The 54,876-nt window shown below is 75.7% G+C and carries 43 protein-coding genes and 3 pseudogenes; 30 read left to right on the plus strand and 16 right to left on the minus strand.

From position 1 onward, the window contains the following. Both IE98_RS0136470 and IE98_RS0136475 read right to left on the minus strand, forming a co-directional pair. Positions 1-634, minus strand: a pseudogene (locus tag IE98_RS0136470) (peptidase M4 family protein); the annotation flags it as partial. A gap of 1,336 nt (positions 635-1,970) precedes the next feature. Then, on the minus strand, positions 1,971-2,678 hold the full coding sequence (locus IE98_RS0136475) for a TetR/AcrR family transcriptional regulator (protein ID WP_030276294.1): 708 nt from the start codon (positions 2,676-2,678) through the stop codon (positions 1,971-1,973). Between the two features lie 172 nt (positions 2,679-2,850). On the opposite strand from IE98_RS0136475, the gene IE98_RS0136480 reads away from it, so the two are divergent. From IE98_RS0136480 to IE98_RS0136515, 8 genes are all read left to right on the plus strand, one after another. Further along, complete coding sequence (locus IE98_RS0136480; protein WP_030276295.1) at positions 2,851-3,813, plus strand: NAD-dependent epimerase/dehydratase family protein; 963 nt, start codon at positions 2,851-2,853, stop codon at positions 3,811-3,813. Positions 3,814-4,086: 273 nt separating this feature from the next. Further along, positions 4,087-6,054 carry a serine/threonine-protein kinase gene (locus IE98_RS0136485; protein WP_030276297.1) on the plus strand — a complete coding sequence of 656 codons (1,968 nt, stop codon included), beginning with the start codon at positions 4,087-4,089 and terminating at the stop codon, positions 6,052-6,054. Between the two features lie 191 nt (positions 6,055-6,245). Beyond that, positions 6,246-6,506 carry a DUF6480 family protein gene (locus IE98_RS49695; RefSeq protein ID WP_030276299.1) on the plus strand — a complete coding sequence of 87 codons (261 nt, stop codon included), beginning with the start codon at positions 6,246-6,248 and terminating at the stop codon, positions 6,504-6,506. Between the two features lie 132 nt (positions 6,507-6,638). Then, a complete protein-coding gene (locus tag IE98_RS0136495; RefSeq protein ID WP_030276300.1) occupies positions 6,639-7,235 on the plus strand; it encodes a DUF1349 domain-containing protein in 597 nt (198 codons plus the stop codon). 104 nt (positions 7,236-7,339) lie between these two features. Next, positions 7,340-10,315, plus strand: coding sequence for an ATP-binding protein (locus IE98_RS0136500; RefSeq protein WP_043175976.1), 2,976 nt, complete (start codon positions 7,340-7,342; stop codon positions 10,313-10,315). 141 nt (positions 10,316-10,456) lie between these two features. Continuing rightward, complete coding sequence (locus IE98_RS0136505) at positions 10,457-11,725, plus strand: PP2C family protein-serine/threonine phosphatase (RefSeq protein ID WP_030276304.1); 1,269 nt, start codon at positions 10,457-10,459, stop codon at positions 11,723-11,725. Positions 11,726-11,904: 179 nt separating this feature from the next. Further along, on the plus strand, positions 11,905-12,669 hold the full coding sequence (locus tag IE98_RS0136510) for a hypothetical protein (RefSeq protein WP_030276306.1): 765 nt from the start codon (positions 11,905-11,907) through the stop codon (positions 12,667-12,669). Between the two features lie 7 nt (positions 12,670-12,676). Beyond that, positions 12,677-14,215, plus strand: coding sequence for a serine/threonine-protein kinase (locus IE98_RS0136515; RefSeq protein ID WP_030276308.1), 1,539 nt, complete (start codon positions 12,677-12,679; stop codon positions 14,213-14,215). A gap of 47 nt (positions 14,216-14,262) precedes the next feature. Here IE98_RS0136515 and IE98_RS0136520 read toward each other — a convergent pair whose 3' ends face one another. Beyond that, on the minus strand, positions 14,263-14,634 hold the full coding sequence (locus IE98_RS0136520; protein ID WP_030276310.1) for a hypothetical protein: 372 nt from the start codon (positions 14,632-14,634) through the stop codon (positions 14,263-14,265). Between the two features lie 239 nt (positions 14,635-14,873). Here IE98_RS0136520 and IE98_RS0136525 point away from each other — a divergent pair, with 239 nt between their 5' ends. From IE98_RS0136525 to IE98_RS0136535, 3 genes are all read left to right on the plus strand, one after another. Continuing rightward, a complete protein-coding gene (locus IE98_RS0136525) occupies positions 14,874-15,923 on the plus strand; it encodes an SPFH domain-containing protein (protein WP_030276312.1) in 1,050 nt (349 codons plus the stop codon). Next, a complete protein-coding gene (locus tag IE98_RS0136530; RefSeq protein WP_030276314.1) occupies positions 15,920-16,819 on the plus strand; it encodes an NAD(+)/NADH kinase in 900 nt (299 codons plus the stop codon). Before IE98_RS0136525 ends, IE98_RS0136530 begins: the two co-directional genes overlap by 4 nt. Before the next feature lie 329 nt (positions 16,820-17,148). Further along, positions 17,149-17,970 carry an SDR family oxidoreductase gene (locus tag IE98_RS0136535; protein WP_030276316.1) on the plus strand — a complete coding sequence of 274 codons (822 nt, stop codon included), beginning with the start codon at positions 17,149-17,151 and terminating at the stop codon, positions 17,968-17,970. A gap of 219 nt (positions 17,971-18,189) precedes the next feature. On the opposite strand, the gene IE98_RS0136540 is transcribed toward IE98_RS0136535, so the two are convergent. Beyond that, positions 18,190-18,372: an antitoxin gene (locus IE98_RS0136540; RefSeq protein ID WP_030276318.1), complete on the minus strand. Its 183-nt coding sequence runs from the start codon at positions 18,370-18,372 to the stop codon at positions 18,190-18,192. 95 nt (positions 18,373-18,467) lie between these two features. Continuing rightward, positions 18,468-19,328 carry a hypothetical protein gene (locus IE98_RS0136545; RefSeq protein WP_159401168.1) on the minus strand — a complete coding sequence of 287 codons (861 nt, stop codon included), beginning with the start codon at positions 19,326-19,328 and terminating at the stop codon, positions 18,468-18,470. A gap of 242 nt (positions 19,329-19,570) precedes the next feature. Here IE98_RS0136545 and nhaA point away from each other — a divergent pair, with 242 nt between their 5' ends. The 4 genes from nhaA to IE98_RS0136565 all read left to right on the plus strand — a co-directional run bounded on the left by nhaA (position 19,571) and on the right by IE98_RS0136565 (position 25,321). Then, positions 19,571-21,400 carry a Na+/H+ antiporter NhaA gene (nhaA, locus tag IE98_RS0136550; protein ID WP_078661596.1) on the plus strand — a complete coding sequence of 610 codons (1,830 nt, stop codon included), beginning with the start codon at positions 19,571-19,573 and terminating at the stop codon, positions 21,398-21,400. A 175-nt stretch (positions 21,401-21,575) separates the two neighbouring features. Continuing rightward, entirely contained in the window at positions 21,576-23,081 is a 1,506-nt protein-coding gene (locus tag IE98_RS0136555; protein ID WP_052391451.1) for an MFS transporter, read from the plus strand. Positions 23,082-23,338: 257 nt separating this feature from the next. Further along, positions 23,339-24,364: a YihY/virulence factor BrkB family protein gene (locus IE98_RS0136560; protein WP_106976813.1), complete on the plus strand. Its 1,026-nt coding sequence runs from the start codon at positions 23,339-23,341 to the stop codon at positions 24,362-24,364. A gap of 105 nt (positions 24,365-24,469) precedes the next feature. Continuing rightward, positions 24,470-25,321 carry a YhjD/YihY/BrkB family envelope integrity protein gene (locus tag IE98_RS0136565; protein WP_234443813.1) on the plus strand — a complete coding sequence of 284 codons (852 nt, stop codon included), beginning with the start codon at positions 24,470-24,472 and terminating at the stop codon, positions 25,319-25,321. A 53-nt stretch (positions 25,322-25,374) separates the two neighbouring features. On the opposite strand, the gene IE98_RS0136570 is transcribed toward IE98_RS0136565, so the two are convergent. Beyond that, positions 25,375-27,762 carry a glycoside hydrolase family 65 protein gene (locus tag IE98_RS0136570; RefSeq protein WP_030276330.1) on the minus strand — a complete coding sequence of 796 codons (2,388 nt, stop codon included), beginning with the start codon at positions 27,760-27,762 and terminating at the stop codon, positions 25,375-25,377. Between the two features lie 199 nt (positions 27,763-27,961). On the opposite strand from IE98_RS0136570, the gene IE98_RS0136575 reads away from it, so the two are divergent. Together IE98_RS0136575 and IE98_RS0136580 are read left to right on the plus strand one after the other, a co-directional pair. Then, positions 27,962-28,675 (plus strand): helix-turn-helix domain-containing protein, encoded by a 714-nt coding sequence (locus IE98_RS0136575; protein WP_052391452.1) that lies wholly within the window; start codon positions 27,962-27,964, stop codon positions 28,673-28,675. Beyond that, positions 28,672-29,298: a CBS domain-containing protein gene (locus IE98_RS0136580; protein ID WP_030276333.1), complete on the plus strand. Its 627-nt coding sequence runs from the start codon at positions 28,672-28,674 to the stop codon at positions 29,296-29,298. Before IE98_RS0136575 ends, IE98_RS0136580 begins: the two co-directional genes overlap by 4 nt. A 24-nt stretch (positions 29,299-29,322) precedes the next feature. Here IE98_RS0136580 and IE98_RS0136585 read toward each other — a convergent pair whose 3' ends face one another. The 3 genes from IE98_RS0136585 to IE98_RS43650 all read right to left on the minus strand — a co-directional run bounded on the left by IE98_RS0136585 (position 29,323) and on the right by IE98_RS43650 (position 32,924). After that, positions 29,323-30,798, minus strand: a complete 1,476-nt coding sequence (locus IE98_RS0136585; RefSeq protein WP_078661592.1) for a S28 family serine protease — start codon at positions 30,796-30,798, stop codon at positions 29,323-29,325. Positions 30,799-30,900: 102 nt separating this feature from the next. Next, entirely contained in the window at positions 30,901-31,827 is a 927-nt protein-coding gene (locus IE98_RS0136590) for an NAD(P)-dependent oxidoreductase (RefSeq protein WP_052391453.1), read from the minus strand. Positions 31,828-31,922: 95 nt separating this feature from the next. Continuing rightward, a complete protein-coding gene (locus IE98_RS43650) occupies positions 31,923-32,924 on the minus strand; it encodes an endonuclease/exonuclease/phosphatase family protein (protein WP_234443814.1) in 1,002 nt (333 codons plus the stop codon). A 342-nt stretch (positions 32,925-33,266) separates the two neighbouring features. Between IE98_RS43650 and IE98_RS0136600 the strand changes: the two genes are divergently transcribed. Further along, a complete protein-coding gene (locus IE98_RS0136600; protein WP_234443815.1) occupies positions 33,267-34,079 on the plus strand; it encodes a peptidoglycan recognition protein in 813 nt (270 codons plus the stop codon). On the opposite strand, the gene IE98_RS0136605 is transcribed toward IE98_RS0136600, so the two are convergent. Beyond that, positions 34,058-34,282 carry a hypothetical protein gene (locus IE98_RS0136605; RefSeq protein ID WP_030276343.1) on the minus strand — a complete coding sequence of 75 codons (225 nt, stop codon included), beginning with the start codon at positions 34,280-34,282 and terminating at the stop codon, positions 34,058-34,060. The genes IE98_RS0136600 and IE98_RS0136605 overlap by 22 nt on opposite strands. A 257-nt stretch (positions 34,283-34,539) precedes the next feature. Between IE98_RS0136605 and IE98_RS51425 the strand changes: the two are divergent. After that, positions 34,540-35,283 (plus strand): annotated as a pseudogene (locus IE98_RS51425) (ATP-binding cassette domain-containing protein); the annotation flags it as partial. After that, a pseudogene (locus IE98_RS51430) lies at positions 35,257-36,257 on the plus strand (ATP-binding SpoIIE family protein phosphatase); the annotation flags it as partial. The pseudogenes IE98_RS51425 and IE98_RS51430, both read left to right, overlap by 27 nt. A gap of 10 nt (positions 36,258-36,267) precedes the next feature. On the opposite strand, the gene IE98_RS0136620 reads toward IE98_RS51430, so the two are convergent. The 5 genes from IE98_RS0136620 to IE98_RS0136640 form a co-directional block, all read right to left on the minus strand. Continuing rightward, positions 36,268-38,004 (minus strand): PP2C family protein-serine/threonine phosphatase, encoded by a 1,737-nt coding sequence (locus IE98_RS0136620; protein WP_078661594.1) that lies wholly within the window; start codon positions 38,002-38,004, stop codon positions 36,268-36,270. Positions 38,005-38,166: 162 nt separating this feature from the next. Beyond that, positions 38,167-39,288, minus strand: a complete 1,122-nt coding sequence (locus tag IE98_RS0136625; RefSeq protein WP_030276348.1) for an aminopeptidase P family protein — start codon at positions 39,286-39,288, stop codon at positions 38,167-38,169. 25 nt (positions 39,289-39,313) lie between these two features. Beyond that, complete coding sequence (locus IE98_RS0136630; RefSeq protein WP_030276349.1) at positions 39,314-40,669, minus strand: dipeptidase; 1,356 nt, start codon at positions 40,667-40,669, stop codon at positions 39,314-39,316. A gap of 59 nt (positions 40,670-40,728) precedes the next feature. Further along, entirely contained in the window at positions 40,729-41,169 is a 441-nt protein-coding gene (locus tag IE98_RS0136635) for a hypothetical protein (RefSeq protein WP_030276350.1), read from the minus strand. Beyond that, positions 41,166-42,641 carry an APC family permease gene (locus tag IE98_RS0136640; RefSeq protein WP_030276351.1) on the minus strand — a complete coding sequence of 492 codons (1,476 nt, stop codon included), beginning with the start codon at positions 42,639-42,641 and terminating at the stop codon, positions 41,166-41,168. The genes IE98_RS0136635 and IE98_RS0136640 overlap by 4 nt, the downstream gene beginning before the upstream one ends. Before the next feature lie 152 nt (positions 42,642-42,793). Between IE98_RS0136640 and IE98_RS51435 the strand changes: the two genes are divergently transcribed. The 6 genes from IE98_RS51435 to IE98_RS0136670 all read left to right on the plus strand — a co-directional run bounded on the left by IE98_RS51435 (position 42,794) and on the right by IE98_RS0136670 (position 50,919). Beyond that, positions 42,794-43,201 (plus strand): hypothetical protein, encoded by a 408-nt coding sequence (locus IE98_RS51435; RefSeq protein WP_030276352.1) that lies wholly within the window; start codon positions 42,794-42,796, stop codon positions 43,199-43,201. Continuing rightward, positions 43,189-43,332, plus strand: coding sequence for a hypothetical protein (locus IE98_RS51440; protein ID WP_234443816.1), 144 nt, complete (start codon positions 43,189-43,191; stop codon positions 43,330-43,332). Before IE98_RS51435 ends, IE98_RS51440 begins: the two co-directional genes overlap by 13 nt. A 207-nt stretch (positions 43,333-43,539) precedes the next feature. Further along, positions 43,540-45,057, plus strand: a complete 1,518-nt coding sequence (locus IE98_RS0136655) for an alkaline phosphatase (RefSeq protein WP_052391454.1) — start codon at positions 43,540-43,542, stop codon at positions 45,055-45,057. A gap of 76 nt (positions 45,058-45,133) precedes the next feature. Then, complete coding sequence (locus IE98_RS0136660) at positions 45,134-45,649, plus strand: hypothetical protein (RefSeq protein WP_030276355.1); 516 nt, start codon at positions 45,134-45,136, stop codon at positions 45,647-45,649. 132 nt (positions 45,650-45,781) lie between these two features. Next, on the plus strand, positions 45,782-48,220 hold the full coding sequence (locus IE98_RS0136665; RefSeq protein ID WP_030276357.1) for an ATP-binding SpoIIE family protein phosphatase: 2,439 nt from the start codon (positions 45,782-45,784) through the stop codon (positions 48,218-48,220). 68 nt (positions 48,221-48,288) lie between these two features. Beyond that, entirely contained in the window at positions 48,289-50,919 is a 2,631-nt protein-coding gene (locus tag IE98_RS0136670; RefSeq protein ID WP_052391455.1) for a bifunctional FO biosynthesis protein CofGH, read from the plus strand. 14 nt (positions 50,920-50,933) lie between these two features. Here IE98_RS0136670 and IE98_RS0136675 read toward each other — a convergent pair whose 3' ends face one another. Then, the gene (locus tag IE98_RS0136675) at positions 50,934-51,557 is read right to left on the minus strand and encodes a TetR/AcrR family transcriptional regulator (protein ID WP_030276360.1); all 624 of its coding nucleotides are present in this window, start codon (positions 51,555-51,557) and stop codon (positions 50,934-50,936) included. Between the two features lie 63 nt (positions 51,558-51,620). Between IE98_RS0136675 and IE98_RS0136680 the strand changes: the two genes are divergently transcribed. The 4 genes from IE98_RS0136680 (at position 51,621) to IE98_RS0136695 (ending at position 54,643) form a co-directional block, all read left to right on the plus strand. Next, positions 51,621-52,238, plus strand: coding sequence for a peroxiredoxin-like family protein (locus IE98_RS0136680; RefSeq protein ID WP_063749073.1), 618 nt, complete (start codon positions 51,621-51,623; stop codon positions 52,236-52,238). Between the two features lie 310 nt (positions 52,239-52,548). Then, positions 52,549-53,067, plus strand: a complete 519-nt coding sequence (locus tag IE98_RS0136685; RefSeq protein WP_030276363.1) for a methylated-DNA--[protein]-cysteine S-methyltransferase — start codon at positions 52,549-52,551, stop codon at positions 53,065-53,067. A gap of 65 nt (positions 53,068-53,132) precedes the next feature. Further along, the gene (locus IE98_RS0136690; RefSeq protein ID WP_078661595.1) at positions 53,133-54,011 is read left to right on the plus strand and encodes a PP2C family protein-serine/threonine phosphatase; all 879 of its coding nucleotides are present in this window, start codon (positions 53,133-53,135) and stop codon (positions 54,009-54,011) included. Between the two features lie 62 nt (positions 54,012-54,073). Next, the gene (locus IE98_RS0136695; RefSeq protein WP_420706258.1) at positions 54,074-54,643 is read left to right on the plus strand and encodes a GNAT family N-acetyltransferase; all 570 of its coding nucleotides are present in this window, start codon (positions 54,074-54,076) and stop codon (positions 54,641-54,643) included. Positions 54,644-54,876 lie beyond the last annotated feature (233 nt).

Genomic DNA, 54,876 nt, shown 5'->3' on the forward strand with positions numbered 1-54,876 from the left:
CCGAGCCGACGAAGACGCCCTTGCCGGTGCCGGTCGCGTTGGTGGTCTGCACCTGCTCGTGGGTGGAGAGGACCTCGCCGCTCGCGGCGTCGGTGACCACCACCTGGCTGCTGGGGGTGCCGTCGGCGCGGACACCCTCGACGGTGGTGCGGTGCGCGAGTCTCGGGGTGCCGGAGGCCGCCCACACCACCAGCTGCGCCGTCCCGGGCCGGTCGACCGAGACGAGGGCGGGCTCGTCGCCGTCCGGGACGTTGACAGTGGCGGCGACGGCTTCGTGTGCCTTGGAGGCGGCCTGGGCGGCGGTGAGCTTCGGGGTGAGCGAGGCGGGTGCGACCCGGCCGGCAACGGCGCGGTCGGCGGAGCGTATGGCGCCCTGCGCGCTCTGGTGGACGATCAGGTCCCCGCCCAGGACGGGCAGGCCGGCGAAGGTGCGCTCGTAGCGCACATGGCGGGTGCCGTCGGGGTCGACGACCGTGTCCTTCACGATCAGTTGTTCCTGGCCGGAGAGGCCCAGGGCGCGGGCCGTTGCCACGGGCGCCGGCGCGGCGTGGGCCGATCCGGCACTGACCTGGATCGCACCGGTCAGGACGGTCGAGGCGGACAGAACGGCTCCGACGGCGAGCTTTCGCTTCATTCGGTTCCTTCCGTGATGGACCGCGGGTGCGCGGTCGGACCGGTTCCGCGGCGCCGGGTCGGCGCCGGCTGAGGGCGGAGCCGGTTGAGGGGGAGTTGACTGAGAGGGCTGATGTTGGCGCTGGTTGAGGGCGGCTGAGGGCGGAGCGGGCGCCGGCATGGTGCCTCGGCCACCGGCCTGCAACCGCCGCCGATGGGCGAGCCGGACGGTAGGGCGCACTGCTCGGCCGGAATCATGGCGAAGCATCAGGCAGCCCGGAAAGGCCGGAAACATGAATGGCGGAATTTCGCCAGAGTGGTCGGCTTTCCCGTCACATTTTGTGCGGGAATTTCTGAGCCGATATCTGCTGGCAGATCGGTCCGTGGCCGGTCCGTTCCGCCCGTGTGCCGTAATCCGGCTCCGGCGTGCGGGCGATGTGGGTTGCGCGGCGCTGGTTGCGCAGTCTCGCCACGTATTGACACTTGTCGCCGCGAAATTGCTTCGGTAAGGGGACGGAGTGCAATCCGGGGGAGCCGGGAATTCATTTCCGGGCATAGCTCGGCGGCGAATGCCTCATTGGCGTCCGCCGCGGTGCGGGCCGGATCCGTCCCCTCAGGGCGGGTGACGGCACGGGCCCTACCTGAATGAGCGCCCATCGGCCCGGTGGTGTCACACCCGTGCTGCGGGCACCCGCCGAAGGCGGTGATCCGCGGCGCTCGACTCTGCCGCGTCGGCCGACCGGATGCTCGACATGTCACGGCCGACGTTCTCCGGGCGGAGGTCGATCGGCAGGCCGGGCGCCGCGCGGCACACGGTGGCAGGGCCCTTCACGATGTGGTGCCGAAAGCAGGGGGCCGTGGGAGGTTCCGAATGCGGTCCACCCGGGATGCCGGAGGGGGTGCGTGGGGCGGCTGCCGCCCGGCGGCGGGAGAGCGTGCCCGGTGAGCAAGAGGCCAGAGCCCTGAGTCGGAGCCCGGAGCTCCGAGTGGTCGGCCCCGGGCAGGGTCGGCCCGCGTCCGCAGGGGATGCGGAGCACCGGCTGTTCCGCGGGTCCGCCGAAGTGGTCCGCGGGGTGGGGATGGCGGTGAGGCGTAGCGTCTGGGGGCTGGTCCGCTCGGTTCGTGGAGCGAGAGTGCCAGTTGTCACCGCGGTGAGTGCAGTAACCATCCGGGTCCGCGACGGGGTGGTGCAACTGCGCTGGGCTCTGCGGTTGCTGACAGGGAATCGCGCTGGCCGCCTGGCCGGACGGCGAGGCGGTGGTCGCCGGTGGCCCCGGGGGCGTCACATCCGCCGCGGGTGTACAGGAATGTGACGGCCCTTGAGCCCTCCGAAGCCGCGAAGCGACTGCGGCAGTGCATCACTTCAGCGAGAAGGCGTCGGCGAGCAGGTCGATCTGGGTCGTGAGCAGCGTTTCCCCGGTGTGTCCCATGCCGGAGTAGTGGCCGGAGACCTCCAGGCCGATGGTGCCGTGCAGGGTGCTCCAGGCCAGGACGGTGCCGGTGAGTGCGGTGGCGACGGCCTCGGGGCCGTCGGGGGTGCTGGCCTTCACCCACGCGGCGACGGCCGCGTCCGCCGCGAGCCAGGCCCGCATCTGGGCGACCACGGGGGCGGTGGCGGAGGCCGGGGTGCCGACGGCGAAGACGTACAGGAAGGGCGTGAGGACGGCCCGGGCGCTCGCCAGCGTCTCGGGCGGCGCGGTGTAGCCGGGCGTCGGGGTGCCCTGGATCAGCAGGTAGCGGTGCGGCTCCGCGACGGCCCAGCCGCGGTAGGCGGTGGCCAGTGCGTGCAGCCGGGCGCGCGGGCCGGTGCCCGGGTCGGGGGCCGTCTCGACGGCTGCGGCGGCGTCCTCGTAGGCGTCCGCGATGAGGGCGCCGAGCAGCTCGTCCCGGCTGGCGAAGTAGCGGTACAGCGCGGGCCCGGACATGCCGAGCTCCTTGGCGATCTTCACCAGGGCGAGGGCGGCCGTGCCGCCCTCGGCCAGCTGTCGCAGTGCGACCTCCTTGATCTCGGCGCGGGTCTGCTCCCGGTAGCGGGCGCGCGGGCCGGTCGTGCGGGCCTCCGCCATGGTGATCGCCCCTTCCTCTCGTTACTGATTCTTGCTGGAGCAAGAGTCTCTCACGCGGTGAAGGCTCGTCGCGCTTGCGAGTGCTAATCGCAACAGTTACAGTCTATAACTGAAGCGAGAGGCGCTCGCCGAGGAAACGGTCCGTCCAGGCGGGCCGAGGAGAGGGGACACCATGAACACCCAGGAGCAGCAGCTGCACGCGGTGCTCGGCGCCGGTCCGGCCGGTACGGCCCTCGCGGCGGAGCTCGCCCGCCGCGGCCACGCCGTCCGCCTGGTCGACCGTGCGGGGGAGGGCCCCACGCCGCAGGGTGTCGAGCGCCGCGCCGGCGACGTCTCGACCCCGGCCGGTGCGCTGGCGGCCGTCGAGGGCGCCGACGTCGTCTACCACTGCGTCAACGTCGCCTACCACCTGCAGGTCGAGCTGATGCCGCTGATCCAGCGGGCCGTGCTCGGCGCCGCCGAGACGATCGGCGCCCGCCTGGTCGTGCTGGACACCCTCTACCCGTACGGCCCGACCGGCGGCGCGCCGATGACCGAGCGCACGCCGTGGAACGCCGTCAGCCGCAAGGGTCGGATGCGGGCCGAGCTCGACGAGGCGTACCTGACCGCGCACCGCGAGGGCCGGGCGCGGGTGGTGCTCGGCCGGGCGGCGGACTTCGTCGGCCCCGGCGTGCTCAACTCCACCCTCGGCGGCGCCGTCTTCCCCGCCGCGCTCACCGGCGGCGAGGCGCTGGGCCTGGGGGACATCGACCTGCCGCACAGCCACACCGACATCCGCGACGTCGCCACCGGCCTCGCCACCCTCGGTGAGCACCCCGAGGCCGACGGCCGGGTCTGGCACCTCCCCACGGCACCCGCCCGGACGCCCCGCGAGATCCACGCCATGATCGAGGAGCGGACCGGCAAGCCGCTGAACGTCTCCGTGCTGGACGCCCCGCGCCCCTTCGGCCCCTTCGACGAGGTCTTCATGGCCGAGTACGCCGAGATGTTCTACCAGCACACCGAGCCGCAGGTGGTGGACTCCGGCGACTTCGAACGGGCCTTCGGCGTCACCCCGGTCCCGCTGGAGCGGACACTCGACGAGACCCTCGACTGGTACCGGGAGCTGCTGTCCGCCCACGCCCCGCGTCCCTGAACCCCGATCGCCCACCGGCCCCCGGGACCGCCGGACCGCTGCCGGACCGAGACCCGGCCCGCTGCCGGACCGAGACCCGGACCGATGCCCGGCCCATGCTGGGCCCGGCCCCGGCGGCATCCCCGACAGCACCCCGCCCACGGGCGTCCGGACGGTTCGTCCAGATCCGGTTCAACGGGCCCGCCGGCCACCGCCGGCGGGCCCGGACCGTGCGGCCCGATCGTGATCTCCCGGCGGCACGGGCAGTCCGTCCCGCCCCCTACGATGACGGGCATGAACACTGGGGGGCCGGAGACACGGCTCATCGACGGCCGTTTCGAACTGCTGCAGCGTCTCGGCGGCGGAGGCATGGGCCTGGTCTGGCGCGCCCGGGACAACGCCCTGGAGCGGGAGGTCGCGCTCAAGGAGGTCCGGCCGCCGGACCCGGCGATGCTCGCCGGCGACCCGGTCGCCGCCCAGGAGCTGCGCGAGCGCGTCCTGCGCGAGGCACGTGCGCTGGCCCGCCTCCAGCACCCGAACGTGGTGATCATCCACCACATCGTCGACACCCCCGAGCAGCAGCACCCCTGGCTGGTGATGGAGCTGGTCAGCGGCGGCAGCCTCGCCGACCGGCTCGTCCAGGGCCCGCTCACCGTCCCGGAGGCGGCCAGGATCGGCCGCGGCGTGCTGGCCGCCCTGCGCGCCGCGCACGCGGCCGGCATCCAGCACCGTGACGTCAAGCCCGGCAACGTCCTGCTGCGCACCGACGGCACACCCGTCCTCACCGACTTCGGCATCGCCGCCATGCAGGACGCGACGGCGCTCACCGCCACCGGCTCGCTCATCGGCTCGCCCGAGTACATCGCCCCCGAGCGCATCCGCGGCGGCACGGGCGACGCCTCCTCCGACCTGTGGTCGCTCGGCATGATGCTGTACGTCGCGATCGAGGGCCACCACCCGCTGCGCCGCGGCACCACACTGGCCACCCTGGCGGCCGTCCTTGACGAGCCACTGCCGCCGCCGGTCCGCGGCGCCCAGCTCGGCCCGCTGCTCGGGGCCCTGCTCTCCCGGGACCCCGCGCTGCGGCCCGACGCCGAGATGCTCGACCGGCTGCTCGCCGCGGCCGAGCAGGGCGAGCCGGCCGCCGGTCCCGCCCACTGGGCGCCCACGGTCAAGGAGACCTTCAAGCAGCCCGGCCCGCCGGAGTCGACCTCGGGCTCCACCTCCCAGCCGGTGTTCGGCGCGCCCACGGGCGCCCCGACCGGTGCGCCCACCGGTGCGCCGGCGGGCTACGGCGTCCCGGCCGTCCCCGGGGCGTTCGGTGCACCGGCCGCCGGGTACGGCTACCCGCAGCCCTCGACCGGTCCCGTCGCCGGGTACGGCCACCCGCAGCAGCCCGCCGGCGGCTACGGCTTCCCGCAGGCGCAGCCGCCGGCCGGTCCGAACGGGGGCGGCTACGGCTTCCCGCAGTCGCCGACCGGCGGCATGGGCGGGTACGGCCACCCGCAGTCGCCCACCGGCCCGACCGGCGCCTGGACGCCGCAGGACGGCCACCCGAACCGCCCGCCGGCCAACGCGTCGCGCGGCCGCACCGTGCTGATCACCGCCTCGGTGGCCGGCGCCGTGCTCGCCGGCGTGCTGGCCTGGAACAACCTCCAGGAGGACAAGGGCGGCACCGGCTCCAACGTCACCGGCACGGGCACCGGCAGCAGCGCCGCGGCCGGCACCACCGGCACCACCGGCACCACCGGTGCCACGGGGGCCACCGGGACGGGCACTCCCGCGGCCACCGCCACCAAGGCCGGTGGCAAGAACGCCGCACCCAAGGACCTGCTCTCCACCGACGGCGTCCGGGCGGTGGTCGACGCGATCAAGCCGGTCGCCGGCACCTCGATGATCAACGAGCTGACGGTCTACCCCGAGTACGCGATCGCCGAGACCCCGAAGACCGACAACGCCAAGCTGTACGACCGGATCGACTACCGGAACGGCCACACCAGCAAGACCCCGGGCGGCAGCGTCATCGGCGACGACAAGCCGGTGGACCTGAACAGCTACGACTGGAGCATCATCCCGGGCCTCCTGCAGACGGCCAAGGACACGCTCAAGGTCCCCAACCCCACGAGCCGTTACCTGATCATCGGCCCGGACATGTTCGACGGGACGCCGACCATCCGGGTCTACCTCTCGGATGCCTACGGCAGCGGCTACCTCTCGGCGGACACCAAGGGCAACGTCTTCCGGACCTACCCGCACGAGTGACCCGTCCGCGGACCGCGCACCTCCGGGCCCGCCCGAGGTCCGCGGCCGTCCGCGGTGACCCGCAGTACCGGCGACGGACCGCCGTGATCCACAGTGGGTTGCCGGGATCCGCTGCGGCAACGATGCGACCGGCCTCCGGCATGCCGGGGCGTGACCGTGGAACGGTCATCCCCGACACACCGGAGGCCGTCATGTCGACCACCCTCCCCCGCACATCCGCCCCGACCGCGGCCACCGCAGCCGAGACCGGCACCGCCCGCCCGGAGGCGCCGGTGCCCGCCGTGCCGCCGACCGAGACCCCCGAGTGCGAGGCGTCCACCTGCCACGGGATCTCCCTGCCGGAGCCCGTCGAACTCCACGACGCCTGGCCCGGCTGGATCCCGATCGCGCTGATCGCCGTCCTGGTGATCGCCTGCGCCGGTTTCGCCGTGGCCCGGATCGCCGCCTTCTGAGGGGCTTTCTGGCGGGCCGTCGACCGGCCCTGCTGCCGTCGTCCCGCCACCCCGCGGGCCGCGTCCGGTCCACGCCGTGACAGGCTGGGCCGGTCCGCCGCGACCCGCGCGGCGGCAGGCCCGAGGAGAGGCATGGACACCCCGAAGCCGGTCGACGTCCCCGACGCCCAGTGGCTCAACCCGCCCGCGTCCGCCGTCCCCGACGGCGGCGCCCTGGTCGTCACCACCCGGGACCGCAGCGACTTCTGGCGCACCACCGGGTACGGCTTCGTCCGCGACGACGGCCACGCCCTGCTCGCCCCGCTGCCGGACGGCACCGCCGTGGAGGTCGCCTTCCTCGCGGACTTCGACACGCTCTACGACCAGGCCGGCGTGATGGTCAGAGTCGACGGGTCGACCTGGACGAAGGCGGGCGTCGAGATGTCCGACGGCGTGGCGCACCTCGGCGCCGTCGTCACCCGTGGCGTCTCCGACTGGTCGCTCTCGCCCGTCCCGGAGTGGCACGGCCGCGAGGTCACCGTTCGGGCCAGCCGCAGCGGCGACGCCCTCACCGTCCGCGCCCGCTGCGAGGACGGCCCCTGGCGGCTCGTCCGCTACGCCCCGCTCGCCCCGGACGCGCCCGCCACCGCCGGACCCTACTGCTGCTCCCCGCAGCGGGACGGACTGCAGGTCCGCTTCACCGCCTTCACCTTCGGCCCGGCCGACACCGCCCTGCACGCCGAGCACTGACCGCACTCCCCACGCGGCCCGCCGGGCCCGATCCGCCCGCACGGCCTGATCCGCGGCACAGCCGTACGGCCCGAACTTCCCGGCGCAGCACCGATAATGACCAGGTGTCCACTCCAGAGGTCTCGGCCCGCGAAGCCGACGTGCTCGCCCTGCTCGGCGAGCACCTCAGCAACGCGGAGATCGCCGCGCGGCTGTTCATCTCCGTCCGCACGGTCGAGTCGCACGTCTCCTCGCTGCTGCGCAAGTTGGGGTTGCCGGACCGGCGGGCGCTCTCCCGCCGGGCGGCCGGGAGCGCCCGCTCCGAGCGGTCGCGTCCCGGGCCCGCGCTCCCCGCACCGCTGACGGCGTTCGTCGGGCGGGTGCGGGAGCGTGCGGAGTTGGCCGAGGCGGTGAGGCTGCACCGGCAGGTCACGGCGGTCGGTCCGGGCGGGGTGGGCAAGACGCGGCTCGCGCTGGCCGTGGCGTCGGACGTGGCGTCGGACGCGGCCGCGGGCGGAGCCGACGAATTCGCGGACGGCGTCCGGTTCGTCGACCTCGTCCCCGTCACCGACCCGGACCGGGTCGGCGCGGCGGTGGCGGCGGCGACCGGCGTGGCCGAGCAGCCCGGACGCAGCCTCGACGAGGCGGTCCTGGACGCGCTGGCGGCCCGCCGGGTGCTGCTGGTGCTCGACAACTGCGAGCAGGTGCTCGGGGGCGTCGGCCCGTTCCTGGAACGGCTGCTGGCGGCCTGCCCCGGGGTGCGGGTACTGGCGACGAGCCGGGCCCGCCTCGTGGTGCCGTTCGAGCGGGTCTTCCCCGTCGCGCCGCTGTCGACGGCCGGTGGCGCCGGGTCGGAGGCCGTGACCCTCTTCCTGGAGCGGGCTGCGGCGGTCGGGCAGCGGCCGGATCCGGGGGTGTGCGACCGGGTTGCGGACATCTGCGAACGGCTCGACGGCATGGCGCTGGCGATCGAACTGGCCGCGGCCCGCTGGCCCGCCCTCGGACCGGACGGGCTCGCCGCCGGCCTCGGCGACCAGCTGCGGATCCTGGCCGGCGGGCCGCGCGCCCACGACCGTCACCGCTCGGTCCGGGCCGCGCTGGACTGGAGCCACGAGCTGCTGGAGCCGCAGGACCGCGCCCTGCTGCGGCGGGTCTCGGTCTTCGCCGGGCCGTTCACCGCCGAAGCGGCCGCCGAGGTCGCCGGCTTCGAGCCGCCGGACCGGTCCGCGGTCGCCGACGGCCTCGGCAGGCTCGCGGAGCAGAGCCTGCTCACCGTGACGCCGTCCCCGTCCGGCACCCGGTACCGGGCCCTGGAGACCATCCGTCAGTACGGCACCGAACGGCTCGCGGACGCCGGCGAGTCGGCCGAGGCCGAGGCCCGCCACCTGCGCTGGTGCACGGCCGTCGCGGTCGCCCTGCCGCCGCCCGACCACCCAGATCTGCGCACCCGCTTCGACGCGGTGGCCGCCGACCTCCGGGCAGCCGTGGCCCGGGCCTCCGCAGACCGAGCAGCGGCGAACCGAGCAGCCGTGGACCGAGCAGTCGCGAACCGGCCCGCCGCGGACCGTCCGGACCTGCGGAGGGAGGCCCACCGGCTCGCCCTCGCGATGGCCGCACCCACCTTCCACTGCAACCTGCTCGGCGAGGCCCAGCACTGCTACGAGCAGGCCGCCGCACTCGCCGGTGACCTCGCCGGTGACCTCGCCGGTGACCTCGGTGGTGACCTCGCGGGTGACCTCGGTGGTGCGCCCGGCGCCGCCGAACTGCGGCACGCCGCCGGGGTGGCCGGCTGCCGCCGGAACGGCGACGACCTGTTCCGCCTCCACCGCGCGGCGGCGGAGGCCGCCCGCCGCGCGGTGGACACCACCGGGGCCGCCCGCGACCTGGCGACCGCCGCCACCGTCGCCCACCGCTTCTCCAGCGCCTTCACACAGCTGCCGCCGGCGGCCGAGGTGGCGGAGCTGCTCGCCACCGCACGCGCTCTCGCCGGCGACGACCCGGACGCGGCGGCGGCCGTCGCGCTGGCCGAGGCGGCGGTGCTGGCGGACGCGTACGGGTCCGTCCAGGGCGCCGCCGAGAACACCGCACAGGAGACGGTGGCGCTGGCCGAGCACGCGGTCGCGCTGGCCCGGCGGACGGGCGACCCGGTCGCCGAGTCCGCGGCCCTCGACGCGCTCTCCGGCGCACGGAGCTGGGCCGGCGAGTCCGCCGCCGCGGCGGAGGCCGCCCGGCGGCGGACGGTCGTGCTGGCCACCGCGCCGCACACCCCGGCCGCCACCCATGAGCTGGTCGACGCCCTGGCGATGGCCGCCGGAACGGCCCTCGGCACCGGCGAACTGCCGCAGGCCCGCCGCCTGGCCCGGCAGCTCGCGGAGCACCCGCTGCTGGCCGAGGTCGGCCACCACGCCACGTCCTGGCTGCTGGTCGCGGACGCTCTCGCGGGCCGCGGCACGGAGGTGCTCGCCGGCAGTGCGGCCTTCCGCGACGCCTGGGAACGCGGCGGCCGCCCGCGGTCGTTCTCGCTCGGCCCGGCCGCCGCAGCGGTGGCCATGGTCCACGGGCTGCGCGGCGACCACGGCGCCCGCGCCGACTGGCTCGCGGTGGTCGACCGGGCGGGCACCGCACCGGAGCACCGCCACGGCTACGGCGCGGTCTTCGACGCGACGGTCCTGCTCCACCACGGCGACGCGGAGGCGGCCGCGGACCGGCTCGCGCCGGAGCCCGAGGAGGTCTGGAAGTGGGTCTCCTGGGTCTGGCTGCACTGGTACGCGGCGCTCCGGGCCGAGGCGGCCGTCCTCGCCGGGTACCCCGCCGCCGCGCACCGCATTGCCGCCGCCCGTGCCCTGGTCACCGGGAACCCGGTCGCCGCCGCCCAGCTCGACCGGGCCCAGGCCCTCCTCGACGGCGACCTGCCGCGCCTGCTCGCCACCGCGGACGCCTTCACCGCCGCCGGCGCGCCCTACCAGTCCGCCCGCACCCTCCTCCTCGCCGGCACCCCCCACACCGAGGACGCCACCGCCACCCTCACCACCCTCGGCCTCACCCCAGTCCCGCTCCCGGCCCCCACCCGTACCCCCCCGCACACCGTCCGTAGCGCCTGAGCCTGCGCGCCACCGTCCCCGTGCTCGGGGCCGTCCGACCTGCGGTGTGGTGGCCCCCGTCCCGTCCGGTCGCCGTGGGGGTGGGGCGGTGGTTCGATGCAACGGAGTGGGGGTGCAGGGGAGCCGTCCGAGGAGAAGGCGGTGGCGGCGGTGGACGAGGCCGGGGTCGGCCGGGTGGTCGGCGAGTTCCTGGAGATGTCGCACAGCGTGGGTCCGCGCGACATCGCCGGCCTGGTCGACGACACGGCCCGGGCACTGGGGATGGCGGGCGCCTCCGTCTACCTGGCCGATGTCCAGCAGGTGCGGCTGATGCCGCTGCCGGACGACCGCCCGCACGGGGCCGGTGCCGACGAGCCGGGCATCGCCGTGGAGGGCACCCTGGCCGGCTGGGCGTACCGCACGATGAAGCCGCGGACGGCGTCCGCCGACGGCCGGGCCGAGCTGTGGCTGCCGCTGGTCGACGGGGTGGAGCGGATCGGCGTGCTGCGGGTGGCCACGGCGTCCGCCGACCCCGCGGCGCAGGACGCGGCACAGGACGCGGCACAGGACGCGGCACAGGACACGGCGCAGGACGCGGTGCAGGAGCGGTGCCGCACACTCGCCTCGCTGACGGCACTGGTGGTGATCTCGAAGGCGGCGTTCAGCGACGTGATGGCGGAGGCGGTCCGGAGTCGTCCGATGACCCTGCAGGCCGAGCTGGCCTGGGCGTTCATGCCGCCGCGGACCCTGGGCACCCGCAACGTGACCTCGTCCGCGGCGCTGGAGCCCGCCTACGAGATCGGCGGCGACGCCTTCGACCACAGCCTGTTGCGGGACCGGCTCCACCTGACGGTGGTCGACGCGATGGGCCACGACCTGGCGGCGGGCGGTGCGTCCGCGGTGGCGGTGGCGGGCTGCCGGTCCACCCGGCGGGCGGGCGGCGGGCTGGCGGACATCGCGGCGGCGGTGGACGGGGCGCTGGCCCGCTGGATCCCGGACCGGCTGCTGACCGCGGTCTTCGCCGACCTCGACACCCGGACGGGCCGCCTCACCTGGGTGAACTTCGGCCATCCGCCCCCGCTGCTGATCCGCCGTCAGCACGTGGTGCCCGGGGCGCTGGAACGCCCGGCCCAGCTGCCGCTGGGACTCGGCAAGGGCTATCCGCGCGGCGAGGCCGCCGTGCACCACGCGCAGCTGGAGCCGGGCGACCGCATCCTCATCCACACCGACGGGGTGACCGAGGCGAGGTCGGTGGCCGGCGACCTGTTCGGCGAGGAGCGGCTGGTCGACCTGGTGGTCCGCTCCGCCGCGGCCGGCGAACCGGCGCCCGAGGCGCTGCGGCGGCTGATCCTCGCCCTGCTGGAGCACCAGGACCACCGCCTGATCGACGACGCGACGATCGTGCTCGCCGAGTGGCACCCCCGCGGCTGAACGCCGCACACGGCGGCAGGTCTCCGCGGCAGGTCTCCGCAACGGCCGACGCATCGCACACGCAGCATGCCTTTTCTGGAACACTGAGTGACGCGACCGGTACGCAAGGTGCGTCTCCGGGGCTCCGCCGTGCCGTGCGCGGGTCCGCCGGCGGAGCGGCGATTCGCCGAGGGGGCGTGATGGAGACCGTCATCGTGCAGCTGCCGGACACCGGCGCGGGTCCGCCGGCCGAGCCGCGGCTGCTGCGGATGGGCCCGGACGACAGTGCGGACTTCGGCCGCGGCGCACCGGACCGGCCGGCCGCGATCCCGCTGACCGACCAGGGCGTCTCGCGCCGGGCCGGCGAGCTCACGGCGGCCGCCGACTACTGGCGGCTGTCGAACTTCAGCCGGTCGGCGACGTACGTGGTGGAGAACCTGGAGGGTGCGGGGGAGCACCTCAAGGTGGCGCCGGGGCGACTGGGTGCGCCGGTGCCCTTCGAGTTCTCCCGGGTGGTGCTGCCCTCGCTGGGCGGCGGCTGCCACTTCAAGGTCTTCGCACCGCAACACGCCTACCTGGACCGGGTGCAGGCGGGCCCGCCGGGCGAGCACACCGTCAGCCCCTTCGCGCTGGACAGCACGGCGAAGTACTTCCTGGTGCTGGTGGCGCTGTGCGAGCCGCGGCTGCGCGGCACCTCGGCGGCCGTGCCCGGGGTCGGCGACGTGGTGGAGCGGCTGCGCGGCGGCCCGGGCGGCGGGCCGACCCGGTCCGCGGTGAACTACCACATCGACTACCTGGCGGAGTCCAAACTCCGCCTGCGGCCCGCGGGTCCGGACGACGGGGCGGCGCCGCTGCGCAAGCGCGAGGAGCTGGTCGGTCTGGCGCTCCGCTTCGACCTGGTGCGCGAGGAGCACCTGGCGCTGTTGCCCGGGCGGCGGGTGCGCCGCCCGGCGGGGGCCGGGTGAGCCGGCGGTGAGCACGGGGTTCCCGGACGGGCCCGGGCCCGAGGTGCCGCCCGGCTACCGGGTGGCCGGGCACCGGATCACCGGTCCGATCGGTGCGGGCGGTTGGGGCGTGGTCTACGCGGCGGTGCGGCGGCGGGACGGCGCGCCGGCGGCGGTGAAGGTCCTGCCGGCCGCCCGGCTCGCCCCCGGCCAGTTCCGTCAGGCACTCGAACTGGCCCGGCGCGAGGCGGAGTTCAGCACCCGGCTGGCACACCCGCGGCTGATCAGGACGTACGCCACCGCGGTGCTCCACGACCCGGGCCGGCCGGGTCTGGACGGTGCCGTGGTGCTGGTGATGGAGCGCGCGGAGCGGAGCCTCGCGGACCTGCTCGCCGCCGACCGGGCGGTGCCGCCGGCCGAGGCCGCCCGGCTGCTCGCCGAGGTCTGCGAGGGCCTGGCCCACATGCACGGGCACGGCTGGGTGCACGGCGACCTCAAACCGGCGAACGTGCTGCTGATGGCCGACGGCTCGGTGCGCCTCGCGGACTTCGGGCTGACCGCCGAACTGGACGGCACCCATGCCTACGTCCCGCCGCTCGGCTCGCTCGACCACGTGCCGCCGGAGTGGTGGTCCGAGCGGAGCGGTGTGCGCGGGGTGGCGCTGCGGCCCAGCGCGGACGTCTGGGCGTTCGGGGTGCTCGCGCACCAGGTGTTCGCGGCCGGCACCCACCCCTTTCCGGGCGCGGCGGCCAGGGCGCGGGCGCTGGCCGCGCAGTCGTACGCCCGCGGCCGGGAGCGGCTGCGGCTGGACGAGCGGGTGCCGGGGGAGTGGCGGGCGCTGATCGCGGACTGCCTGGCCGCGGACCGCGCGGCGCGACCGGCGGACGCGACGGCCCTGGCCGCCCGCCTGCCGGCCCCGGTGCCCCCGGCACGTCGGGAACGGCGCGGAGTTCCGGCGGTGGCCGCCGCCGCGGTGGCGGCCCTGGCCTGTGCGGCGGCGGTGGCCGTGGCGGTGTTCCCCGGCCCGTCCGACGGCTCCGGCCCCGCCGGCAGCCCGCCGGGCGTTCCCGCGGTGAGCCCGTCCGGTGCCGTGCCAGGTGCCCTGCCCGGTGCGCTGCCGGCGGACGCGGACGTGCCCGCCGCACTGCGCGAGCCGATCACCCGGGCCGCACGGCGCTGCCCGGAGCCGGAGGTGACCCCGGTGCTGCTGGCCGCGATGCTGAAGGCCGAGAGCGGCTTCGACCCGCAGGCCGCCCGGCCGGAGACGGGGGAGTACGGCATCGCGATGTGGACGCCGGCCGTGTTCAACGCCTGGGCTCAGGACGGCGACCTCGACGGCCGCAAGGACTACATGTCGCCGCCGGACGCCATCATCTCGATGGGGTCGTACGTCTGCTGGCTGGCCCAGCAGTTCAAGCGCCGCGGGCTGACGGACGACCTCCCGGGGCTGCTGGCGGCGGGCTACCGCACCAGCGACAAGACGGTCGCCGAGGCCCGCGGCGTGCCCGAGCGGGTCCGGCCGCACGTGGCGAGGGTCGAGCAGTACCTCGCCGAGTACGGCCGGTGAGCCCGCCCGGGCCCGGTGGGTGACGTCCGATCAGGGGCGGTGACCCGTCAGCAGCCGGGCAGGCCGGGCACCGGCTGGTCGTTGTCGCCGCCGGAGAGGTAGACGACGTTCACCCAGACGCCCTTGTTGCCGCTGTCGTCGTCGGTCTTGGCCCACCAGTGGTTGCGGTAGGGGCCGTCGACGACCTCGCTGCCGACGGCCTGGCAGTAGAAGTAGTTGGTGCCCGCGTTGAGGGTGCCGGCGCGCACGTTGCCGGCGAAGTAGGACGGTGCGGTCTTCCAGACGTTGCAGTTGTACTTGCCTCCGCCGATGCCGTAGCAGCCGCTCGCGGCCTCGGCGGTGGCCGGGACGAGGCCCGTCAGGGCGAGGCCGACGGCGGCTGCGGCTCCGGCGAGGGCGAGCTTGCGCACAGCGAACATGGAACGCTCCTTGCGTCGTGGGAGAGGGACCGACTGCGGGTCCCGACCGGTGGGCGGCCCGGTGGCCGCCCCCGTCTGACTCCAGGAAAGCCGAGCCGCGGTCTGCCCGGTACCTGACATCTGTCAGGGCGTCGGCCGCGGACCCGTGGTCGCGAACCGCCCCCTTTTCGTCGCGTTGACGACAACCGCCTCCGCCGGTTATCGTCATATCGACGAAAACAATTCGGGAGGGAATCACCATGGCCGACATCACCAGGCGACTCGGGTTCCGGCACCTGCGGGCCGCGCCCACCGCCCACGTCCGCCACCTGCGCGGCGGCCGGCCCGTCCACGAGGGTGCCGGCCTCGCCTTCTGGTTCCGCCCGCTCACCGCGGCCATCTCCGAAGTCCCGGTCGAGGACCGGGAACTGGCGATGCTCTTCCACGCCAGGACGGCCGACTTCCAGGACCTCGCGGTGCAGGCCACGGTGACCTACCGGATCACCGATCCGGCCGTGGCCGCCGAACGCCTCGACTTCGGCATCGACCCGGACACCGGCACCTGGCGTGCCGAACCGCTCGAACAGATCGGCACCCTGCTCACCGAGACCGCCCAGCAGCACGCCCTCGAACTCGTCGCCCGCACCCCGCTGGCCGACACGCTCGCCGACGGCATCACCGCCGTCCGCCGCCGCATCGCCGAGGGCCTCGCCGGCGAGGCGCGGCTCGTCGAGATCGGCCTCGCCGTGATCGCCGTCCGCGTCACCGCACTCCGGCCCGAGGCCGAGACCGAGCGGGCGCTGCGCACCCCCGCCCGCGAACTGGTCCAGCAGGAGGCCGACCGGGCCACCTACGAGCGCCGCGCCCTCGCCGTCGAGCGCGAGCGCGCCATCGCCGAGAACGAGATGGCCAACCGGATCGAACTCGCCCGTCGTGAGGAGGAGTTGGTCGCCCAGGAGGGCGCCAACGCGCGCCGCCGCGCCGAACAGGACGCCGAGGCGGACGCCGTCCGCGCCACGGCCGAATCGGCCCGCCGCACCCGCCTCGCCGCCGCCGAGGCCGAGGCCGACCGGCTCACCGCAGCGGCCCGCGCCGAGGCCGAACGCGCCCTCGGCGAGGCCAAGGCCGCCGCCGAGAAGGCCTGGCTCGCCGCCCACCAGGAGGCGGGCCCCGAGGTGCTGCGCGCCCTCGCCGTGATCCGCCTCGCCGAGCACCTGCCGCGGATCGACAGCGTCACCCTCACCCCGGACGTCCTCACCGGCCTGCTCGGCCGCCTCGGCGTCGGCGGCGGCGACGGTGGTGCCCGATGACCCTCGCCCCGCGGGTGGTGCTCGTCCACCGCCGCACCGAGTACGAGGAGTTGCTCGCCCGGCACGGCTCCCGCGGCCAGGCCGCGTTCTTCCTCGACTCCCGCGGCCGCTCGCTCGCCGAGGCCGAGGAGCGCCACGACCGCGCCCGTGCCGCGCTCGCCGCCGTCACCGCCGCCGTCCCCGGCGACTGGCGGCGCACCAGGGTGGAACGCGCCGATCTCGACCGCTTCCTGTTCGCCCCGGAGGACCTGGTGGTCGTGGTCGGCCAGGACGGTCTGGTCGCCAACGCCGCCAAGTACCTGGCCGGACAGCCCGTCATCGGCATCGACACCGACCCGGGCCGCAACCCGGGCGTGCTCGTCCGGCACCGGCCCGCGGACGCCGCCGAACTGCTGCGCGCCGCGGCCGGACCGGGCGCCGACGCCCTCCTGGAGGAGCGCACCATGGTCGAGGCGGTGGCCGACGACACCCAGCGACTCCTCGCCCTGAACGAGGTCTACCTCGGCCAGAGTGGCCACCAGACCGCCCGGTACCGGCTCACCTCGCCCGGCGCCGCCGCCGAGGCACAGGCCTCCTCCGGCATCCTCGTCGGCACCGGGACGGGCGCGACCGGCTGGTGCCGCTCCGCCTGGCTGGAACGCCGCTCGGCACTGCGGCTGCCCGAGCCGACGGGCGCCGCCGTCGCCTGGTTCGTCCGGGAGGCCTGGCCCTCCCCGGCCACCGGCACCGACCAGGTCCAGGGCCTGCTGGCCGGCGGCGAACGCCTGGAGGTCGTCGTCGAGTCCGACCGCCTCGTGGTCTTCGGCGACGGCGTCGAGTCCGACGCCCTCCACCTCTCCTGGGGCCAGCGCCTGACGGTCGGTGTCGCCTCCCGGCGCCTGCGCCTCCTCGCCTGACACCCCGCCGCGGTCGCGTCCCCGGCCACGGGTGAACGGTCCGCCGCCACCTGTCCCGGGTCGGCACCGGGCAGCCGGTGCCGTGTTCGAGCGTCTGCGTCCCGCCGGTCCGCGCAGTACCCGACCGGCCGGTCCGGGCGGTTCTGTCCGCAGGCCCGGGCGGTTCGGCGGGGGGACGGGCGGAGGGGCGTGCGATGTCCGGGCGGTGCGCTCCCGCGAGCCCCCGGGCGACCCTGCGCGACGGGCCGCTCCCGGCGCGTCGCGGGGCGCGGCTCTGCCACAGTGGCCGGGGCTCGGTGGGAGCCCGCCCACCGACAGGAAGGCGTCACATGGCACGTCGCTGGCTGGTCACCGGATGCTCGTCGGGGCTCGGCCTCGCCCTCGCGACCGCTGCGGCGGAGGCGGGCGAGTACGTCCTGGCCACCGCCCGCAAGCCGGACACCCTCGCCGGGCTGGCCGCCCGCCACCCGGACCGGGTGCTCACCGCGGCCCTGGACGTCCGGGACCCGGGCCAGTGCGAGTCCGCCGTCGCCACCGCGGTCGACCGCTTCGGCGGCCTGGACGTGCTGGTCAACAACGCCGCCACGGGCCTGTTCGGCGCCGTCGAGGAGGTCTCCGACGACGAACTCCGGGACCAGCTGGAGATCCTGGTCGTCGCCCCCTGGCGGCTCGCCCGGCTGGCCCTCCCGGTGATGCGCGCCCAGGGCGCCGGGCACATCGTCAACGTCTCCTCGCTGGCCGGCCGGATGGCCTTCCCCGGCCTCTCCGCCTACGTCGCCGGCAAGTACGCGCTGGAAGGGATGACCCAGGCCCTCGCCGCCGAGGCCGGACCGCTCGGGATCCGCGTCACCGCCGTCGAACCGGGCGGCTTCGCCACCGGCTACGGCGACGCCCTCGCCCGGGCCGCGACCCGGCTGCCCGCGTACGCACCCGCCACCGACCCGATGCGCGACGGCATGCACGCCATGCGGGACAACCCGCAGCTCGGCCGTCCCGAGGACTTCGCCCGCCACGTGCTCCGGCTGGTCGCCGCCGAGGAGACGCCCGTCCGGGTGCCCGTCGGGGAGGACGCCTACGCCTTCCTGGCCGCCGTCGAGGAGGCCGGCCGCGCCGAACTCGCGGCCGCCCGGGCCTTCGTCCCCGGCCGCTGACCGGAGGCGCCCGCCGACCGGACGGCCCGCCGACCGGACGGCCCGCCGACCTGCTGACCCGCCGACCTGCTGACCCGCTGACCCGCTACGCCGCATCACCCGCCGCGCCGCCGGGCCACGGCGCGCGGGCCGGTGACCCGGCGGCGGCCCCTGCCGGAACGGCCGACGGCCGCCTCCCCGGGTGACCGGGGGAGGCGGCCGTCCACGGCCGGAGCGGGGCTACCGCTGCTCGGGCGGCTGCTCGCCGAGCTGCTCGTTGATCTTCTGCTGGGCGGTGTCCACCTGGCCCTGGTACTTGCCCTGGGTCTTGGCGTCGACGGCGTCACCGGCCTTCTCGACACCCTTCTGGGCGGCGGACTCGTGGCCCTTCATCATGCTCTTGAGCTTGTCCAGCATCGACATCTGGATTCCTCCTTAGGAGCTGCCGGTCTACCCACCATCGCCGACCTGGAGGAGATCCACATCTCCAGCGGCTCCCGCTGCCGCCGGGCACCGGCTCAGGGCGGTGCGGCGGCGTCCCAGTACCCGGGCACGGCGTCGGTCCGGTGCCGCAGGTCGGCCCGTACCCGCGAGGCCAGCCGCCGGGTGTCCCGCCGGTTCAGCAGTGCACCGAGCCCCGCGCCGACCAGCAGCGGGAAGAGCGTCGGCAGCTTGCGCAGCGTGCTGCGGGTCAGCCGCTTGCGGACCTTGCGCCGCACCTCGCTGCCCACCGCCAGCCCCGTCACGGCCGCCACGCCCACCGGGTGCGACGGGGTCACCGAGGCGAGCCCGCGCCGGTCCGCCCAGGCGTTGACGTAGGCGGCCGTGCGCTGCGCGGGGCTCCCGCCCGCCGGCACGCCGTACACCTGGTGCAGCTCGGCGATCAGCTTGATCTCGACCGCGGCCACCACCAGCGTCTCCGCCGCGACCTCGGCGGCCATCGCGGCCGGCACCGGCAGCATCGCCGCCGCCCCCACCCCGGCGCCGACCGAGGCCGACGCCCGCAGCGCGCCCGCCACCAGCAGGTCCGCGAGCGCCTCGGCGTCCCCGGCCTTCGGGTGCTGGGCCCGCAGCGTCGCCAGGTCCCGCACCGGGATCCGTGGTGCGGCCTGCAGCAGCCGCTCGGTCAGCGCCCGGCCGCTCACCCAGGTCACCCGTGCCGTCGCGGCACCGCCGCGCAGCAGCAGCCGGCCGGTCGACGCCACCAGCGCACCGGCCCGCCCGGCGGCCCGCCGGCGGCTCGACTGCGATCCCTCCTCCATCTCGCGCGACATCGACGCCAGTGCGTCCGCCGCCGCCTCCGGGGTCATCTCCGACCCGGGCGCCCCGGGCCCGCCCTCGTCCGGAGGGTCCGGTCGTCGTCTGCGCAGCAGTCCCATGCCCCCGCTCGTACCCGCGCCCCGGAACCGCTACGCCGCCGTCCGCCCCGCGCCACCCGGGCAGTCCCACGGCGCGCCGCGGTCCGGCCCCGGGGCCGGACGGGGCGGCCTGCTGTGACCCCCGTCACCACGCCGACCCCGGCGGTGCGCCGCGCGGACACCCCCTCCGGCGCGAGAATGATCGGGTGTCCGCCCCCTCAGAGCTGCCGCGCTACTCCGGCCAGACGTCCTGCGGTGCCGACATGCGCACTCCGCTGCGGGACTTCCTCCGGACCGAGACCGGCAGCGCCGCCGTCCTGCTCGCCGCCACCGTCGCCGCCCTGATCTGGGCGAACGTCGCCGCGGGGTCCTACGAGTCCTTCTGGGAGACCGTCCTCGCCGTGCGGCTCGGCGACTCCGGGATCTCCCTCGACCTGCGCGAATGGGTGAACAGCGGCCTGATGACGCTGTTCTTCTTCGTGGTCGGGCTGGAGGCCCGCCGGGAGTTCGACATGGGCGAGCTGCGGGAGCGCCGGCGGATCGCGCTGCCGTTGATCGCCGGTGTGTGCGGCATGGTCGTCCCCGTCGCGATCTTCCTCGCCGTCAACGCCGGGGACGGCGACCTGCACGGCTGGGGCACCGCGATGTCCACGGACACCGCCTTCGCCCTCGGCATGCTCGCCCTGTTCGGCAACCGGCTGCCGGAGTCGCTGCGCACCTTCATCCTCACCGTGGCCGTCGTCGACGACTTCGTCGCCCTGGGCGTCATCGCCGTCGCCTACAGCGGCAGCATCGCGTGGCCCGCCCTGCTGGCCGGCCTCGGCATCCTCGCGGTGATCCTCTTGGCCCGGGCCGCCGGCCTGCGCCGCGGCGGCGTGTACGCGCTGCTCGCGGTGGCCCTCTGGGTCGCCCTGCTGAAGTCCGGCGTCGACCCGGTGGTCACCGGTCTGGCGATGGGCCTGCTGACGTACGCCTACCCGGCCTCCCGCGGCGACCTGGAACGGGCCAGCGACCTGTTCCGGCTGTTCCGCGAACAGCCCACCCCGGAGCTGGAACGCACCCTGCGGGCCGGCCTGGCCACCGCGATCTCCCCGAACGAGCGGCTCCAGCAGGTCTACCACCCGTGGACGAGCTACGTCATCGTGCCGCTGTTCGCCCTCGCCAACGCCGGCATCACCTTCTCCGAGGAGCAGCTGACCCGGGCCCTGCACTCCCCGGTCACGCTCGGCATCGTCCTCGGCTACGTGCTCGGCAAGCCGGCCGGCATCCTCGGCTCCACGCTGCTCACCACCGCGTTCAGCCGCGGCCGGCTGCGGCCCCCGGTCGGCTGGGGCGCCGTGGCGGCGGGCGGCGCGATCGCCGGCGTCGGGTTCACGGTGTCGCTGCTGATCGCCACGCTGGCCTTCGACGGACCGCGGCTGGACGAGGCGAAGGTCGGCATCCTCGCGGCGGTGGTCTGCGCCTCCGCGGTGACCTGGGCGATCACCCGGCTGATCGCGCTGATGCCGCGCACCGGCCGGATGCGGGCGCTGCTCGGCACCTCCGAGTCCATCATCGACCTGGCCGCCTCGGTGGACGCCGACCGCGACCACGTCCGCGGCCCGGTCGACGCCCTGGTGACCGTCGTCGAGTACGGCGACTTCGAGTGCCCGTACTGCGGCCAGGCGGAGCCGGTCGTCCGCGAGCTGCTGGCCGGCGCCGGGGACATCCGCTACGTCTGGCGCCACCTGCCGCTGAACGACGTCCACCCGCACGCCCAGCTGGCCGCGGAGGCGGCGGAGGCCGCCGGGATCCAGGGCGCGTACTGGGAGATGCACGACCTGCTGCTGGCCCACCAGGGCGCGCTGAAGGTCCACGACCTGCTGAAGTACGCCGAGACCGTCGGGGTGGACGGCGAACGGTTCGAGATGGACCTGCGGGCCCGGGTCGGCGCCGTCCGGGTCTCCGAGGACGTGGAGTCGGCCGACCTCAGCGGGGTCTCCGGCACGCCCACCTTCTTCGTCAACGGACGCCGGCACTACGGCGCGTACGACATCACCAGCCTCAAGGAGGCCGTCCGCGCCGCCCGCGAACGGGCCGCGCTGGTCCGCTGAGCCCCGGACCGGCCCTGAGGGACCGGCCCGGCGCAGCAGGGACGACGCCGTCGGGCGACGCACCCGCCTGCGCCCGGGTGCACCCTGGTCGGAGGGGCGGAGCCCGCCCGCGGCAGTTCCCGCGGTCCGCCCTCCGCCGCAGCAGCTCCGCCTCAGCGGCCGGAAGGAGGACCACGTGGCCGGCGCAGCCCCCGGCAGCGGGGGCCGGCAACCCGACGCCCGCACGGAGTCCCCGGCGCGGGCCGCCGATCCCTCGCCCCAGCGCTGGCGGGCCCTCGCGGTCTGCCTGATCGCCGGCTTCATGACCCTGCTCGACGTCAGCATCGTCAACGTCGCCCTGCCGACCGTCCGCACCGGCCTGCACATGACGCAGAGCGGCCTGCAGTGGGTGCTCAGCGGCTACGCCCTCGCCTTCGGCCTCGCCCTCGTGCCCGCCGGGCGGCTCGGCGACGCGCGCGACCGGCGCGCCGTCTTCCTGTTCGGCCTGGCCCTGTTCACCGCGGCCAGCGCCCTGTGCGGCGCCGCCCAGAACGAGGCCTGGCTGATCGCCGCCCGGCTGGTCCAGGGCCTCGCCGGCGGCATCATCGTGCCGCAGGTCTCCGGTTTCATCCAGACCTCCTTCGCCGGGCCCGAGCGCGGTCGTGCCTTCGGCATGCTCGGCGCCGTCATCGGCATCTCCACCGCGGTCGGCCCGCTGCTCGGCGGACTGCTCATCGAACTCGCCGGCCCGCAGAACGGCTGGCGGCTGGTCTTCCTGGTCAACGTCCCGATCGGCGTCGCCGCCCTGCCGATCGCCCGCCGCCTGCTGCCGGACCCGCCGCCCCGCCCGGCCCGCGGCAGCCGCCACAGCGACCTCGACCCGGTCGGCGTGCTGCTCCTCGGCGTCGGCACCACCGCCCTGCTGCTGCCCTTCGTCCAGGAGCAGTGGCACGACCGGGCCCGCTGGCTGCTGCTGCCGGTCGCCGTCCTGCTGCTCACCGCCTTCACCGCCTGGGAGCGCAGGTACGGGCGCCGCCGCGAGCCGCTGGTCAGCATGGAGCTCTTCGCCCGCCGCTCGTACGCCGCCGGCACCCTGCTGTCGCTGCTGTACTTCGCCGGGTTCACCTCGGTCTTCTTCGTCTTCACGCTCTACCTGCAGGCCGGGCTGCACTACAGCGCGCTGGCGGCCGGCCTGGCGATCACCCCGTTCGCCATGGGCTCGGCCGTCGCCGCTGCCGTCGGCGGCCGCCTCGTCGCCCGGCTGGGGCGGCGGCTCGTCGCGGTCGGCCTCGCCTGCGTCCTCGTCGGCCTCGGCGGCGCCGCGCTGGCGGCCCATGTGACCTCCGGCGGCACCACCGGCTGGGCCACCGCCGCGCCCCTGCTGCTCGCCGGGGCCGGCAGCGGCCTGGTCATCGCACCCAACCAGACGGTCACCCTGCAGGAGGTCCCGGTCGTCCGCGCGGGCAGTGCCGGCGGCGTCCTGCAGACCGCGCAGCGGATCGGCTCCGCGGTCGGCATCGCGGTGGTCGGTTCGGTCTTCCTCGGCCACGCCGGCGGCGCCCCGGACGCCTGGACGGGCGCCTTCCAGCTCGGCATGGCCGTCTCCGCCGCCTTCGTGCTGGTCGCCCTCGCCGTCGCCACCGCCGATGTCCGCGGCCACCGCCCGGCGCCGCCCGAGCGGCCGCCCGCCGCCGAGCGCTGACCGCACCCGGCCGTCGCACCCGCGGCTGTGGCCGGAGCCGGAGCCGGAGCCGGTGGTGACCCCCGGCCTCGCCGCGTGCCGCCCCCACACCGCCCGACGCACCGCCCGCCCGACGCGCCCCCCGGCCGAGGCGCCCCCCGGCCGACGCACCGCCCGCCCGACGCGCCCCCCCGGCCGAGGCGCCCCCCGGCCGACGCACCGCCCGCCCGAGGCGCTCCGGGCGGTTGGATCCGCCGGGGACGGACAGACGCGCGGGCGTGGACCGACTTCGCAGACACACGCTGGCCCGCCGCCGGACCATTGCCCGGCCCGGGCCCAGCGCCCGGGTGCGCCGGCGCGCGCCCGACCGCCCGACCCGGCTGCGCCGCCGCGGCTGGCAGGACGCGCTGCGCCGCACCGGCAAGGAGATCCTGGAGGACGACCTCACCGACCGCGCCGCCGCGCTCACCTACTACGGCGTGCTCGCGATCTTCCCCACCCTGCTGCTGCTCGTGTCGATCATCGGCCTGGTCGGCCGGACCGCCACCGAGCAGATGCTCGACAACCTGCGGACCTGGACGCCCGGCCCGGCTCGCGACATCCTCCGCGGCGGCGTCGAGGGGCTGCAGCGCAGCCACGGCACCAGCGGCGTCCTCGCGGTCCTCGGCCTGGCCGGCGCGCTGTGGTCCGCGTCCGGCTACATCGCCGCGTTCATCCGCGCGGCCAACGCGGTCTACGACATCCGCGAGGGCCGCCCGGTCTGGAAGCTGACCCCGCTGCGGCTGGGCCTCACGGTGGTGCTGATGCTGCTGCTCGCCGGGAGCGCCGTGATCGTGGTGTTCACCGGCCCGCTCGCCCGGCGGGCCGGGGAGGCGCTGGGGATCGGCGACGTCGGGGTGCAGATCTGGTCGATCGCCAAGTGGCCGGTGCTGCTGGTGCTGGTCACGCTGATGATCGCGTTGCTGTACTGGGCCGCGCCCAACGTCCGCGGCCGCGGATTCCGCTGGGTGTCGCCCGGCAGCGTGCTGGCGGTGGCGCTCTGGCTCGGGCTCTCCGCCGGCTTCGCGGCCTTCGTGGCGAACTTCTCCTCGTACAACCGGACGTACGGCACCCTGGCCGGAGTGATCGTCTTCCTGGTGTGGCTGTGGCTGACGAACCTGGCGATCCTGTTGGGGCTGGAGTTCGACGCGGAGCTGTCGCGGGCGCGGGCCGTCCAGGGCGGACTGCCGCGCAGGCACGAGCCGTACGTCCAGCCGCGTTCCACCGAGACCTGGGACGACGCCGAGTCCGGTGGCGGTCCCTGAGCGGAGGCGAGTGTCGATGGCGGCGTGCCGGCCCGACCCCCGCGGAGCCGTGCGGTCCCGCCGCCGTCCGGCGGTACGGCGTCGCCCGGACGGGGGAACACGGCGGTGACCGGCGGCCAGCACCTGCGGGGGCGGCCGCTGCCGCGGTCCGGCCCCCCGGTCGCCGGCGGCCTGCGGGCGAGGATCGCCGAGGCCGCCCGCGAGGTGTGGCGCCGCGGCCGGGAGATCGAGCTGCTGCACCGCTCGATGGCCTTCGCCGCGCTCTGCTTCGTCACCGTCGTGCCGCTGCTGGTGGTCATCGCCGCCGCCTCGCCGACCAGCGGCAGCGGCATCGCCGACTGGATGATCGACGGCCTCGGGCTGTCCGGCCGCTCGGCCGCCGCGGTGGACGAGCTGTTCGCCTCCCGCCGCGAGGTCGTCATCACGACGACCGGGCTGAGCCTCGCCGCCCTGGCGGTCTTCGGGGTGTCCCTGATGGCGGCCGTGCAGAACGCCTACGAGCGGATCTGGCAGGTGTCGCCCGGCGCCTGGCATGCGGTGTGGCGTCAGGTGGTGGGCCTCGGCGGGCTGATCGGCTACGTGCTGGTGGCGGCCTGGAGCGGGGTGCCGTGGCACGGCACCGGCGCGCAGCCGGCGCTGCGGGTCGCGGCGACCGTGGTCGGTGGGCTGCTGTTCTTCTGGTGGCTGCCGCGGCTGCTGCTCGGCGGCCGGGTGTGCTGGCGCGCGCTGCTGCCGGGGGCGGTACTGACCGTGTGCGCCCTCGTGGGCCTGCGGGTGTTCTCCCGGCTGGCGTTCGCCCCGATGATCGTCTCCAACGCGGTCTCCTACGGGGCGATCGGCACCGTGCTGGTGGTGCAGTCCTGGCTGATCGGTGTCGGCTACTGCGTGTACGCCGGGGCGCTGGCCGGTCAGACGCTGCAGCGCCGTCCCACCCCGCGCCGCCGCGGCCCGCGCTGACCCCGCCGACTGCGGCCCGCGCTGACCCCGACGGCCGCGGCGCCGGCCGGGGCTCAGAGCGACAGGACGCGGTGCTCGCCCGGCCGCACGGTGAAGCACGAGCCGCGCAGCCGGACCCGGATCGGCTGCTGCCGCCCCTCCGGCAGCGAGACGGCCACCGAACGCCGGTCGACCGCGACGGTCACCCCCCAGTGGCCGCGGTAGCGCAGGTCCAGCTCCAGGCGGCCCAGTTCGGAGGGCAGCCGCGGGTCCAGCCAGAGTGCGTCCTCGCGGATCTCCAGGCCGGTGTAGCAGCGCTGCAGCAGGTCCACGGTGCCGGCCATGGCGCCGAGGTGGACGCCCTCGGCGGTGGTGCCGCCCTGCAGGTCCTCGCGGTCGGCGGCCAGCGCGTCGCGGAAGAACCGCCAGGACGCCCGCCGGTTCGAGCGGGTCAGCACCCAGGCGTGCACCACCGCGCTGAGGGTCGAGCCGTGCACGGTGCGCGGGAGGTAGTGACGGACGGTGCGGCGCAGCAGCTCCTCCCCGGCCGGGTAGCCGAGTCGGCGCAGCAGGCCGCGCAGCTCGTGGTCGGAGAAGAGGTAGGAGAGCATCAGGGCGTCCGCCTGCTTGGAGGCCTTGTAGCGGTTGACGGTGTCGCCCTCCGCCTCCAGGATCCGGTCGAGGCGCCGCAGGTCGGGGTAGTGCCGCCGGTAGCGTTCCCAGTCGAGCTCGGCGAGGCGCTCGTAACCGTCGAACTGGCTGATCACCCCGTCGTGGAAGGGCACGTGCAGGCGCCGGCCGACCTCCTGCCAGCGGTCGCGTTCGGCGCGGTCGAGGTCGAGGCGTTCCAGCAGCTCGTCGCGCCGGTAGCCGGGCAGCGCGTCGAGGGCGTCCAGGGCGCGGGCCAGCACCCAGGAGGCGAGCACGTTGGTGTAGGCGTTGTCGTCCAGGCCGGGCCGGTCGGCCCACGGGTAGGCGTCGTGGTACTCGTCCGGCCCGAGCACGCCGCGGATCGAGTACCGCTCGCGCTCCGCGTTCCACTCGGCGGCCGAGGACCAGAACCGGGCGATCTCCAGCAGCATCTCGGCGCCGGTGTCGGCCAGGAAGTCGAGGTCCCCGGTGGCCTGGTAGTACTGCCAGACGTTGTAGGCGACGGCGGAGCCGACGTGCCGCTGCAGGTGGCTGTGGTCGGGCAGCCAGCGGCCGGACAGCGGGTTGAGGTGCAGCCGCTGCGACTCCTCGCGGCCCTCGGTCGCGCTCTGCCAGGGGTACATCGCACCGCGCAGCCCGGCGTCGCGGGCGGCGAGGCGGGCCGCGCCGAGCCGCCGTTGCCGGTGGTGGAGCACGCCCCGGGCGAGCTCGGGGAAGCGCAGGTTGAACAGCTGCAGGACGAAGAGCTCGTCCCAGAAGACGTGGCCGCGGTAGGCCTCGCCGTGCAGCCCGCGGGCCGGGATGCCGACGTCGAGGTCGACGGAGTGCTCGGAGTAGGTCTGCAGCAGGTGGAAGAGGTGCAGGCGGATCGTGCCTATCCCGTCGAAGTCGGCGTCGGTCCGGCAGCGGCGCCACAGCTCGGCCCAGCGCAGCGCGTGCTCGTCCAGCAGCTCCCCGAAGTCCCCGGCGGCCGCGGCCAGCACGGTCGCGGCGTGCAGCGGCGCGCCGACCGCCGGATCGCGGTCGGTGTGCACGGCGACGGTCTTCTCCACGGTGACGGGCACGCCCCGCGCGACCTCCACGGTGAGCAGCTGCGCCGCCCGGCCCGGGGCGGTGCGCACGACGGTGTCGGCGGGGACGGGGACGCCCGAGCGGTGGACGCGGGTGCGGGCGGCGAGGGCGATCCGCCGCGACGCATGGGCGAGGGCGACCTGCAGCAGGAGCAGGCCGTCGGGGCCGGCGCCCTGCTCGACCGGCCGGAGGTGCCGCCGGGCGAGGCCGCGGTAGCGGGCCACGCCGGAGTTGGTGACGGTGCCGTCCAGCGCCGATCGGACCTCCATCGGCCCGGACCAGTTCTCCGGCAGCAGCTCGGTCTCCAGGGCGACCAGGTGCGGCTGCGCCTGGCTGGCGATCCGCCGCTGGACGAGCCGGGTCCGGCGCCCCTCGCCGTCCTCCACCAGGGCGTGCCTGGTCAGGACGCCCCGGCGCAGGTCGAGCACCAGGCGCTGGGTGGCGGGCGGGCCGGTGAACCAGTCACCGCCGGCCGGCCGGAAGGTGAGCGGCAGCCAGTTGGGGCAGTTGACCAGGTCCTCGTTCTCGACCTGCCGCCCGTCGACCACGGTGGCCGCGCGGTCGTAGCAGCCGGCCAGGTACGTCCCCGGGTAGTGGGTGCCGTCGGCGGTGGACTCCGGGGCGGCGCCGCGGGTGACCAGGTAGCCGTTCCCGACCGCGCAGAGCGCTTCGCGCACACCCTCCGCGGCGGGGTCGAAGCCCTCGTACGCGAGCTGCCAGTCCTCCGCGGGACGGCGCACCGCTCCACCTCACCCTCGCGACGGCACCCCCGGGCAGCCACGCTATGCCGCCGTCCGGGGGCCCGCATCCGGCCGCGGGCGGGGCCGATGGGGCCGGTCGGCCCCGGTCGCGAGGCCTTCGGCCCTGGCGCCGGCGGGGTCGCGGTCCGACCCTGGAACGGGGGGCACCGGAGCGTCGCCGCACGAACGGTCACCGGACATGAACGAGATCACCAGCACCCCGGCCGCCGCCCCCGAGCAGGCCGCCGGCCACCCCGACGACATCGCGCGACGGGTCGTCACCCGCTGCCGGCAGCTCGGGCTGAGCCAGGACGAGGCGGCCGCCCGGGCCGGCATGGCGCCGCGCTACCTCGGACAGCTGCTGGACTTCGGTCCGGGCTTCGACCCCGGCGCGGTCTTCCGGCTGGCCCGGGTGCTCGGCGTGAGCCGGGACGACCTGGTCGAGGGCCGCACCGACGCGCCGCCGGGCCGTACGGGGGCCGCGGCGCGCCCCCGGCTGCTCCGGCTCACCGAGCAGGAGTGCTGGGACCGGCTCGGCACCCACGGCGTCGGCCGGATCGCCCTCCCGGGGCAGCGCTTCCCGCTGGTGCTGCCGGTCAACTACACCGTCGACGGCACCACCGTCGCCTTCCGGACGGCCGACTTCGGTGCCGCGGCCGCCGCGGCCGGGGACGACGTCGCCTTCGAGGTGGACCGCATCGACGACCGCCGCAGCAGCGGCTGGAGCGTGCTGCTCGGCGGCCGGGCGGAACGGGTGCGCGACCCGGACGAGGAACGGCGGCTGGCCGCGCTCGCCGCCGCGGAGCCCTGGGCGGGCGGCCACCGGACGCTGTGGATCCGGATCGTCCCGGAGACGGTGACGGGCCGGCTGGTCGGACCGGCCGACGGGCAGGACGGGGGTGGCGGGCCATGAGGCACAGGTCGGTGGCCGAGGTGATGACCCGGGAGGTGGTCGCCGTCCCGCCCGGCGCGGGGCTGCGCGAGATCGTGGCCACGCTGGCGGTGCACCGGATCGGCGCCGTCCCGGTGGTCGACCCGTCGGACCGGCCGATCGGCGTGGTGTCGGAGGCCGACCTGCTGCACCGCCAGGCCGTCCAGGACGATCCGGACGAGGCGCGCACCCTGCCGCTGCCGGAGACCGACGCGGCGACCGCCGGGGAGCTGATGTCCGCCCCGCCGGTCTGCATCGCGCCGGACGCCAGTGTGGTGGCCGCCGCCCGGCGGATGGAGCGCCACGGGGTGAAGCGGCTGCCCGTGGTCGACGGGGACGGCCGGCTGATCGGCGTGGTCGCCCGGGCCGACCTGGTGCGGGTCTACCTGCGCGACGACCGGGCCGTCCGCCGGGAGATCGTCGAGGACGTGCTCGGCGCGGTCGACGGGGTCGGCCCGGACGCCGTCGCGGTCGAGGTCGACCAGGGGCGGGTGACCCTCCGCGGCACGATCGACCCGCCCGGCCTCGCCCGGGTCGTGCGCCGGCTGTGCCGGTCGGTGGACGGCGTCGTCTCCGTCACCGACCTGACGCACGGCGTCGGCTGACCCGGGCGAGGCCGGCCCGGGCGCTCAGCCGGGCAGGCCGGGCAGGCGGTGGCGTTCGGCCGGGTCGGGCGTGTCGAGGGCGGCGTCGTACGGGGCCGGTGCCGGGGACGCCGCGAGGCCGCTGCCGCCGGCCGGGGTCAGGCCGGCCCACCGGAACAGCGCGTCGGTGGCCACGGTGCGGTCGGCCGGGGCGAGGGCCGTGATCGAGGCGCCGTGGTTGCCGTCGGCGACCGTCAGCACGTGGCTGTCGCGGGTCCGGGCGGAGACGGTGAAGCGCTCGGCGCTCCACGGGTCGCGGCCGCCGTAGACGAAGAGGGTGTTGCGGGCGTTGCGGCGGATCCAGTGGTCGACGTCCCGGGTCGGGCCCGGGTCGAAGGGGCGCCGGGCGACCTTGTCCGGGATGTAGTCCCACACCGAGATCCGGTACTTCAGCAGGCCCTTGAGCTGCGGGTACGTCACCTCGGGCGCGCCGAGCTCGGTGGCCGCCTGGTAGTAGTACGGCGCGTAGTACGAGAGCGTCTGGTCGGTGTAGAAGGAGAAGCCGTCGACGGCGTCGAACCAGTCCCACAGCTGCTGGTCGGTGGCGTCCCGGCCGGGGACAGCCGCGCAGTCGGCCTCGGTGCCGTACTGCCAGAACGCCCACGGCGTGTCGACGACCACGGCCTCCAGGGCCTTGTCGGCGCTGCCCATGAACTCGGCGGAGAAGGTGTAGCCGTTGTCGTGGGCGTACCGCTCGTAGCGGGCGGTGAGCGCGGTGCGGCGGCGCAGCGCCTCCACCTGGGCGCCGGCGATCGCGGCCCGGCACTCGGGGGTGCCGTTGCTGCGGATGACGTCCGCGTAGGCGCGGTCGCCGGGCCGGGCGGCGTCGTCCGGGGCGACGTAGGCGACCGTGCCGTCCATGTCGCCGGGGTGGAACCGCTCGTAGTGGGCGGCGTTCATGCCGCCCTTGCTGCCGCCGGTGGCGATCCAGCGGCCGGGGTAGAGCGCCTTCAGTGCGGTGAACACCGCGTGCTGGTCGGCGGTGGCCTGACGGATGTTCAGGGTCGACCAGTCGCCGCCGGTGGCGGGCTCCGAGCCGCGGAAGAACCGGTACTCGAGCGAGACCTGGTTGGCGTCGAGCAGCCGGGTGGGCTCGGAGCGGGACGCGCCGGGGTCGGCCGGCAGTCCGTAGCCGCTGGCGGAGAAGACGGTCGGCCGGTCGGCGCCGCGGTGCAGCACGGTGAGTCGCTGCTGGAAGCTGCCGCGCCCGGGGTGGTCGTGGTCGACCGGCTGGGTGTACGTCAGCACGAAGAAGCGGTAGCCGTCGACCGGCTTCTCCTGGACGACGGTCATGCCCGGGATCGCGGCGAGCCGGTCCTTGAGGTCGGCCGCCCGGGTGGCGGCCGCGGCGGCGGGTGCGCCGGTGCGGGCGGGCCCGTCCGCACCGAACGCGGGGGAGGGGAGCAGACAGGCGGACACGAGGCCCGCCGCGAGGGTGGTCCACAGACGGCTGCGCAACAGGGGTCTCCCGGGGCGGCGAAGTCAAGCGACGGTGTAAGTACGTTTAACCCGTCGCACAACCTAGGCGTGGTGCCGGCCCGCCACAAGGCTTTTGACGAAATGTCATGTTCGCGGATCGGGGTCCGGTGCGCCGTTGTCCGGAGCGCCATCGGCCGCGCGGGGGAGTGCGGCCCGGTGCCGCGAGGTCTCGCCGAGCGCCGCCAGGTCCTGCGCGCCGCGGCCGTGCGCCACGCCCTCCAGCAGCGCGTCGCGCAGCACCCCGGCGAGCGGCATCGGCACCCGGGCGGCGGCCGCGGTGTCCAGCGCCAGGCCGACGTCCTTGAAGCCCAGGTCGAGCCGGAACCCGGCGGGCTCGTACCGCCGTTCGGCGATCATCGCGCCGTACCCCTCGTACACCGGCCCGGGGAAGACCGTGCCGGTCAGCACGGACAGCAGGTCCCCGGCGGCCAGCCCGCTCGCCTCGCCGAGCGCGGTCGCCTCCGCCACCGCCTCGACGGCCGACACCAGCACGAAGTTGGCGCAGACCTTCGCCGTGCTGGCGATCTCCGGCCGGTCGCCGAGCCGCCAGGTCCGCCGCCCCATCGCCTCGAACAGCGGGGCGACCCGGTCCAGGGCGTCGGCCGGACCGGCCGCCAGGATCGCCAGGTTCCCCGCCGCGGCGACCTCGCCACGGCCCAGCACCGGCGCCGCCACGTAGGCCACGCCGTGCCGGGCGTGCAGCTCCGCGGCCCGGCGCGCCAGCGCGGGCGAGACGGTCGCCATGTTGACGTGCACGCCGGCCGCCGCGGCGGCCAGCACCTCCTCGTCCAGCAGCACCGACTCGACGGCGGCGTCGTCCGCGAGCATCGACACCACGGCCTCGCACCGCCACACCCCGGCCGGCCCGTCCGCGGCCTCGGCGCCCTCCGCCACCAGCTCCCGCACCGGCTCCGGCGAGCGGTTCCACACCGTCACCCGGTGTCCGGCCGCCAGCAGTTGACGGACCATCCCGCGGCCCATCGTGCCCAGACCGACGAATCCCACGTCCACCGTGCCGACCCCCTGCCTCGTGGTCCGCCGGGCCCGGCCGGGCCCGGCGGCGTTGCACCAGTGATCGTAGGCGTACGAGGGACGGCCGGTGGACGTCAGCCGGTGACGGCGAGCTCGGCGACGACCGCGCGGTGGTCGGTGCCCGGCAGGGTGCGCTCGGCGACGGTGACGGCCTTCAGCGCGTCGCCGTGCAGCACGTGGTCGATCTGCAGCACCGGCGGCAGCACCGGGCGGTCCGCGGGCCAGGTGCCGTCGAAGCCCCGGCCCAGCTCGGCGTGGGTGTCGGTCAGCCCGGTGCCGAGCAGCCGCCGCATCGGCGTGTGGTCCAGGGTGGCGTTGAAGTCGCCGAGCACGACGGCGTTGCGGGTGCGCCCGGCGACGTCCGAGCGGATCGCGTCGAAGCCCGCCGCCCACTTCCGCGAATCGCCCAGCGGGTAGTACGTGTGCACGGCGACGATCCGTACCGTCCGGCCCTCCACCGACACCTCGGCCGAGGTCGGATCGTCGGAGAACGGGGCGTCCGGCACCCGGGCCGCAGAGAGCGGCAGCCGGGAGTACAGCGCGGTGTCGGAGTGCGGGCCCGCCACCTTGTACGGCAGCACCCCGGCCATCCCTGCGCGCTCCAGGCCCTCGGCCAGCTTCGGGCTCGACTCCTCCACCGCCAGCACGTCCACCCGCTCCTCGCGGGCCAGCCGCACCAGCGCCGCCGGATCCACCTGCCCCAGGTAGGCGTTGCTGGTGGCGAGCCGCAGCCGCGGCGCGGACGTCGGCACCCCGCCGCCGTCCCCGACGAACCGCGGCACCAGCCAGAACAGCTGCACCGCGGTCAGCGCGACGGCCACCGCCGCCAGCGCCCGGGCCCGCAGCAGCGCGGTGGTGAACACCACCAGCACGCTCAGCAGCGCCACGTACGGCACGCCGGCGACCGGCAGCGCCAGGTCCGTCCCGTCGTCCAGCCCGCCGAGACGCACCACGATCAGCGCCGCCGGCACCAGCAGCACCAGTGCGCAGCAGGCCAGCACGGCGAGCCGCAGCACGCGCAGCCACCGGCGGCCGGGCGCGGCCGGCGCCGGTGCAGGGGCCTCGACCTCCGCCACAACTCCGACCATCCGACACCCCCGCCTTCCGCGCCCGTGCACCGGACGCCGCTCGACCCGCCGCCGGACGGCCCGGGCCCCGCGATCGCGGTGATCACCGGGCGGCGACGTCGACTGGAGACGCCGGGACGGCCCCGGACGGTTCCGCCGACCGTCCCGACAGCCCCGACGGTGCTGCCGGCCCGGTGCGACACGCCGGACCGGGCCGGTGCCGACGGAGGGTCAGCCCGACGGCCGGTCAGGAGCCCCGACGGACCCGGTCGGCGTAGGGGGTACGGCGGACGGACCGGACACGCGGGCGACGAGGTGCGGGGCGGACGGGCGGACCGTAGCTTCCGTGGCATGGACATCAACCGTCGTCTGGTGCTGCGCCGTGCCGTCCAGGCCGTCGCGGCCGGGGCCGTGACCGCGCTGCCGGCCATGGCCCGCCCGCGCCGCTCGGCCGCCGCCGACGGCCCGCCCCCGGCAGCGGTGCCGCCGGCCGCCGTGGCGCTCCCCGTCCCCGCGGCGCCGCCGATCGTGCTGCGCTCCACCTGGCAGTCCGCCGACCAGGTGCCGAAGGTGCAGTACGACCGGGCGGTCCGGGCGGTGCTGGTGCACCACACCGACGACCCGAACTCCTACACCGCGGACGCGGTGCCGGACATCCTGCGCGCGATCCGCCGCGACCACCTGGAGTTCCGCGGCTGGGACGACATCGGCTACAACTTCCTCGTCGACCGCTTCGGCCGGATCTGGGAGGGCCGCCTCGGCGGCGTCGACCGCCCGGTGGTCGGCGCCCACACCATGGGCTTCAACCGCGACACGGTGGGCATCGCGGCGATCGGCACGTACAACGCAGGGACGGAGGTCCCGCCGGCCGTCCTGGACTCGATCGCCCGGCTGGCGGCGTGGAAGCTCGGCCTGCACGGGGTGCGCGCCGACGCCCGCTCCGAGCTCACCTCCACCAACAGCGGCAGCCGCTTCCCGGTCGGGGCGACGCACATGTTCAACGCGGTCTCCGGTCACCGGGACGCGTTCTGCACGCTCTGCCCGGGCGAGTCGCTGTACGCCGCGATCCCCGGCATCGTCGACCGGGCCCGCCGGCTCCAGCAGGAGGCCGCGGCCGGCGCCCCCGGAGCCGGGACGGCGGCTCAGACCGGCTTGACCGCGTAGAGCTCCAGGTGCCCGCAGACCGGGCAGCGGAAGGCGTCGACCTGCCAGCGCTGCTTGCCCATCCGCTTCGCCGTGCCGAAGATGCCGCGTTCCAGCGCACCCGATATCCACCGGGCGTAGCCGTAGGACGACTGGCCGGTGTCCTCGACGAAGCCCGGCTCCAGCCCGACGACACCGCACTGCGTGCACTTCAGGTTCTCCACGGCAGGGAGTGTAGGAGGCGTTCGGCCACCCGTGCGACCACCTCGGCGGAACCGGCGGTCCGGTGGCCGGGCACGCCGATCGGTCCGACCGCCCGGCACCGGCCGGGCCGGCCGACCGCGGGCCGCACGGGGCAGGAAATCCGGTACCGGGCGGGGCCGCTCGGGCGGTCGCCGCGCGTTGGTGACACACCCGGGCCCGGCCACGCGGCAGACTCGTGCCACCAGCCGACGGATCGGGGACGAGGGGAGGTGGCCGGGTGGCCCGCGTGCCGCTGCTGTCGCTGCGCGGGATCTCCAAGCGGTACGGCACGCTGCAGGCGCTCAGCAGCGTGGACCTGGAGGTCGCCCACGGCGAGGTGGTCGCCCTGGTCGGCGACAACGGCGCCGGCAAGTCCACCCTGATCAAGGCCGTCGCCGGGGTGAGCGCCCCGGACTCCGGCGTGATCGAGTGGGAGGGCCGCCGGGTGGAGCTGCGCCGGCCCCGCGACGCCCAGCAGCTCGGCATCGCCACCGTCTACCAGGACCTCGCGCTCTGCGAGAGCCTCGACGTGGTCGCCAACCTCTACCTCGGCCGCGAGCTGCGCCGCTTCGGAACGCTCCGCGAGGTCGAGATGGAGCGGCGCTCGCGCGCCCTGCTGCAGCGCCTCTCGGTGCGGCTGCCGAGCCTGCGCATCCCCGTGCTGTCGCTCTCCGGCGGCCAGCGGCAGGCCGTCGCCATCGCCCGCTCGCTGATCGGCGACCCCAAGCTGGTGGTGCTCGACGAGCCGACCGCCGCCCTCGGCCTGGAACAGAGCGCGCAGACCCTCGACCTGATCCGCCGGCTGCGCGAACAGGGCCACGCGGTCATCGTCATCAGCCACAACCTGGACGACGTGCAGGCCGTCGCCGACCGGGTCGCGGTGCTGCGGCTCGGCCGGAACAACGGCGTGTTCGAGGCGAAGTACACCACCCAGGAGCAGATCACCGCCGCGATCACCGGCAGCCACCCGATGGCCGTCACCCTGCAGCAGAGCCTGCTGCCGCGCGGCCTGCCCGAGCAGGACGCCGTCGACGCCGCCTACCGCTACCTGCCCGCGCACGCGGGCGTCGGCGGCGACTGGTTCGACGTCATCCCGCTCTCCGGCGCCCGGGTCGCCCTGGTCGTCGGCGACGTGGTCGGCCACGGCCTGCACGCCGCCGCCAGACGGCCGGCGGCATGGAGGGCGCCATCATCGGCGCCACCTGCCTGTACGCCGTCTACGACCCGGTCTCCCGGCGGTGCCGGCTGGCCCGCGCCGGGCACCTGCCCGCCGTCCTCGTCCACCCGGACGGCACCGTGGAGATCCCCGACACCCCGGTCGGCCCGCCGCTCGGCCTGCGCGGCATGCCGTTCACCACCGCCGAACTGGAGGTGCCCGAGGGCGCCCAGCTGGTGCTCTACACCGACGGCCTGGTGGAGGCCCGGACGAGGGACATCGACATCGGGCTCGACCTGCTGCGGGCCGCGCTCTCGCACGCCGACCGCAGCCCGGAGGAGACCTGCCGGGCGGTGCTGGAGGAACTGCTGCCGCACCGCCCGGAGGACGACGTGGCGCTGCTGGTCGCCCGGACGCGCGCGCTGCCCGCCGACCGGGTCGCCGAATGGGAGGTGCCCCCCGACCCGGCGGCCGTCGCCGAGAGCCGGGCGACCGCCACCGCCCACCTGCGCCGCTGGGACCTGGAGCTGCTGGAGCCGGGCACCGAACTCGTCCTCAGCGAACTGGTCACCAACGCGATCCGGCACGCCGCCGGCCCGATCCGGGTCCGGCTGCTCTTCGGCCGGTCGCTGATCTGCGAGGTGTCCGACGGCAGCAGCACCTCGCCGCGGCTGCGGCAGGCCGCCTCGACCGACGAGGGCGGCCGCGGGCTGTTCCTGGTCGCGCAGATCGCCGAACGCTGGGGCACCCGCTACACCGACACCGGCAAGATCATCTGGGCCGAGCAGAACCTGCCGTGAGACGGACCGGTCAGCGCCTGCGGACACGGGCCGCGAGCACCGCCACGTCGTCCTCCGCCGCCTCCGGCGTCAGCGCGTGCAGCACCGAGTCCAGCAGGTCGTCCAGGTCGCCGGCGGCGGGCAGCCGCAGCGCGGCCAGCCGGGCCAGCGAGACGTCGATGTCCTCGCCGCGCCGCTCCACCAGGCCGTCGGTGTACAGCAGCAGCACCTGGTCGGGCAGCAGCTCGCGGGCCTGCTGCTCGTAGCCGCCGAGGCCGGTGCCGAGCGGCGGGCCGGTCGGCACCGGCACCAGGTCGGTCGGCCGGTCCGCCAGGACGAGGGCGGGCGGCAGGTGGCCCGCGCTGGAGAACGTCCACCGGTTGCGCCCGGGGTCGGCGAGGGCGAGCAGGCAGGTCGCCGGACGGGAGGACTCGTTCTCCGAGATCAGCGCGTCCAGCTGGCGCAGGATGCGGTGCGGCGGCAGGTCCATCCCGGCGACGTCCCGCAGCATCGAGCGGTAGGTGCTCATGTCGACCGCGGCCTCCACCCCGTGGCCCATGACGTCGCCCATCACCAGCAGGGTCCGCCCGAACGGCAGCCGGACGGTCTCGTACCAGTCGCCGCCGACCACCGAGCTGGTGCCCGAGGGCAGGTAGCGGGAGGCGAGCTCCAGGTTCGGGTGCGGGTTGCCGGGCTCGGCGAGCAGCGCCCGCTGCAGCTGCAGGGCGATGCCCTGCGAACGGGTGTAGCGGCGGGCGTTGTCGATCCCGACGGCGGCCCGCCCCGCGAGGTCGCCGACCAGCACAGTGTCGTCCTCGGTGAAGGCCCGCGCGGACTCCCCGGCGCGGGCCAGCGCCAGCACCCCGAGGACGCGGCCGCGCGCGGTCAGCGGGACGGCCAGCACCGAGTCCAGCCCGGCCGCCCGGTACGCCGCCGGGCCGCCCTCCTCCGCGGAGCCCGGCCAGGCGCCCTCGCGCACCGGGGCGGCCACCGCCGCGCCGCTGCGCAGGCACCGGGCGACCGCCGAGCCCTCCGGGTGGCGCACCGACTCGCCGGGGCGGGCCAGCGCCGCCAGGCGCGGCTTCAGGGCGGCCGTGCAGACCGCGGCGGCCCGGTGCAGCCGCAGCGTGCCGCCCGCCGCCCCGCGGTCGACCGCATCCGGCGGCAGCAGCTCGACGGTCGCCAGGTCGGCCAGCGCGGGCACCGTGAAGTCGGCGAGCTCCACGCAGGTGGTGTCGACGTCCAGGGTGGTGCCGATCCGCCCGGCCGCGGCGTCCAGGACGGCCAGCCGGATCCGGGCCTGCTCCAGCTCGTGCGGCAGGTCCGGACCGGCCGCCGCCGGCCGCGGTTCCTCGGCCGGGCCGAGGGCGGCGACCACCAGGCCGGCCGTCCGGCCGCCGATCACCAGCCGCCGGGCGCGCAGCCGCAGCCGGGGCACGGCGGGGTGCCCGGCGGACGGCTCGCGCGGGCTGCCGTCGACGAGCACCGCGTCCAGGGCCGGTGCGGCGGCGGCCAGCGCGGTGGCGGCCACGGCCCGGCCGAGCAGCCGCTCCGGGCCGACGGCCGCGGTGCGGCAGAACGCCGGGTTGGCCCACTGCCAGCGCAGGTCCGGCCCGACCAGCGCGAGACCGACCGGAGCGTCCGTCAGCACGTGCCGCAGCAGCTCCTCGCCGCCCGTGGCCAGCGCGGCCGCCGCCCGGTCGATCGAGGCCTGCGCGGCGATCGAGGCGTCGGCGGCGGCGTCCCGGCCCGAAGCCCCTGCGTGCAACGCACCTCCTCGGCCGTGTCGGCACCCCTCAGCCCAGGATCACGCGGCCCGCGGCCGGGCGCATCCAGATGCCGGCCTGCGGGGCTCGGCGTGGAAGGAGGGGCGGCGGGCTCTCCGCATCGTTCGCCCGGGCTGCTGCGTAGGTCCTCGCGGGCAACACGGTCAGGCGACCCTGCCCAGCTCGTGCGGGGTGTTGTTGAAGCGGCGGCCGCCGTGCGGGGTGACGGTGACGATGTCCTCGATGCGGACGCCGAACCGGCCGGGCAGGTAGATCCCCGGCTCGATGGAGAAGCACATGCCGGGCACCAGCTGCTGCTTCTCGCCCTCGACCATGTACGGCGGCTCGTGCGTGGTGAGGCCGATGCCGTGGCCGGTGCGGTGGATGAAGTACTCGCCGTACCCGGCCTCGGTGATGACGGCCCGGGCGACCCGGTCGATCTCCTGGCACTCCACACCCGGCCGGACGGCCTCGAAGGCCGCCTGCTGGGCGAGCCGCACCACCTCGTGCACCTCCGTGACCTCGTCCGGCGCGTCCTCCCCGACGTGCACCGTCCGGGTGGTGTCGGAGCCGTAGCCGTCCTTGAGTCCGCCGAAGTCGAGGACGACGGTGTCGCCCTCCTCGATCACCCGGTCGTCGGCCTCGTGGTGCGGGTTGGCGCCGTTCGGGCCGGAGCCGACCACGGTGAAGTCGACCTGGCTGTGCCCGTACTCCAGGAGCAGCGCGGCGAGGTCGGCGGCGACCTCGTTCTCGGTGCGGCCGGCGAACGGGACCTCCAGGATCCGCCGGTAGGTGGCGTCCGCGGCGCCGCCCGCCGCGGCGAGCCGCTCCAGCTCGTCGGCGTCCTTGACGGCCCGCAGCATCGGCAGCGCCCTGGTCAGCGAGGCGTACCGGCTGTCCGGCAGCGCCTCCTGGAGGGCCAGCAGGTGCAGGGCCCAGGCGGAGTCGGAGACGCCGTAGCACCCGACGGGGTCCAGCACCGGCGCCACCGCCGAGCGGTAGGGGTCGGTGTCGTCCGTCCAGTCGGTGAACCGGACGGCGGCGGCGCCGGGGGCGGCCTCGGCGTCCGGCCGCTCCAGCCGCGGAACCACCAGCACGGGTTCGGCGTCGGGGGTGAGCAGCAGCGCGGTCAGCCGCTCGGTCAGGGCGGTCGGCCGGTAGCCCGTCAGGTAGACCAGGTCGGGGCCGGGGGTGACGACCAGTCCGGAGAGGCCGGCGAGGGCGGCGGTCTCGACCGCCAGCGCCATCCGGCGGGCGAAGTCCTCGGTGGTGAACGGTGCGGGCATGGTGGCGGCCTCTCCGGAGGGACGGTCAGGAACGGTCTGCGTAGTACCCCAGGAACAGGGCCTCGACAAGGGCCATGTGCTCGATCTCGGACGGATCGACGCTCTCGTTCGGCGCGTGGATGAGGCAGCGCGGCTCCTCGACGCCCATCAGGACGATCTCCGCCTCGCGGTAGGTGTCGGCGAGCACGTTGCACAGCGGGATCGAGCCGCCCTGGCCGAGGAAGGAGATCGGCTTGCCGTAGGCCCGCCGCATCGCCCGGTCGAGCGCCGTGTAGGCCCGGCCGTCGGTGGCGGCGCGGAACGGCGAACCGGTGCCCTCGGCCTCCACCTCGACCGCGGCGCCCCACGGCGCGGCGTCGGTGAGGTGGGCGGCGAGCGCGTCGCGGGCCGCCTGCGGGTCGGTGCCGGGCGGCACCCGCAGGCTCACCCGGGCCCGGGCGGTGGCCGGCACGGCGGCGGCCGAGCCGACCACCGGCGGGCAGTCGATGCCGAGGACGGTGACCGCGGGCCGGGCCCACAGCCGGTCGGCGACCGTGCCGGAGCCGGTCAGCGCGACGCCCTCCAGCACGCCCGCGTCGCGGCGGAACTGCTGCTCGTCGTAGCCGACGCCGGGCCATGTCCCGCCGCCGTCCAGCCCCTTGATCCGGGTGCCGCCGTCGGCGTCGCGCAGCGAGTCGAGGATGCGGATCAGTGCGGCGAGCGCGTCCGGGGCCGGTCCGCCGAACATGCCGGAGTGCATGTCGCCGGCCAGTGTCCGCACGGTGACGACCACGTTGGCGAGGCCGCGCAGGCTGGTGGTGGCGGTGGGCACGCCGACCTCGGCGTTGCCGGTGTCGCAGATCAGCAGCGCGTCGGCGTGCAGCTCGTCGGTGTGCTGCCGCACGTACTCCTCCAGGCCGCCGGTGCCCTGCTCCTCGGAGCCCTCGGCGACGAACTTGATGCCGACCGGGACGTCCTCGCCGAGCGCGCGCAGGGCGGTGAGGTGCATGACCACGTTGCCCTTGCAGTCGGCGGCGCCGCGCCCGTACAACCGGCCGTCGCGCTCGGTCAGTTCGAAGGGCGGCGAGGTCCAGGCGGCGTCGTCCAGCGGCGGCTGCACGTCGTAGTGGCAGTACAGCAGGACGGTCGGGGCGCCGGGCGGCGGCGGGCGGTGGCCGATCACGGCGTGGCTGCCGTCGGGCGTCTCGGCGAGGTGCACGTCGTGCAGGCCCGCGTCGGTGAAGGCCGCGGCGACCCACTCGGCGGCCCGCCGGCAGTGCTCCGGCGGGTACTGGCGGGGGTCGGCGACCGAGGGGATCGCGACCAGCTCGGCGAGGTCGGCCAGGGCACGGGGCATCAGGGCGGTGATCCGCCCTGCGAGGTCGTCGGCGGGGTCGGACATGGCGGCTCCCGGGGCGCGGGCGGGCCGCGCCGCCGGGGTGGGCGGCACGGCCGGCCGGATCAGGTGTTGACGGTCTTGGCGGTGTCGAGGTCGTCGAGCTTGTTGCGGAAGTCCTCCAGCTGCTCCGGGCAGTACACGTTGAGGACGATCGCCTCGGCCTCGACGGACCTGGCGTTGGCGACGATCGGGCGCTGGCCGGGCCCGGTCGCGCCGTTCGCCAGGTTGACCTTCCACAGGGCGTTCTTCAGGGTGCCGGCCGGGTCCTCGCAGACCGCGCCGCCGTCGGTGCCCAGCGTCTTGGCGATCTGGTCCTGGTCCGGCACGGCCCGGTAGCCGGCCGCGACGAGCTCGTCGGAGAGCTGCTGCGCCTTGCGGTAGGACTCGTTGGTGGCGTGCTGCTGGGTGTAGGTGATCAGGCCGATCACCAGCATGGCCAGCAGCAGCACGATCGCGCCGACGTAGATCCAGCGGTGCTCGGAGGCCATCCGGGTCGGGCTCATGCCGCGCCCCCTTTGGCGGCGGCCTCCGGCTGCCGCCAGCTCGGCTTGCGGGACTTCAGGAAGGCGAACGGGATGATCAGGCCGAGCAGCAGCAGGCCGCCGCCGACGAACAGCACGTACGACCAGACGCTGCCGCCGCTGAACTGCGAGGACGGCACGAAGCCGATGACCATGGCGGCCGCCGAGGCCAGCAGACCGGTCACGCAGAGGGTGACCAGCGCCGGGGCGTGGTAGCCGCGCGGGTGGTCGGGCTGGTTGCGGCGCAGCCGGATCGCCGCCAGGAACATCAGCAGGTACATGATCAGATACACCTGGGTGGTGATCACCGAGAAGATCCAGTACGCGCTGGAGACGTTCGGGATGAACGCGTACATCAACGCGATCACGGTGGTGACCACGCCCTGGGTGACGAGGATGTTCTGCTGGACGCCGTGCGCGTTGAGCTTCTGCAGGAACGGCGGCAGGTAGCCCTCCTGGCGGGAGATCAGCAGCAGGCCCTTGGACGGGCCGGCCAGCCAGGTGAGCATGCCGCCGAGCGAGGCGGCGACCAGGCCGACCGCGATCACGGGTGTCAGCCAGCCGATGTCGAAGTACTGGAAGAACGCGTCGAAGGCCTGCATCACGCCGGCCGTCAGGCTGAGCTGGTCGGCGGGCACCACCCAGCTGATCGCCAGCGCGGGCAGGATGAAGATCAGCAGCACCAGGCCCATCGCCAGGAACATCGACTTCGGGAACTCCTTGGGCGGGTCCTTCAGCGAGGAGACGTGGACGGCGTTCATCTCCATGCCCGAGTAGCTGAGGAAGTTGTTGACGATCAGCACCAGGCTGGCCAGGCCCGTCCAGGCCGGGAAGAGGTGACTGGCGTTCATCGGCGCGGCCGAGGGGTTGCCCTGGCCGAGGAAGACCAGGCCGAGCACGACCAGCAGCGTGCCGGGGATCAGGGTGCCGATCACCAGGCCCCAGGAGGCGAGGCCGGCCACCGCGCCCGTCCCTCGGGAGGACACCCAGACGCCGGTCCAGTACAGCACCATGATCACGATGGCGGTGTAGACGCCGCTGTTGGCCAGCGCCGGATCGATCACGTACGCGATGGTGGACGCCACGTAGGCCAGCAGGCTCGGGTAGTAGAAGATCGTCATCGCGAACTGGCACCAGACCGCGAGGAAGCCCAGCGGCTTCGACAGCCCCTGGGCCACCCAGTTGTAGACGCCGCCCGTCCACCCGGAGGCGAGCTCGGCGGAGACCAGCGCCGTCGGCAGCAGGAAGACGATCGCCGGGACGAGATAGAGGAACACACAGGCCAGGCCGTACACCGCCATGGTGGGCGCGGCCCGCAGGCTCGCCACCGAACTGGTCGTCATCAGGGCCAGCGTCAGCCAGGTCATCCGCGGCGCCGCCACCGCCTGTTGTGCGGCCGGTGCCCTGGTGACCGACCGGCCGCCCTCGTCGGCCGGGACGTCCATCGTGCTCATCGCACTCTCCTTCCGGCAGCGTGGGGCTCTCCCCCACCCTCCGTGGCCGCCCCGGCCGGCGCACCCGGCTCGGCCCGTTCGTGTGACGACGCTTCCCGGACGGCCGCACCGCGCGGGCGGCGGCGGCCCCGTCCGGGCAGCATGGGGACGGGTTGTGCCCGGAGCCGCCCGGGTCGGACGAGCGGCGGTGGTGCCGGACGGAACGGGAACCGGACGCCGTCGTCGGGGCCGACGCGCACCGGGAGCTCGCCGGCTTCCTCGACCGGCTCACCCGGCTGCTGCCCGGTCAGAGCGGCGAGGGCGCCCAGCAGGTCGAGCGCTCGGTCGTGCGGGCGGCCCGCGCCTGCGGCGGCAGCGCGGAACTGCCGGTGGTGCCGGACGGCGCCACCGTCGTCGTCGACTCGGACGGCCGGACGACCGCCGTCACCGTGCGGGCCTTCCCCGAGGTGTTCCGCTCGACCGGCTGCCGGCCAGGCACCCCGGCCGGCCGCCGCGGCTCGTCCTGGTGCTGCCGGGCTTCTTCACCCCGACGGTCGGATCGCCCGGGATGCGCGGGCTGACCGCGCTCGCCGGCGGGTACCCGATCGAGGGCTTCCACGACCTGCCGGAGCTCGTCACGATCGTCACGGTGATCGCCGTCGGCCTGCTGCCGGGCGCCGTGCCCGCCGAGCGTCCCGACCCGGCACCCTGACGGGCGCCCTGACCGGCGCGCCGGAAGGCCGTCCCGGGCGCGGACCGGGCGGGCCGTGACCGCGGGTCAGGTGTTCGACCGTACGTCATGTCCCCTGCCCACGCGGTTCACTTCGTGCTCCTATCTTCACACCGCCGGGGGTCGTCCCCGGGTGCGCGCCGCGGCACCGACCCGCCGGGCGCGCCGATGTGTCGAGGAGACACCCTGATGCAGCGCAAGGCCTTGAAGGCCGCCACCGTGCTGGCACTCTCGGGCAGCCTGGTCGGCGGTGCGGCGGTCACCGCCCACTCCGAGCCGGCCGAGCGGAACGAGCACCGCGCGGACATCCGCAACGTCATCTACCTGCTCGGCGACGGCATGGGCCGCACGCACGTCACCGCCGGCCGCGAGCGCTACTACGGTGCCGCCGGCCGCCTGAACATGGAGAAGATGCCCTTCACCGGCGCCGTGGCGACCCACGCCGTCGAGAAGGACAGCACCCGGCCCGCCCTGGTCACCGACTCCGCCAGCTCCGCCACCGCCTGGTCCTCCGGCGTGAAGACCTACAACGCGGCGATCGGCGTCGACGCGTACGAGAAGCGGGTCGCGACCCTCATGGAGCAGGCCCACGCGTCCGGCTTCGCCACCGGCAACGTCTCCACCGCGGAGATCACCGACGCCACCCCGGCCGCCCAGTTCAGCCACGCCCTGCTGCGCGGCTGCCAGGGCCCGGTCTACTCCGACGCGGCCTGCCTGCCCAAGAAGGCCGACGGCAGCTACGAGCAGGCGCCGGCCGACCGCACCCTGATCACCCCGATCGCCGAGCAGATCGCCCGCAACGGCACCGCCGACGTCGTCCTCGGCGGCGGCCTCGCCCGCTTCGAGCCGGACGACCAGAAGGCCCTCCAGGCCCAGGGCTACCAGGTGCTCGGCAGCTTCGGCGACCCGTCGGTGCCCGCGCAGACCGCCGCCACCCAGAAGGTCGCCACCAAGGCCGACCTCGCGTCCGCCAAGGGCCGCAAGGTCGTCGGCCTGTTCAACCGCGGCAACCTGACGGTCGAGCAGGCCAAGGCCGGCCTGCCCGCCGACGCCCCGCAGCGCCAGGAGCCCACCCTCGCCGAGATGACGAACAAGGCCGTCTCGCTGCTCGGCAAGAACAACCGCAAGGGCTTCTTCCTGCAGGTCGAGGGCGCCCAGATCGACAAGCGCTCGCACGCCAACGACGCCGCCCAGACCCTCGGCGAGGTCAAGGCCTTCGACGACGCGGTCGCCGCCGCCGTGGACTTCGCGAAGAAGGACGGCCACACCCTGGTGATCGTCACCGCCGACCACGAGTGCGCCGGCTTCAACATCATCGAGAAGGGCTCCTACACCAACGCCGAGGCCGCGGCCCCGCCGGCCAACACCGACGCCGGCAACACCGCCAACAACAGCCTGCCCAGCCGTTCCACCGGCGGTGCCAAGGACCCGGCCCGCTCCAGCGGCATCGTCAACGGCGCGGGCGCCGGCGACCCGAAGAACTTCGCCCCGGCGACCTTCCGCACCCCCGACGACCCGGCCGGCGTCCAGGACGGCACCGCCGACGCCAGCCTCTGGCTGACCTACCTGTCGGGCAACCACACCGGCGCCGACGTGCCGATCTTCGCCTACGGCCCCGGCGGCGACCGCTTCGCCGCCAGCCAGGACAACACCTCGCTGTACGGGAAGATGTACGGCGCGCTCTTCCGGAAGGCCCCGCGGCACTGACCCGCCGCGCCACCCCTCGCCGGAACCGGGGCCGGGAGGACCGATCCTCCCGGCCCCGCCGACACCCAGGAGCCCCATGCACACCCGCCTCGGCGCCCTCGTCCGCCCCGCCCTGGCCGCCCTCGCGCTCGGCCTGCTCGCCGGCTGCGCCGCCGGCCCCGCGGACGACCCGCAGCCCGCCCCGGTGCCCTCCGTCGCGCTGCCCGCGCCCAAGGAGGCCGCCGCGCCCGCCGCCGCCCTCGCCGCGCCGCCCGCCCCCGGCGAGGTCCGCGTCGAGGCCGGCCCGTTCACCGACCGCGTCCGCCTCACCGGCCTGCGGCTGGACGGCGGCAAGGGCGTCACCGGACACCTCACCGTCACCTCCGACGTCAGCGACGTCCTCGCCCTCGAACTGCGCGCCGCCTTCTACGACGCCGGGGGCACCCTGGTCGGCACCGGCGCCTTTCACTACCAGGAAGAGGAGGAGGCCTCCGGGCGGCACGACGGCCCGCACGCCGGCCGCGAGGGCATCGACCTCGCCGTCGGCGCCGACCACCTGACCGGCACCCCCGCCGCGGCCGTCCTCTCGCTGCCCGTCCTGGTCAACGAGTAGCCGTCCCGCCACGCCGGGCGGCCGGCACGGTTTGAGCCCGCCCCGCCCGCGGGCCATGCTGGAGGGTGCACGTGCGGGCCCGGCCCCGTACGGGCGAGGCCGCCGGCCCCGGCGACGGCGAGAAGAGCACCGATGGACGAGACAGTCGGCCCAGCGGAGGGCGGAGCCGCCTCCCCGCCGGGGAGCGCTGCGGCCGTCGTCGGCCCGGACGGCCTGCTGACCGCCTGGAGCCCCGGTGCCCGGCGCCTGCTCGGCCACCGCCCCGAACAGGCGATCGGCCGCCCCGCCGGAGACCTGCTCGCCGCCCCGCCGCCCGCCGCCGCCCTGCGCGCCCTCGCCCGCGGCACCGAGTGGCACGGCCGGCTCGCCCTGCGCCACCGCGACGACCGCCCCGTCGCCGCCGACCTGCGCGCCACCCCGCTGCACACCGCCGCCGGCACCGCCTGGACGCTCACCGCCGAACCCGCCGTCAGCCCCGACCCGGCCGCCGTCCACGCCACCGACCACCGGGAGCTGCGCGCCTGGGCGTTCAGCCAACTGCCGATCGCCGTCGGGGTGTACGACCGGGAGACCCGCCTGGTCGGTGCCAACGACGAGGTGCTGCGGATGATGGGCGAGGGCGACGAACCCGTCGGCCTGCTCATGGCGGAGACCGCCGACCGCTGGTCCGGCCTGCCGCATGCCCGCCTCGCCGCCCTGATGAACCGGGTGCTCGCCGACGGCGAGACCGTCCGCGCCGACCACCTCTTCCGCACCCCCGGCGAGGCCGGCGCGCACGCCTGGACGACCGTCCTCTACCCGCTCAAGGGCCCCGACGGAGGCGTCCGCGGGGTCGCCGTAGGCGGACTCGACACCACCGACGAGTACCGGGCCCGCCGCCGGCTCGCCATGGTCAACGCCGCCGGCCTGCGGATCGGCACCACCCTGGACGTCACCCGCACCGCCCAGGAGCTCGCCGACGTCGCCACCGAGGACTTCGCCGACTTCACCAGCGTCGACCTCCTCGACAGCGTCTTCCTCGGCACCGAGGCCTCCACCCGGCCCACCGGCGGCCCCGCCGTCTTCCGCCGCGCCGCCGAACAGTCCGTCCTCATCGGCTGCCCCGAGTCCGCCGTCCCGCCCGGCCAGACCGACCACCTGCCCGCCGACTCCCCGATGACCCGCGCCCTCGCCACCGGCCGGCCCTCCCGGCACCGCGTCGACGACCCCGACGTCCGCCGCTGGCTCACCGTCGACCCCGTCCGCGCCCAGCGGATCGCCGAGTCCGGCACCCACTCGCTGATCGTCGCCCCGCTGCTCGCCCGCGGCACCACCCTCGGCATCACCCTCTTCGCCCGGCACCGCACCGAGGAGGACTTCGACGCCGACGACGTGCTGCTCGCCGAGGAACTCACCGCCCGCGCCGCCCTCAGCATCGACAACGCCCGCCGATACACCTTCGAACGGAACACCGCCCTCGCCCTGCAGCGCAGCATGATGCCGCACCGCGCCCCCCGCCAGGCCGCCGTCGAGATCGCCTCCCGCTACCTGCCCGCCGGCCCGCAGGCGGGCGTCGGCGGCGACTGGTTCGACGTCATCCCGCTCTCCGGCGCCCGCGTCGCGCTCGTCGTCGGCGACGTTGTCGGCCACGGCATCCAGGCCACCGCCACCATGGGCCGGCTGCGCACCGCCGTCCGCACCCTCGCCGACGTCGACGTGCCGCCGGACGAGCTCCTCACCCACCTCGACGACCTGGTGCTGCGCCTCGACCGGGAGGCCGACCCGCGGACCGCCGACGAGGACGGGCGGGAGGCCGCCGACATCGGCGCCACCTGCCTCTACGCGGTGTACGACCCGGTCTCCCGGCGCTGCACCCTCGCCCGGGCCGGACACCCCGGGCCCGCCGTGGTGCGCCCCGACGGCCGCGTCGAGTTCCCCGAACTGCCCGCCGGACCGCCGCTCGGCCTCGGCGGCCTGCCCTTCGAGTCCGCCGAACTCGACCTGCCCGAGGGCAGCGTGCTCGCGCTGTTCACCGACGGCCTGGTCGAGGCCGTCGACCACGACGTCGACCACGGCATCGAACGCCTCGCCCGGGCCCTCGCCGCCGGCGGCATCTCGCTGGAGGAGACCTGCGACGAGATCCTCCGGCTGCTGCTGCCCGAGGCCCCCGAGGACGACATCGCCCTGCTGCTCGCCCGCACCCGCGCCCTGGACACCTCCCAGGTCGCCGCCTGGGACGTGCCGCCCGACCCGGCCGTCGTCTCGCACGCCCGCAAGCTGGCCGCCGAACAGCTCGCCGTCTGGGGCCTCGACGAGTACGCCTTCGTCACCGAACTGGTCGTCAGCGAGCTCGTCACCAACGCGATCCGCTACGGCCGGCCGCCGATCGAGCTGCGGCTGATCCACGACACCAGCCTCATCTGCGAGGTCTCCGACACCAGCAGCACCGCCCCGCACCTGCGCCGGGCCCGCACCTTCGACGAGGGCGGCCGCGGCCTGCTGCTGGTCGCCCAGCTCACCCAGGGCTGGGGCACCCGGCACACGCCGTTCGGCAAGACCATCTGGACGGAACAGACCCTGCCCGAGGTGTGACCGGCACCTCCCGGCGTGTGGCCCGCACCGCGGCTCCCGCCGCCGACCGGGGCCGATATCGTCGGCGCATGAACGCCTCCGAGCCCGAGCAGACCCCCGCCCCGGCCCCCGTACGGCCCGCCGCCCCGACCGCGTCCGCGATGCGCAGAGCGCTCCGCCGGGCCCGGGACGGCGTCGCGCTGGACACGGGCGAGGCCGAGGTGCTGCTGCAGGCCCGCGGCGCCGACCTCACCGACCTGTGCGCGTCCGCCGCCCGCGTCCGCGACGCCGGACTCGCCGAGGCCGGCCGCCCGGGGGTCATCACCTACTCGAAGAAGGTCTTCGTCCCGCTCACCCGGCTCTGCCGGGACCGCTGCCACTACTGCACCTTCGTCACCGTGCCGGGCAAGCTCCGGCGGGCCGGCGAGGGCATGTTCCTCTCGCCCGACGAGGTGCTGGACATCGCCCGCCGCGGCGCCGCCACGGGCTGCAAGGAGGCCCTGTTCACCCTCGGCGACCGGCCCGAGGACCGCTGGCCGGAGGCCCGCGAGTGGCTGGACGCACACGGCTACGACGACACCCTCGCCTACGTCCGGGCGATGTCCGTCCGCGTCCTGGAGGAGACCGGGCTGCTGCCCCACCTCAACCCGGGCGTGCTGTCCTGGACGGACCTCCAGCGGCTCAAGCCGGTCGCCCCGTCGATGGGGATGATGCTGGAGACCACCGCCGAACGGCTCTGGTCCGACCCGTCCGGGCCGCACCACGGCTCCCCGGACAAGGAACCGCGCGTCCGGCTGCGGGTGCTGGAGGACGCCGGGCGCTCCTCGGTCCCGTTCACCACCGGCATCCTGATCGGCATCGGCGAGTCGTACCGGGAGCGCGCCGAGTCGCTCTTCGCGATCCGCCGGGTCTCCCGCGCCTACCGCGGCGTGCAGGAGGTCATCGTGCAGAACTTCCGCGCCAAGCCCGACACCGCGATGCGCGGCATGCCGGACGCCGAACTCGAGGAGCTCGCCGCCGCGGTCGCCACCGCCCGGCTGGTGCTCGGCCCCGCCGTCCGCCTGCAGGCGCCGCCGAACCTGGTGGACGGCGAGTTCGCCCTGCTGATCGGCGCCGGCATCGACGACTGGGGCGGCGTCTCGCCGCTGACGCCCGACCACGTCAACCCCGAGCGGCCCTGGCCGCACATCGACGACCTCGCCGCCCGCACCGCCGCCGCCGGCTTCACCCTCCGCGAGCGGCTCACCGTGTACCCCGAGTACGTGCAGCGCGGCGAACCCTGGCTCGACCCGCGGATCCTGCCGCACGTCACCGCGCTCGCCGACCCGGCCACCGGCCTCGCCCGCGAGGACGCCCGGCCCGTCGGCCTGCCCTGGCAGGAGCCCGAGGAGCCGCAGACCGGCTCCGGCCGCACCGAACTCCACCGCGAGATCGACACCGTGGGCCGCACCGGCGACCGCCGCGCCGACTTCGACGAGGTGTACGGCGACTGGCAGGTGCTGCGCGAGCAGGTCGCCGCGGGCGTCGGGGCAGCGGCGGCCGGCGCCCCGGAACGGCTGCCCGCCGACGTGCGGGAGGCGCTCGCCGTCGCCGCGGACGACCCGGCCCGGCTGACGGACGACCAGGCCCTCGCCCTGTTCGGCGCCGACGGCCCGGCGCTGGACGCGCTCTGCTCGATCGCCGACGCGGTGCGCCGCGACACCGTCGGCGACACCGTCACCTACTGCGTCACCCGGAACATCAACTTCACCAACGTCTGCTACACCGGCTGCCGGTTCTGCGCCTTCGCGCAGCGCCGCACCGACGCCGACGCGTACACCCTCTCGCTGGAGCAGGTCGCCGAACGGGCCGCCCAGGCCTGGGAGGTCGGCGCGACCGAGGTCTGCATGCAGGGCGGCATCCACCCCGACCTGCCCGGCACCGCCTACTTCGACATCGCCCGGGCGGTGAAGGAGCGGGTGCCCGGCATCCACGTGCACGCCTTCTCGCCGATGGAGGTCGTCAACGGCGCGACCCGAACCGGGCTGTCGATCCGCGACTGGCTGCAGCGGGCCAGGGAGTCCGGCCTCGACAGCATCCCCGGCACGGCCGCCGAGATCCTCGACGACGAGGTCCGCTGGGTGCTCACCAAGGGCAAACTGCCCGCCTCCGCCTGGATCGAGGTCGTCACGACCGCGCACGAACTCGGCCTCCGCTCCTCCTCCACCATGATGTACGGGCACGTCGACACCCCCCGGCACTGGCTCGGCCACCTCCGGCTGCTCGCCGAAATCCAGCAGCGCACCGGCGGGTTCACCGAGTTCGTCACCCTGCCGTTCGTCCACACCAACGCGCCGGTCTACCTCGCCGGCGTCGCCCGGCCCGGCCCGACCGCCCGCGACAACCGGGCGGTCACCGCGATGGCCCGGCTGCTGCTGCACCCGCACATCCCCAACATCCAGACCTCCTGGGTGAAGCTGGGCGCCGACGGCGCGGCCGAGATGCTGCGCTCAGGCGCCAACGACCTCGGCGGCACGCTGATGGAGGAGACCATCTCCCGGATGGCCGGCTCCTCGTGGGGCAGCCACAAGTCCGTCCGCGACCTGGAGGCGATCGCCGAGGCCGCCGGCCGCCCGGCCCGGCAGCGCACCACCACCTACGGCGAGGTCCCCGCGGAGCGCCGCGCCGCGGCACTCGCCTCGGACGGCCACCTGCCGGTCCTGCTGCCCGTCCTGGACTGAGGCCCGGCAGCGGCTCAGGCGATGCCGAGGCCGGCGAGGAGGGCGTCCAGGCCGACCCGGAACGACCGGTCGGCGGTGGGCCGGCCGCCCTCCTCGGCGGCCTGCACGAGCAGCGGGAAGGCGTCCCGGGGCAGGGCCGCCGCGGCGGACCGGCCGCCCTCGGCCGCGCCCGGCCCGTGCTCCAGCTCCAACGCCCCGATCAGGTGGGCGGCGACGGCACGCAGGGCGGGCGGACGGTCGGCCGCGTCGAGTCCGGTCTCGGCCAGCACCCCGAGGACGCTCTCCGCCCAGCGCAGTGCCGGCATGCACGCCGCCCGGTGCTTGACGGCCAGCGGCAGTGCGCCGGGGTGCGCGGCGACGGCGGCGTGCACGAGTTCGGCGAGCGACACGATGCGCTCCCGGGGCGTGCCGCCGCCCCGAGCGGCGTCGAGCCGGTCGAGGACGGGGGAGAGCACCAGCTCCGCCACGAGGCACTCCAGCTCCTCGCGGTCCTCGACGTAGCGGTACAGGGCCATGGTGCGGCGGTCGAGTTCGGCCGCGACCGTGCGCATGGAGAGCGCGGCGAGCCCCTCGCGGTCGATCACGGCGAGGGCGGCGACGGCGATCTGGCGGGTGGTCAGCGAGCGGGGACGCGGCACGGCTTGACAGCGTACGCCATACGCCTACAGTTTTAGGCGTATGCCTTACGCCTAAGGAGTCCGATGCCCCGCCTCCAGACCGGCACCACCGCACCCGTCCGGCAGTTCACCGACGTCACCGGTGCACCCGCGGCCCCGCCCGGGCCGGAGGGGCTGCTGCACCTCCAGTTCCGGCGCTTCGCCGGCTGCCCGATCTGCAACCTCCACCTGCGGTCCTTCGCCCGACGGCAGGCCGAACTCGCGGCCGCCGGCGTGCGCGAGGCGGTGGTCTTCCACTCGCCGGCCGACGAGCTGAGGCCGTACGCCGACAGTCTGCCCTTCCCGCTGGTCGCCGACCCGGACCGGCAGCTGTACCGCGCGTTCGGCGTGGAACGCGGCGCCCGCGCCCTGCTGGACCCGAGGGTGTGGCCCACCGTCCTCCGGGCGCTCGCCCGCAGCGTCCCCCTGGCCCTCCGGGGGAAGGAACGGCCGCCCGCGGCCCGCCCGCTCGGTGGCCGGCTCGGTCTGCCCGCCGACTTCCTGATCGGCCCGGACGGGCGCCTGCTCGCCGTCCACTACGGCGAACACGCCGCCGACCACTGGTCGGTGGAGACCGTGCTCGGGTTCGCCGCCGGGCACGACGCGCCGGTGCGCGTTGCGGCGGGCCGGGAGACGGCCGGCGGGGAGACGGCGGGCGCCTGAGGGGTCGCCGTTCTCGGCCGACCGGGTTTGCCGGGCGGCGGAGGGGTGAGACGGCGGGCAGGCAGGGCGTCCCGTCCGGGCGGCCGTTCCCCGTCCCCCGTCCGCCGCGCGGACGGGCGCCCCGCCGGAGTACAGACCCGGCCGCCGAGACCTGGACCTCCGGCGGCCGGGGGCGGCTCCGGGCGGTGTCCGCCAGGAAAGGTCGTGTCCGAAATCCGCCAGCCGATCGCCCGGTGCGGGCGGCACAGTGGAGACCGGCGGTCCCGCGCCCCTGCGCGGTACCGTCTGGACCGGCGGAAAGGACACCACCATGACCCTGTACTCGACCGTCGACAGCCCGGTCGGCCCCCTGCTGCTGGTCGGCGAGGAGTCCGCGACCGCGCCGGGCGGCACCGCCCTCGCCTCGGTCTCGCTGCCGGGACAGAAGCGCGGCGCCGTCGTCCAGGACGGCTGGCGGCAGGACGACGCGGCATTCCGTGCGGTGGCCGAGCAGCTGCGCGCCTACTTCGCCGGCGAGTCGACCGCCTTCGCCGTGGAGTGCACCGCCCGCGGCACCGACTTCCAGCGCCGGGTCTGGGCCGCCCTGGACGCCGTCCCGTACGGCACCACCACCACGTACACCGCCGTCGCCGCGGCCGCCGGCTCGCCGGGCGCGGTGCGGGCGGTCGGCGCCGCGATCGGGGCGAACCCGCTGCTGATCGTCCGGCCCTGCCACCGGGTGGTCGGCGCCGACGGCTCGCTGACCGGCTACGCCGGCGGCCTGCCCGCCAAGCAGCACCTGCTCGCCCACGAGGGCGCCCGCCCGGCTCGCCGACCCGCAGCCGGGTAACCACCCGGCGGGGGAGGATTCCTGACGGACCGCCGCCGGGCGCGTCTGGCAGGATGGTCCGCCGAATGACCGACAACACCATCGACATCGACAGCAACGACGACAGCGTGTGCCCCCGGTGCGGCGGCACGGTGGCCCCCGACGGGCGGTGCTGGGACTGCGGGGCCGGCCGGCCCGGGTACCGCTCCCACCTGGAGATCGGCCTGACGGGCGGTGCGGCGGGCGTGAGCGACCGCGGCCGGCACCGGGAGGTGAACGCCGACGCCATGGCCCTGACCACCGCCGGTCCGTGGACCGTCGGAGTGGTCTGCGACGGCGTCTCCATGGCCCCCCGGGGCGAACGCGCCGCCCGGCTCGCCGCGGACGTCGGCGCCGCCGCCCTCGTCGCACGGCTGACGGAGGGCGTCCTGCCGGAGACCGCCCTCGCCGAGTCCGCTCTCCGGGCCGGCCGCGCGGTGACCGCCCTCGCCGCCTCCCCGGACCCCGCACCCGCCTGCACCTACGCCGCCGGCATCGCCGGACCGGAGGGCGTCTGGAGCACCTGGGTCGGCGACAGCCGCGTCTACTGGCTCCCCGACGAGGGCCCGGGGACGGCCCTCACCGAGGACGACACCGGCGAACTCGACGTCCTCGCCGCCTGGCTGGGCGCCGGCGCCGGCGAGCCCGCGCCGCGGATCCGCAGCTACCGGCCGGCCGTGCCCGGCCGCCTGCTGCTCTGCACCGACGGGCTCTGGCGTCACCTGCCCACCGCCGGAGCGCTGCGGGCCGTCGCGGACCGGGGCGCCCGCAGCGCGACCGCGGACGGCGGCCGGCCGCTGCTCGGCGCCGCCCGGGCCCTGGTCGACCACGCGCTGGCCGCCGGCGGGCGGGACAACATCACCGCGCTGCTGCTCCCGGTCGCGGCCGCGGTGCCCGGCCGGCCCGCAGCACCCGGCCCTGCCTGACCGCGCCCCGGCGGCCCGGAATCCGGTTGCCCGGCGGCCCGCCCCGGTGGTCGAATCGCGCCGTGCCGATCCGAGCCGCCACCGCCCGCATGCTGCTCCGCCGCTTCACCGAGGGCGACCTCGACGACCTCGCCGCCCTGCACGGCGACCCCGAGGTGATGCGGCGGATCGACGACGGCCGGCCGGTGCCGCGCGCGGCGGTCGAGCACGGGACGCTCCCGGCGCTGCTCCGCGGCTACGCGGAGCTCCCGCCGGGACAGGGGTGCTTCGCCGCGGTGGAACGCGGCTCGGGGGAGTTCCTCGGCTGGTTCTCCCTGGCCCCGGCGAGCAGCACCGGCCTGAGCGGCGGGACGGAGCTCGGCTACCGGCTGCGGCCGGCCGTGTGGGGGCGCGGCCTCGCCACCGAGGGCGCGCGGGAGCTCGTCCGGCTCGCCTTCGCCGACCTCGGCGCCGACCGGGTGGTGGCCACCACGATGACCGTCAACACCGCCTCCCGCCGGGTGCTGGAGAAGGCGGGGCTGCGGCACGTCCGGACGTTCTTCGAGGAGTGGCCGGACTACATCGAGGGCGCCGAGCACGGGGACGTGGAGTACGCCCTCACCCGCGAGCAGTGGCACCGGACACCTTCCTGACCTGCTGGAACGGTCGCCGAGTGAGGTCGCGGAGGCACCGTCCGTGCACGGTGTGACCCACACCATCCGCGGGGTGCCCGGAGGCCCCTCGGGCGTGCGCAGGGTGTCCGCGGCCCTTCACGCGCTGCCGACGATGTGGTCCGGTTCACGGACGGTTTGCGGTGGTGCGGGTCACATCGGGGGGTGGGTGGTGGGGGTCGGGCCCGTGAAATGGGGGTCGGCTTTCGGTGGAT

It is taken from the genome of Streptomyces sp. NRRL B-24484, assembly GCF_000717715.1.
In the GTDB taxonomy this organism is placed as follows: domain Bacteria; phylum Actinomycetota; class Actinomycetes; order Streptomycetales; family Streptomycetaceae; genus Kitasatospora.

Coding starts and splice junctions, on each gene's coding strand:
- IE98_RS0136600 (WP_234443815.1), top strand. CDS start 33,267: ATGGACATCAACCGTCGTCTGGTGCTGCGCCGTGCCGTCCAGGCCGTC.
- IE98_RS0136495 (WP_030276300.1), top strand. CDS start 6,639: ATGGACACCCCGAAGCCGGTCGACGTCCCCGACGCCCAGTGGCTCAAC.
- IE98_RS0136580 (WP_030276333.1), top strand. CDS start 28,672: ATGAGGCACAGGTCGGTGGCCGAGGTGATGACCCGGGAGGTGGTCGCC.
- IE98_RS0136530 (WP_030276314.1), top strand. CDS start 15,920: ATGACCCTCGCCCCGCGGGTGGTGCTCGTCCACCGCCGCACCGAGTAC.
- IE98_RS0136625 (WP_030276348.1), bottom strand. CDS start 39,288: ATGCCCGCACCGTTCACCACCGAGGACTTCGCCCGCCGGATGGCGCTG.
- IE98_RS51440 (WP_234443816.1), top strand. CDS start 43,189: ATGCGCGGGCTGACCGCGCTCGCCGGCGGGTACCCGATCGAGGGCTTC.
- nhaA (WP_078661596.1), top strand. CDS start 19,571: ATGCGCACTCCGCTGCGGGACTTCCTCCGGACCGAGACCGGCAGCGCC.
- IE98_RS0136665 (WP_030276357.1), top strand. CDS start 45,782: ATGGACGAGACAGTCGGCCCAGCGGAGGGCGGAGCCGCCTCCCCGCCG.
- IE98_RS0136575 (WP_052391452.1), top strand. CDS start 27,962: ATGAACGAGATCACCAGCACCCCGGCCGCCGCCCCCGAGCAGGCCGCC.
- IE98_RS0136680 (WP_063749073.1), top strand. CDS start 51,621: ATGCCCCGCCTCCAGACCGGCACCACCGCACCCGTCCGGCAGTTCACC.
- IE98_RS0136670 (WP_052391455.1), top strand. CDS start 48,289: ATGAACGCCTCCGAGCCCGAGCAGACCCCCGCCCCGGCCCCCGTACGG.
- IE98_RS0136690 (WP_078661595.1), top strand. CDS start 53,133: ATGACCGACAACACCATCGACATCGACAGCAACGACGACAGCGTGTGC.
- IE98_RS0136480 (WP_030276295.1), top strand. CDS start 2,851: ATGAACACCCAGGAGCAGCAGCTGCACGCGGTGCTCGGCGCCGGTCCG.
- IE98_RS0136545 (WP_159401168.1), bottom strand. CDS start 19,328: ATGGGACTGCTGCGCAGACGACGACCGGACCCTCCGGACGAGGGCGGG.
- IE98_RS0136685 (WP_030276363.1), top strand. CDS start 52,549: ATGACCCTGTACTCGACCGTCGACAGCCCGGTCGGCCCCCTGCTGCTG.
- IE98_RS0136630 (WP_030276349.1), bottom strand. CDS start 40,669: ATGTCCGACCCCGCCGACGACCTCGCAGGGCGGATCACCGCCCTGATG.
- IE98_RS0136640 (WP_030276351.1), bottom strand. CDS start 42,641: ATGAGCACGATGGACGTCCCGGCCGACGAGGGCGGCCGGTCGGTCACC.
- IE98_RS0136485 (WP_030276297.1), top strand. CDS start 4,087: ATGAACACTGGGGGGCCGGAGACACGGCTCATCGACGGCCGTTTCGAA.
- IE98_RS0136475 (WP_030276294.1), bottom strand. CDS start 2,678: ATGGCGGAGGCCCGCACGACCGGCCCGCGCGCCCGCTACCGGGAGCAG.
- IE98_RS0136655 (WP_052391454.1), top strand. CDS start 43,540: ATGCAGCGCAAGGCCTTGAAGGCCGCCACCGTGCTGGCACTCTCGGGC.
- IE98_RS49695 (WP_030276299.1), top strand. CDS start 6,246: ATGTCGACCACCCTCCCCCGCACATCCGCCCCGACCGCGGCCACCGCA.
- IE98_RS0136525 (WP_030276312.1), top strand. CDS start 14,874: ATGGCCGACATCACCAGGCGACTCGGGTTCCGGCACCTGCGGGCCGCG.
- IE98_RS0136635 (WP_030276350.1), bottom strand. CDS start 41,169: ATGAGCCCGACCCGGATGGCCTCCGAGCACCGCTGGATCTACGTCGGC.
- IE98_RS0136535 (WP_030276316.1), top strand. CDS start 17,149: ATGGCACGTCGCTGGCTGGTCACCGGATGCTCGTCGGGGCTCGGCCTC.
- IE98_RS0136540 (WP_030276318.1), bottom strand. CDS start 18,372: ATGTCGATGCTGGACAAGCTCAAGAGCATGATGAAGGGCCACGAGTCC.
- IE98_RS0136510 (WP_030276306.1), top strand. CDS start 11,905: ATGGAGACCGTCATCGTGCAGCTGCCGGACACCGGCGCGGGTCCGCCG.
- IE98_RS0136660 (WP_030276355.1), top strand. CDS start 45,134: ATGCACACCCGCCTCGGCGCCCTCGTCCGCCCCGCCCTGGCCGCCCTC.
- IE98_RS0136520 (WP_030276310.1), bottom strand. CDS start 14,634: ATGTTCGCTGTGCGCAAGCTCGCCCTCGCCGGAGCCGCAGCCGCCGTC.